This is a genomic window from Gordonia sp. Z-3 (assembly GCF_036233855.1).
GTDB lineage: Bacteria > Actinomycetota > Actinomycetes > Mycobacteriales > Mycobacteriaceae > Gordonia > Gordonia tangerina.
This window is the reverse complement of the sequence record NZ_JAZARS010000007.1, coordinates 1-57,671: the sequence shown is the minus strand read 5'-3', so window position 1 is coordinate 57,671 and position 57,671 is coordinate 1. Positions and strand designations below refer to the sequence as shown.

48 protein-coding genes, 1 tRNA gene and 1 rRNA gene (1 of these 50 running past the window's edge) are annotated in these 57,671 nt (G+C 66.8%); 42 read left to right on the top strand and 8 right to left on the bottom strand.

Features of this window, described 5'->3' with window-relative positions; all coding sequences use genetic code 11:
• The 4 genes from VX037_RS09715 to VX037_RS09700 form a co-directional block, all read right to left on the bottom strand.
• Nucleotides 1-3,246, bottom strand: partial view of a multifunctional oxoglutarate decarboxylase/oxoglutarate dehydrogenase thiamine pyrophosphate-binding subunit/dihydrolipoyllysine-residue succinyltransferase subunit gene (locus VX037_RS09715; RefSeq protein ID WP_442903656.1) — the 5' portion only. Its footprint begins 516 nt before the window's first position; only the first 3,246 of its 3,762 coding nucleotides appear in the window; it begins with the start codon at nucleotides 3,244-3,246; the stop codon falls past the left edge of the window.
• Nucleotides 3,247-3,458: 212 nt separating this feature from the next.
• Complete coding sequence (locus VX037_RS09710) at nucleotides 3,459-7,289, bottom strand: ABC transporter ATP-binding protein (RefSeq protein ID WP_328714161.1); 3,831 nt, start codon at nucleotides 7,287-7,289, stop codon at nucleotides 3,459-3,461.
• A 20-nt stretch (nucleotides 7,290-7,309) separates the two neighbouring features.
• Nucleotides 7,310-8,065, bottom strand: a complete 756-nt coding sequence (locus VX037_RS09705) for a hypothetical protein (protein ID WP_235723817.1) — start codon at nucleotides 8,063-8,065, stop codon at nucleotides 7,310-7,312.
• Nucleotides 8,058-9,134 (bottom strand): glutathione S-transferase family protein, encoded by a 1,077-nt coding sequence (locus VX037_RS09700; RefSeq protein ID WP_328714090.1) that lies wholly within the window; start codon nucleotides 9,132-9,134, stop codon nucleotides 8,058-8,060. Before VX037_RS09700 ends, VX037_RS09705 begins: the two co-directional genes overlap by 8 nt.
• A gap of 103 nt (nucleotides 9,135-9,237) precedes the next feature.
• On the opposite strand from VX037_RS09700, the gene VX037_RS09695 reads away from it, so the two are divergent.
• The 6 genes from VX037_RS09695 (at nucleotide 9,238) to VX037_RS09670 (ending at nucleotide 16,357) form a co-directional block, all read left to right on the top strand.
• Nucleotides 9,238-9,867 (top strand): PadR family transcriptional regulator, encoded by a 630-nt coding sequence (locus tag VX037_RS09695; RefSeq protein ID WP_328714088.1) that lies wholly within the window; start codon nucleotides 9,238-9,240, stop codon nucleotides 9,865-9,867.
• On the top strand, nucleotides 9,864-11,387 hold the full coding sequence (locus tag VX037_RS09690; protein WP_328714087.1) for an MFS transporter: 1,524 nt from the start codon (nucleotides 9,864-9,866) through the stop codon (nucleotides 11,385-11,387). The genes VX037_RS09695 and VX037_RS09690 overlap by 4 nt, the downstream gene beginning before the upstream one ends.
• A gap of 220 nt (nucleotides 11,388-11,607) precedes the next feature.
• Complete coding sequence (locus VX037_RS09685) at nucleotides 11,608-12,753, top strand: metallophosphoesterase family protein (protein WP_308191707.1); 1,146 nt, start codon at nucleotides 11,608-11,610, stop codon at nucleotides 12,751-12,753.
• Entirely contained in the window at nucleotides 12,750-15,362 is a 2,613-nt protein-coding gene (locus tag VX037_RS09680) for an ATP-binding protein (RefSeq protein WP_328714085.1), read from the top strand. The genes VX037_RS09685 and VX037_RS09680 overlap by 4 nt, the downstream gene beginning before the upstream one ends.
• Before the next feature lie 80 nt (nucleotides 15,363-15,442).
• Nucleotides 15,443-15,515, top strand: a tRNA-Arg gene (locus VX037_RS09675).
• A gap of 191 nt (nucleotides 15,516-15,706) precedes the next feature.
• A complete protein-coding gene (locus VX037_RS09670) occupies nucleotides 15,707-16,357 on the top strand; it encodes a hypothetical protein (protein ID WP_328714083.1) in 651 nt (216 codons plus the stop codon).
• Nucleotides 16,358-16,375: 18 nt separating this feature from the next.
• On the opposite strand, the gene VX037_RS09665 is transcribed toward VX037_RS09670, so the two are convergent.
• Both VX037_RS09665 and VX037_RS09660 read right to left on the bottom strand, forming a co-directional pair.
• Nucleotides 16,376-17,260: a DUF305 domain-containing protein gene (locus tag VX037_RS09665; protein WP_442903653.1), complete on the bottom strand. Its 885-nt coding sequence runs from the start codon at nucleotides 17,258-17,260 to the stop codon at nucleotides 16,376-16,378.
• Nucleotides 17,257-18,111, bottom strand: a complete 855-nt coding sequence (locus VX037_RS09660; protein ID WP_328714081.1) for a DUF3105 domain-containing protein — start codon at nucleotides 18,109-18,111, stop codon at nucleotides 17,257-17,259. The genes VX037_RS09665 and VX037_RS09660 overlap by 4 nt, the downstream gene beginning before the upstream one ends.
• Nucleotides 18,112-18,290: 179 nt before the next feature.
• Here VX037_RS09660 and argS point away from each other — a divergent pair, with 179 nt between their 5' ends.
• The 6 genes from argS (at nucleotide 18,291) to rho (ending at nucleotide 27,125) form a co-directional block, all read left to right on the top strand.
• The gene (gene argS, locus VX037_RS09655; protein WP_328714079.1) at nucleotides 18,291-19,943 is read left to right on the top strand and encodes an arginine--tRNA ligase; all 1,653 of its coding nucleotides are present in this window, start codon (nucleotides 18,291-18,293) and stop codon (nucleotides 19,941-19,943) included.
• A complete protein-coding gene (gene lysA, locus VX037_RS09650; RefSeq protein WP_266062083.1) occupies nucleotides 19,940-21,361 on the top strand; it encodes a diaminopimelate decarboxylase in 1,422 nt (473 codons plus the stop codon). The genes argS and lysA overlap by 4 nt, the downstream gene beginning before the upstream one ends.
• Nucleotides 21,358-22,668, top strand: coding sequence for a homoserine dehydrogenase (locus VX037_RS09645; RefSeq protein ID WP_328714077.1), 1,311 nt, complete (start codon nucleotides 21,358-21,360; stop codon nucleotides 22,666-22,668). Before lysA ends, VX037_RS09645 begins: the two co-directional genes overlap by 4 nt.
• A complete protein-coding gene (gene thrC / locus VX037_RS09640) occupies nucleotides 22,661-23,740 on the top strand; it encodes a threonine synthase (protein WP_235723791.1) in 1,080 nt (359 codons plus the stop codon). Before VX037_RS09645 ends, thrC begins: the two co-directional genes overlap by 8 nt.
• On the top strand, nucleotides 23,721-24,722 hold the full coding sequence (thrB, locus tag VX037_RS09635; protein ID WP_372475005.1) for a homoserine kinase: 1,002 nt from the start codon (nucleotides 23,721-23,723) through the stop codon (nucleotides 24,720-24,722). The genes thrC and thrB overlap by 20 nt, the downstream gene beginning before the upstream one ends.
• Nucleotides 24,723-25,145: 423 nt before the next feature.
• Entirely contained in the window at nucleotides 25,146-27,125 is a 1,980-nt protein-coding gene (gene rho, locus VX037_RS09630; protein ID WP_266062087.1) for a transcription termination factor Rho, read from the top strand.
• 83 nt (nucleotides 27,126-27,208) lie between these two features.
• Here the strand turns inward: rho and VX037_RS09625 are convergent, their stop codons facing one another.
• Complete coding sequence (locus tag VX037_RS09625; RefSeq protein WP_268900239.1) at nucleotides 27,209-28,405, bottom strand: diflavin oxidoreductase; 1,197 nt, start codon at nucleotides 28,403-28,405, stop codon at nucleotides 27,209-27,211.
• A 295-nt stretch (nucleotides 28,406-28,700) separates the two neighbouring features.
• On the opposite strand from VX037_RS09625, the gene rpmE reads away from it, so the two are divergent.
• The 29 genes from rpmE to VX037_RS09480 all read left to right on the top strand — a co-directional run bounded on the left by rpmE (nucleotide 28,701) and on the right by VX037_RS09480 (nucleotide 56,027).
• A complete protein-coding gene (gene rpmE / locus VX037_RS09620) occupies nucleotides 28,701-28,928 on the top strand; it encodes a 50S ribosomal protein L31 (RefSeq protein WP_007624933.1) in 228 nt (75 codons plus the stop codon).
• Nucleotides 28,929-29,048: 120 nt separating this feature from the next.
• On the top strand, nucleotides 29,049-30,125 hold the full coding sequence (gene prfA / locus VX037_RS09615; protein ID WP_235723787.1) for a peptide chain release factor 1: 1,077 nt from the start codon (nucleotides 29,049-29,051) through the stop codon (nucleotides 30,123-30,125).
• Nucleotides 30,126-30,129: 4 nt separating this feature from the next.
• Nucleotides 30,130-31,059 (top strand): peptide chain release factor N(5)-glutamine methyltransferase, encoded by a 930-nt coding sequence (gene prmC, locus VX037_RS09610; RefSeq protein ID WP_235723786.1) that lies wholly within the window; start codon nucleotides 30,130-30,132, stop codon nucleotides 31,057-31,059.
• Nucleotides 31,056-31,712, top strand: a complete 657-nt coding sequence (locus VX037_RS09605) for an L-threonylcarbamoyladenylate synthase (protein WP_235723785.1) — start codon at nucleotides 31,056-31,058, stop codon at nucleotides 31,710-31,712. The genes prmC and VX037_RS09605 overlap by 4 nt, the downstream gene beginning before the upstream one ends.
• A 3-nt stretch (nucleotides 31,713-31,715) precedes the next feature.
• Nucleotides 31,716-32,933, top strand: a complete 1,218-nt coding sequence (gene glyA / locus VX037_RS09600) for a serine hydroxymethyltransferase (protein WP_235723784.1) — start codon at nucleotides 31,716-31,718, stop codon at nucleotides 32,931-32,933.
• A 76-nt stretch (nucleotides 32,934-33,009) separates the two neighbouring features.
• Nucleotides 33,010-34,221, top strand: coding sequence for an MraY family glycosyltransferase (locus tag VX037_RS09595; RefSeq protein WP_235723890.1), 1,212 nt, complete (start codon nucleotides 33,010-33,012; stop codon nucleotides 34,219-34,221).
• A 290-nt stretch (nucleotides 34,222-34,511) separates the two neighbouring features.
• A complete protein-coding gene (locus VX037_RS09590; protein WP_235723783.1) occupies nucleotides 34,512-34,925 on the top strand; it encodes an ATP synthase subunit I in 414 nt (137 codons plus the stop codon).
• The gene (atpB, locus tag VX037_RS09585) at nucleotides 34,922-35,704 is read left to right on the top strand and encodes a F0F1 ATP synthase subunit A (protein ID WP_235723782.1); all 783 of its coding nucleotides are present in this window, start codon (nucleotides 34,922-34,924) and stop codon (nucleotides 35,702-35,704) included. Before VX037_RS09590 ends, atpB begins: the two co-directional genes overlap by 4 nt.
• A 79-nt stretch (nucleotides 35,705-35,783) precedes the next feature.
• Entirely contained in the window at nucleotides 35,784-36,041 is a 258-nt protein-coding gene (locus tag VX037_RS09580) for a F0F1 ATP synthase subunit C (protein WP_266062098.1), read from the top strand.
• Nucleotides 36,042-36,091: 50 nt separating this feature from the next.
• Complete coding sequence (locus VX037_RS09575; protein ID WP_235723781.1) at nucleotides 36,092-36,583, top strand: F0F1 ATP synthase subunit B; 492 nt, start codon at nucleotides 36,092-36,094, stop codon at nucleotides 36,581-36,583.
• Nucleotides 36,584-37,933 (top strand): F0F1 ATP synthase subunit B/delta, encoded by a 1,350-nt coding sequence (locus tag VX037_RS09570; protein WP_235723780.1) that lies wholly within the window; start codon nucleotides 36,584-36,586, stop codon nucleotides 37,931-37,933.
• Nucleotides 37,934-38,000: 67 nt separating this feature from the next.
• Nucleotides 38,001-39,632 carry a F0F1 ATP synthase subunit alpha gene (gene atpA / locus VX037_RS09565; protein WP_235723779.1) on the top strand — a complete coding sequence of 544 codons (1,632 nt, stop codon included), beginning with the start codon at nucleotides 38,001-38,003 and terminating at the stop codon, nucleotides 39,630-39,632.
• Nucleotides 39,633-39,674: 42 nt separating this feature from the next.
• Nucleotides 39,675-40,607 (top strand): F0F1 ATP synthase subunit gamma, encoded by a 933-nt coding sequence (locus VX037_RS09560; protein ID WP_235723778.1) that lies wholly within the window; start codon nucleotides 39,675-39,677, stop codon nucleotides 40,605-40,607.
• Nucleotides 40,608-40,641: 34 nt separating this feature from the next.
• Complete coding sequence (atpD, locus tag VX037_RS09555; RefSeq protein WP_235723777.1) at nucleotides 40,642-42,090, top strand: F0F1 ATP synthase subunit beta; 1,449 nt, start codon at nucleotides 40,642-40,644, stop codon at nucleotides 42,088-42,090.
• 9 nt (nucleotides 42,091-42,099) lie between these two features.
• The gene (locus VX037_RS09550; RefSeq protein WP_235723776.1) at nucleotides 42,100-42,480 is read left to right on the top strand and encodes a F0F1 ATP synthase subunit epsilon; all 381 of its coding nucleotides are present in this window, start codon (nucleotides 42,100-42,102) and stop codon (nucleotides 42,478-42,480) included.
• A gap of 181 nt (nucleotides 42,481-42,661) precedes the next feature.
• Nucleotides 42,662-43,105 carry a DUF2550 domain-containing protein gene (locus tag VX037_RS09545; RefSeq protein WP_235723775.1) on the top strand — a complete coding sequence of 148 codons (444 nt, stop codon included), beginning with the start codon at nucleotides 42,662-42,664 and terminating at the stop codon, nucleotides 43,103-43,105.
• A gap of 35 nt (nucleotides 43,106-43,140) precedes the next feature.
• The gene (locus VX037_RS09540) at nucleotides 43,141-43,788 is read left to right on the top strand and encodes a cob(I)yrinic acid a,c-diamide adenosyltransferase (RefSeq protein ID WP_235723774.1); all 648 of its coding nucleotides are present in this window, start codon (nucleotides 43,141-43,143) and stop codon (nucleotides 43,786-43,788) included.
• A gap of 9 nt (nucleotides 43,789-43,797) precedes the next feature.
• Nucleotides 43,798-45,054 (top strand): UDP-N-acetylglucosamine 1-carboxyvinyltransferase, encoded by a 1,257-nt coding sequence (gene murA, locus VX037_RS09535; RefSeq protein WP_235723773.1) that lies wholly within the window; start codon nucleotides 43,798-43,800, stop codon nucleotides 45,052-45,054.
• Between the two features lies 1 nt (nucleotide 45,055).
• Nucleotides 45,056-45,391, top strand: coding sequence for an ArsR/SmtB family transcription factor (locus VX037_RS09530; protein ID WP_235723772.1), 336 nt, complete (start codon nucleotides 45,056-45,058; stop codon nucleotides 45,389-45,391).
• 90 nt (nucleotides 45,392-45,481) lie between these two features.
• Entirely contained in the window at nucleotides 45,482-46,219 is a 738-nt protein-coding gene (locus VX037_RS09525) for an energy-coupling factor ABC transporter permease (RefSeq protein WP_235723771.1), read from the top strand.
• A complete protein-coding gene (locus VX037_RS09520; protein WP_235723770.1) occupies nucleotides 46,216-46,608 on the top strand; it encodes a PDGLE domain-containing protein in 393 nt (130 codons plus the stop codon). Before VX037_RS09525 ends, VX037_RS09520 begins: the two co-directional genes overlap by 4 nt.
• Before the next feature lie 15 nt (nucleotides 46,609-46,623).
• Nucleotides 46,624-47,400, top strand: a complete 777-nt coding sequence (cbiQ, locus tag VX037_RS09515; RefSeq protein WP_235723769.1) for a cobalt ECF transporter T component CbiQ — start codon at nucleotides 46,624-46,626, stop codon at nucleotides 47,398-47,400.
• Nucleotides 47,397-48,221, top strand: a complete 825-nt coding sequence (locus VX037_RS09510; protein WP_328714075.1) for an energy-coupling factor ABC transporter ATP-binding protein — start codon at nucleotides 47,397-47,399, stop codon at nucleotides 48,219-48,221. Before cbiQ ends, VX037_RS09510 begins: the two co-directional genes overlap by 4 nt.
• 124 nt (nucleotides 48,222-48,345) lie before the next feature.
• Nucleotides 48,346-49,638 carry an NDMA-dependent methanol dehydrogenase gene (gene mdo / locus VX037_RS09505; protein ID WP_235723767.1) on the top strand — a complete coding sequence of 431 codons (1,293 nt, stop codon included), beginning with the start codon at nucleotides 48,346-48,348 and terminating at the stop codon, nucleotides 49,636-49,638.
• Between the two features lie 271 nt (nucleotides 49,639-49,909).
• Entirely contained in the window at nucleotides 49,910-51,154 is a 1,245-nt protein-coding gene (locus VX037_RS09500) for an AAA family ATPase (protein ID WP_442903655.1), read from the top strand.
• 10 nt (nucleotides 51,155-51,164) lie between these two features.
• Nucleotides 51,165-52,697 carry a VWA domain-containing protein gene (locus VX037_RS09495; RefSeq protein WP_328714072.1) on the top strand — a complete coding sequence of 511 codons (1,533 nt, stop codon included), beginning with the start codon at nucleotides 51,165-51,167 and terminating at the stop codon, nucleotides 52,695-52,697.
• 77 nt (nucleotides 52,698-52,774) lie between these two features.
• On the top strand, nucleotides 52,775-53,935 hold the full coding sequence (locus VX037_RS09490; protein WP_328714157.1) for an iron-containing alcohol dehydrogenase: 1,161 nt from the start codon (nucleotides 52,775-52,777) through the stop codon (nucleotides 53,933-53,935).
• Nucleotides 53,936-53,973: 38 nt separating this feature from the next.
• Nucleotides 53,974-55,377, top strand: coding sequence for a MadS family sensor histidine kinase (locus tag VX037_RS09485; RefSeq protein WP_328714155.1), 1,404 nt, complete (start codon nucleotides 53,974-53,976; stop codon nucleotides 55,375-55,377).
• Nucleotides 55,374-56,027, top strand: coding sequence for a MadR family response regulator transcription factor (locus tag VX037_RS09480; protein ID WP_235723764.1), 654 nt, complete (start codon nucleotides 55,374-55,376; stop codon nucleotides 56,025-56,027). The genes VX037_RS09485 and VX037_RS09480 overlap by 4 nt, the downstream gene beginning before the upstream one ends.
• Here VX037_RS09480 and mftM read toward each other — a convergent pair whose 3' ends face one another.
• A complete protein-coding gene (gene mftM, locus VX037_RS09475; RefSeq protein WP_328714070.1) occupies nucleotides 56,028-56,867 on the bottom strand; it encodes a mycofactocin oligosaccharide methyltransferase MftM in 840 nt (279 codons plus the stop codon).
• A gap of 729 nt (nucleotides 56,868-57,596) precedes the next feature.
• On the opposite strand from mftM, the gene VX037_RS09470 reads away from it, so the two are divergent.
• Nucleotides 57,597-57,671 (top strand): 16S ribosomal RNA (locus VX037_RS09470); the annotation flags it as partial.

The window sequence follows — 57,671 nt, the reverse complement described above, 5'->3', positions numbered from 1 at the left end:
GTGGCGGCGCAACAGGTGGAAGTAGCTCGACGGGGTCGACGGCAGCGCGACAGTCATCGATCCCTCGGCACAAAGCTGAAGGAATCGTTCGATACGACCCGAGGTGTGGTCGGGGCCCTGGCCCTCGTGTCCGTGCGGCAGCATCAGGACGACGTCGGAGAGCTGTCCCCACTTGGCCTCGCCGGAGGAGATGAACTCGTCGATGATCGACTGCGCGCCGTTGACGAAGTCGCCGAACTGGGCTTCCCACATCACCAGCGCGTCCGGGTTGCCGACCGAATAGCCGTATTCGAAGCCGACCACCGCGAACTCCGACAGCGGCGAGTCGTAGACCATGAACCGGCCCTCGGCGCTGTCGCCGGCGATGGTCTTCAGGTTGTTGAGCGGGGTGTACTCCGCGCCGCTGTCGCGGTCGATGAGCACCGAGTGCCGCTGGGTGAACGTGCCGCGCCGGGAGTCCTGACCCGACAGGCGGACCGTGCGGCCCTCCAACACGAGCGAACCGTAGGCGAGCAGCTCGGCAAAGGCCCAGTCGATCTTCCCGTGACGCGACATCTCGTGGCGACGTTCCAGCACTGGCTTCACACGCGGATGCGCATCGAAGCCGTCGGGGGTGTGGAAGAACGCGTCGCCGATGGCCTCGAGGACCTCCTTGTCGACGGCGGTCACCAGCTTGGTCGGCAGGGTCTGATCGGCCTGGATCGAGGGGCTCGGTTCGGCGTGATACTTCTCGAGTTCCTTGACCTCGTTGAACACCCGCTCGAGCTGACCTTGGTAATCGCGCAGAGCGTCCTCGGCCTCTTTGGTGGAGATGTCACCGCGACCGATCAGGGCTTCGGTGTAGCTCTTGCGGACGCCGCGCTTGGTGTCGATCACGTCGTACATGGCCGGTTGGGTCATCGACGGGTCGTCGCCCTCGTTGTGGCCGCGGCGACGGAAGCAGACGAGATCGATGACGACGTCCTTGCCGAAGGCCTGGCGGTAGTCGACCGCGAGTTTGGCGACCCACACGCACGCCTCCGGGTCGTCGCCGTTGACGTGGAAGATCGGCGCGCCGATCATCTTGGCGACGTCGGTGCAGTACTCGGTCGACCGGGAATGCTCCGGGGCCGTGGTGAAACCGACCTGGTTGTTGACGACGATGTGGATGGTGCCGCCGGTACGGTAGCCCGGGAGCATCGCCATGTTCAGTGTCTCCGCGACCACCCCCTGACCGGCGAAGGCGGCGTCGCCGTGCAGCATCAATGGCAGCACCGAGAACTGGTCGTCGTCGTCGAGCAGGTCCTGCTTGGCGCGGACGAGACCCTCGAGAACGGGGTCGACGGCCTCGAGGTGGCTCGGATTGGCGGTCAGCGAGACGTTGATCTCGTTGTCGCCGAACATCTGGTAGTACTTGCCCTCGGCGCCGAGGTGATACTTCACATCGCCCGATCCGTGCGCCTGCGACGGATTCAGGTTGCCCTCGAACTCGGTGAAGATCTTCGAGTACGGCTTGCCGACGATGTTGGCGAGCACGTTGAGGCGGCCGCGGTGGGGCATGCCGATGACGACCTCGTTGAGACTGTGTTCGGCACCCTGGTCGATCACGGCATCCATCATCGGGATCACCGACTCGGCACCCTCGAGCGAGAAGCGCTTTTGACCGACGTACTTGGTCTGCAGGAACGTCTCGAACGCCTCGGCCGCGTTCAGCTTCGACAGGATGTACTTCTGCTCGGCGACCGGCGGCTTGACGTGTTTGATCTCCACCCGGTCCTGCACCCAGCGCTGCTGTTCGGGCTCGAGGATGTGGGTGTACTCGACACCCACATGGCGGCAGTACGCATCGCGCAGGATCGACAGCACGTCGCGCAGCTTCATCTTCTCCTGGCCGTGGAAACCGCCGACCTTGAAGCTGCGATCGAGGTCCCAGAGAGTGAGGCCGTAGGTGAGCACATCGAGGTCCGGATGACTCGCGCGTGCATCGCTGTCCATCATCAGCGGATCGATGTCAGCCATCAGATGCCCGCGGTTGCGGTATGCCGCAATGAGTTCCAGAACGCGGGTGCTCTTGTCCACCAGTCCGGCGGGGATGTCGCGGCGCCAGCGGACCGGCTCGTAGGGGATGTGGAACGCGGTGAAGATCTCGTCGTAGAAGGCGTCGTCCAGCAGCAACTGGTGGATGGTCCGCAGGAAGTCGCCCGACTCGGCACCCTGGATGATGCGGTGGTCGTAGGTGGAGGTCAGCGTCATCAGCTTGCCGACGCCGAGATCGGCGATCTGCTCGTCGCTGGCGCCCTGGAACTCCGCTGGATACTCCATCGCGCCGGCGCCGACGATGGCGCCCTGCCCCTTCATCAGGCGCGGTACCGAGTGCACGGTGCCGATGGTGCCCGGGTTGGTCAGCGAGATGGTCACACCCGAGAAGTCCTCGGCGGTGAGTTTGCCGTCACGCGCACGTCGGACGATGTCCTGGTAAGCGGTGTAGAACTCCGCGAACCCCATCGTCTCGCAGTTCTTGATCGCGGCGACGACCAGCGTCCGATTGCCGTCTTTGCCGACCAGGTCGATGGCCAGACCCAGGTTGGTGTGCGCGGGGGTGACCGCGTTGGGCTTGTTGTCGACCTCGGCGAAGTGGCGATTCATGTTCGGGAACGCCTTGATCGCCTGGACGATGGCGTAGCCGAGGATGTGGGTGAAGCTGATCTTGCCGCCGCGGGTACGGGCGAGATGATTGTTGATGACGATCCGGTTGTCGATCATCAGCTTGGCGGGGACGGCGCGAACGCTGGTGGCGGTCGGGATCTCCAACGACGCCGACATGTTCTTGGCGATCGCGGCGGCCGGGCCGCGCAGGACCTTGTTCTCGTCCTCGCTGGGTGCTGTGGCCGCGGCCTTCGCCGGCTCCTTGGCCTTCTGCGAGCGGGCCGATCCGTCGCGGCTGGCGGTGCTCTGGCCGGAAGCGGCCTTGGTGGCCGTCGATTCCTTGGTGGGTCCGGCCTTGCGGGCGGCAGCCTTTGTCGGCTGCTGGTCGAGGGTCACCTGCTTGCTCTGCTTGGCCGGCGCAGACTTCGAGGTGGACTCTGCCGAGGCCGACGGCGTTGCCGGGGCCTTCGCGGCGGACGAGGTCGCCGGAGCTGCGGTGGCGGGGGCGTCAGTGGTGGCCGCCGTATCGGACGAGCCGTTCGAGTTGGGGTCGTAGTCGGCCAGGAAGTCATGCCAACTCGGATCGACCGACTTCGGGTCCTTCTTGTATTGCTGGTACATCTCCTCGACCAGCCAGGTGTTTTGTCCGAAATCCGAAATCGAACTGCTCACAGCGCCTACTCGCCTCAATTCCCTCTGGTGTCGGGTCGCTTGTCACCACGTAAGTCCCTTGTGAAGACTATCGGTGAACCACCTGCAGATGGTACGCGTGCCGAGTCGGTGGCGTGCGTCTGACCTCACCGAACACAGCATCTTGAGGTGTATGTCACCTGTCACCTGAGGCGGGTGTCACCGGCGGTGGCGATACCGTCGGCGTCTGGGGCGACACCGGCATCCCAGAACGCGCGGTACCTTCCGTTCAACGCCAGTAGCTCGCGGTGTGTTCCCCACTCGACGATTCGGCCCTGATCGACCACGGCGATGACATCGGCCCGTGCCGCAGTGGCGAGGCGATGGGCGACGATGACCGACGTCCGGCGGTGGGTGAGGGCCTCGCCGGCGGCGAGTACGAGCGCCTCGGTCGCCTGGTCGAGGGTGGCGGTCGCCTCGTCGAGCAGGAGCAGGTCGGGGTGAACGAGTTCGGCGCGCGCGAGCGCGATCAGTTGGCGCTGCCCCGACGACAGACCCTGCCCCCGCTCGCCGATCGGGTGGTTCATCGCGCCGGGCAACTCGGCGATCATGCCCGCGGCGCCGACCGCCGACGCCGCCGCGGCGATCTCTGCCCGCTGGGCATCGGGTCGGCCGTACGCGATGTTGTCGGCGACGGTGCCGGTGAACAGATGTGGTTCCTGTGGCACGACTCCGATGCGGGCGCGGTAGGCCTCGAGTTCGTGGTCGCGGATGTCGGTCCCGTCCATCCGGACCGAACCCGAGGTGGGGTCGTAGTAGCGGGCCAGCAACTTGACGATGGTCGACTTGCCCGCGCCGGTCTTGCCGACCAGCGCCAGCGAGGTGCCGGACGGGACCGTGAGGTCGATCTCGGTCAGCGCGTCGCGATCGGCGCCGGCGTAACGGAAGGACACGTCGGCGAAGTCGACGCGGCCGTCGAAACCCGCTGCCGGTACGGGAGTGTGACTGTCGCGACGGTGCAGCGAACTCGGGGTGCGGATCAGGTCGCCGATACGGCGTAGGCCGACCGCGGCCTGCTGGTATCCGTCGAATACCTGGGAGAGCTGTTGTACCGGCCCGAAGAGCATCGACAGGTAGAGGACGAACGCGACGAGGGTGCCTGCCGACAGCGAGCCCTGGGAGATCTGGTGTGCGCCGACCGCGATTGCGACCGCGGCGGCGAGGTCGGACATGAAAGTGATGAACGGGAAGTAGATCGAGATCGCGGTCTGGGAGACCATCCGGGCGCTCAGCCACTCATCGGTGCGGCGGGTGAAGCGTGCCGTCGCGGTGGGCGTGTGCCGATAGGTCTGCGTGGTCTTGATACCGGCGATGTTCTCCTGAAAGTCGGCGTTGACCAGGCTGACCAACTCCCGTGACCGGGTATAAGCCACCGAGGAGATACGGCGGAACACCACGGTGGCGACGATCAGCACCGGAAAGACCGGCAGGATGAGCGCACCGAGTAACGGATCGGTGATGAGCAGGGCCACCGTGACCCCCACCAGGGTGAGCGCAGCGACGACCGCAGTGGACAGGCCCGTCTGCAGGAACGTGGACAGTGCGTCGACATCGGTGGTCATCCGGGTCATGATCCGACCGGAGAGTTCGCGCTCGTAGTAGTCCAGACCCAGCCGCTGCAAGTGCGCGTAGCTGCGGACGCGCAGACCGAACAGGACGCGTTCGCCGGCCCGGGTCGAGGTGATCGTCATCGTGGCGGCGGCCAGCCAGCCGACGCCCACCAGTGCCACTCCCACCGCGCTCGCCCACCACAGCGTCGTTTCGTCGGTGTGCGTCGCGGCGTCGATGACGGTGCGCGCCAGGGAGGGAAAGGCCAACCCGACGAGGGTGTCGATCGCGATGGTGACGATTGCGGCGCCGAGCAGCCAGCGCACCGGCCGCAGGAGTTGAGCCAAGGAGAAGTCCCGGTTGTCCGAGCGGGCAGTGTTCACGTCGATGGTGGGCTGCTCGTCGGCGGGTGGTAGCGCGTCGACTGCGGCGGTGAGTTCGGGCGTCGCCGGCATCGAGCCGAGGGCGCCGCCCATGCCACCGCCGCCCCTGGCGCCGCCGCCACCCGGGCCTCGGGTGGGTGTCACCGGTCGTCGGATGGTGTGATCGGGTGCGGGACTGGGTGGCCACAGGTCGTCGAGCGCCGGGCCCCCAGGCACTTCCGGGAGGGTCTCGCCGACCACCTGTTCAGGGTCGGCCGAGGACATCAGGCTGGCGAACAACCCGCACCGCGCGTCCAACTCGTCGACGGTCCCCACGTCGACGATCCGCCCGCCGTCGAGAACGGCGACCCGGTCGGCCAGGGCCAGCGTGGACCGGCGGTGTGCCAGCAGCAGCATCGTGCGGCGCTCGGCGCGCAGCCCACGCAGGATCCGGACCTCGGTGGAGGCGTCCACCGCCGAGGTCGCGTCGTCGAGGACCAGTACGCGGGACCCGGCGTAGAGCGCGCGGGCCAGGGCCACGCGCTGGCGCTGGCCGCCGGACAGGGTCAGTCCCCGCTCGCCGACGACGGTGTCGAAGCCATCGGTGAGGCCGTCGATGAACTCGAGCGCGTCCGCGCGCTCGGCGGCCGACACCAGTCGGGCGCTCGGTGGCGCACCGGAGGCGAGGCTGATGTCGGCGCCGTCGGGCCCGAGCATGATGTTGGCCGCGATGGTGTCGGAGTACAGGAACGGTTCGTCGAAGACCACCGACACCGCGTCGTGCAAGGCGTCGGATGCCAGTGCGTCGATTGGGTGGACCGTGTCTCCGACGAGCAGCTCGACCGCACCGCGCTCGGGCCGGTAGTAGTGTCCGACCAGATCCGCGAGGGTGGACTTTCCCGACCCGGGGCGGCCGACCACGGCGACACATTCGCCGGGCCCCACAGTCAGGTCGACCCCGTCGAGGACCTGTCGGTCACCGAATGCGAACCCGACGTCGCGTACCCGCAGCCCGATCGGCCCGTCGGGCAGGGTCGCGGTGTTGTGTTCGGCCGGGTCGCGCGGATGGTCGATCACGTCGTAGACGCGATCGACGGCGGCGCGCGCGAGTTGCGCGCTCACCACGAGGTTGGTGAGTAGTCGCGCCAATGCGGTCATCGAGGCGATGTAGGTGGCGAAGGCGAGGAAGGTGCCGGCCGTGATGTGGCCGTGCATGGTGAGGTATCCGCCGAGCGCGATCACGGCGACCATGCCTAGTTGTGGGATGGCGGCCATTGTGGGGGTGAAGCGGGCGTTGATCCGTCCGGCCCGCATCCGCAGCGAGAACAGGCGGGTGCCCAGGCCGACCAGTTCGTCGACTGCACGGCGTTCCTGACCGAACCCCTTGACCACACGGACACCGGTGACGGTTTCCTCGACATGCTGTGCCACGTCGGCGGCCGCCTGCTGGGCAGACCAGGTGGCGGCGAACAGCTTTCGGCGAGTGCGCATCACGACCAGGGCGACCAGCGGGAAGATCGACAATGCGACGCAGGTGAGCAGGGGTGACAGATAAGACATGATCCCGATGGCGAACACGACCTGGACCGCGGCCCCGATTGAGAGTGGCGCCATGGCCAGCAGGCCCTGCACGATCTGCAGATCCGAGATCGACCGGGAGACGATCTGGCCGGTACGGATCTGGTTCTGCGCGTTGCCATCGAGATGCAGCAGCGTGTCGAGCAACTTGCGACGCAGCCCGTTCTGCACGGTCACCGACAGCCGTCCCGCGGTCAGGCGCCGCCCGAACTGACATCCGTAGCGCACCACCGCCAAGACGACGAGCGCGATGACGATGAGCCGGATCGACAACCCGTCGGAGACGGCGCCGGTCGCGTGGTCGATGGCCGCCTTGGCAAGTAGCGGCGCGATCAGGTCGACCGCGACCGCCACCGCTGTCACCGCCAGTGTGATGGTGACCAGCGCGCGATGGCGTCCACATTCGGCGACGAGTCGCCGGATCCAGCCGCGTCGGGTGGGGGCGTCGTCGGTTGCCGGCGGCGTCCCCTTGTCACCGTGCCGCACTCGGGATTGGAGCGCGGAGATCACCGACGTCCCGGCGGAAGCCCGGTACCGGCGACGACCTCGCCGTCGATCGTCCACGTGGTCGGCGGTGGGCCGAACGCCTCGCGTGCGTTGGCAATGACGCGTTTGCCCAGGGCGCGGTTGCCGACCCCGCCGATCATTGCGCCGATGCCGGCCGGCAGGAGTTTGCCGAACAGCAGTGGCGCGCGCTTGAACGCATACTTCTTGGCCACCTTGTTGACGAGTGTTTTGTTCAGCTTCGCCAGGCCGCCGCCGGGAATGCTCGCGCCGCCCAGCCGCCGCAAGGCCCCGCCCCGGGTGCCGACGAGGCGCCCCAGCGCGACGACGCCCTCCTCGCCGAGCGCGACGGCGAGGACGAGGGTTTTGCGGCGCTCGGAATCGTGCACCGGGATGCCGTGTACCTCGGCGATCGACAACGCGAGCAGGGCCGATGCCTCGAGGAAGAACGCGGTCTCGCCGGTCATCGCGCCCAGTGCGGTCATCGTGCCCACGCCGGGGACGGCGGCGGTCGCGCCGACGGCGCCGCCGGAGCCGGTGACGGCGGTGAGGTAGAGCTTCTCGAGTCGCGCGATGATCTGCGCCGGCGTCTCCTCCGGATTCGCGGTTCGCAGGCTACGCACATATCGGGCAACTGCCGGCGCCTGCAGGCGTTGCGCGCGATCGAGGAGACCGCCCGTCACGTCCACGGCCTTGCCGGGAGGGCGCTGCTGGTCGCCCGAATCCCCGCTTCCATGGGTCCGGTCGCGATCAGCCATCGGTCGGCACTCCGTCCGCGGCGGGCACGACCTCGCCGGGCTGTGGCGGTCCGGGGGGTGTGCCGTCGCCGAAGGGGCGACCCCCGAGTTCCTCGCGATGATGGGGAGTCAGCCAGTTGTGGAGGTCAGGACCCACCGGGATGATGCCGGTGGGGTTGATGTCTCGATGCACCACGTAGTAGTGGCGTTTGATCTGGGTGAAATCGATGGTGTCGCCGAATCCGGGCGTCTGGAACAGGTCGCGGGCGTATGCCCACAACACCGGCATCTCCGCGAGCTTGCTGCGATTGCACTTGAAGTGGCCGTGGTAGACGGGATCGAAGCGAGCCAGGGTCGTGAACAGTCTGATATCGGCCTCGGTGATCGTGTCGCCGACCAGGTAGCGCTGGTTGGCCAGGCGCTCGGAGAGTTCGTCGAGCTTGGCGAACAGCCGGTCGTAGGCCTTCTCGTAGGACTCCTGGTCCCCGGCGAAGCCGCAACGGTAGACACCATTGTTGACCTCGGTGTACACACCCCGGTTGACTTCGTCGATCTCATCGCGCAGATGTTCGGGATAGAGCTCCGGTGCGCCTTCGCGGTGGTGGTCGGTCCATTCGAGTTCGAAGTCGATGGTGATCTGCGGGTAGTCGTTGGTGACCACCGCACCGGTCGGGATGTCGACCACCGCGGGCACTGTGATCCCCTTGGGGTAACCGGGGAACCGTTTCTCGTACGCGTCCTTGAGACGGGGGATCTGCAGCACCGGGTCGAGGCCCTCGGGGTCGAGGTCGAAGGTCCACGAGTCGGAGTCATGGGTGGGTCCGCACATGCCCATCGACAGCGCGTTCTCGAGGCCGAGGAGGCGGCGCACGATGATCGTCCGGTTGGCCCATGGGCAGGCCCGGGCGACGACCAGGCGGTAGCGGCCTGCCTCGACGGGGTAACCGTCGCGGCCGTCGCGGGTGATCCGTGTGTCGATGTAGTTCGTGTCCCGGACGAACTCCTGTCCGGTGGTCACATAGACACCCTGCTCGGTCGCCGCTCCCTCGGTGGGGGCGGCCGCGGCGGTGCGGGGGCTGTTGGTGGTCATGTGATCCACAGTAATGACCCCGTCCGACGGTTGGCAGAAGATGGTCGAAGCGGTATATTCCATCTGGAATATTTGACTTCGAATAGCGAGCGAGGATCAGCGCATGTCGGCGAACGGGATGTTGCCGCCCCTGGCGGTACTCGTGCTCGGGCTGGTGGCCGAGCGGCCGATGCATCCCTATGAGATGTTTCAGACCACGATCGAGCGGCGCGAAGACCGCCTCGTGAAATTCCGGCCCGGCACGCTTTATCACACGGTCGACCGATTGTCCGACAAAGAGCTGATCGAGGTTCACGACGTCGAGCGGGAGGGCAATCGCCCCGAGCGGACGATCTATCGCATCACCGCCACCGGCCGCGCCGCCTTGGCGCGCAGCCTCGAGCAGCTGCTCGAAGGACATCCGACGGAGTATCCACAGTTGTATCTGGCGCTCTCGGAGGCCCATGGTCTGCCGCGGTCGCGTGTCATCGAGCTGCTCACCACGCGGCTGACGCAGATGTGCGCCGAACTCGAGAACCTGCGCGTGGGCGCCGCCGAGGCCGCCGACAGCGGCAAGGCGGAGATGTTCTATCTCGACATCGGCTGTCGCATCACGACATTGAGTGCGCAGATCGACTGGCTCCGTGACCTGCTCGAACGTTTGACAAACCACTCCATCGCCTGGCTCGACGACCCGGACTTCCGGGCCGTCGCCGCCTCCACCGCACCGCACGAGAAGGACGCCGACGCATGACCTCTCCATCAACCCCCGCCGTGCCGCTGACCACCCGGCCCTGGGCGGCGATGCTGGCGCTGTGTGTCGGCTTCTTCATGATCCTCGTGGACATGACGATCGTCGCCGTGGCGCAGCCGCAGATCCAGACTGCACTCGACACCGACGTGAACGGCATCGTGTGGGTCACCAGCGCCTACCTGCTCACCTACGCGGTCCCGCTGCTGATCACCGGCCGTCTCGGCGACAAGTACGGGCCGAAACGCGTCTACCAGATCGGCTTGCTGGTATTCACGATCGCGAGCGTCTGGTGCGGATTCTCCGACACCATCGGTGAACTCGTTGCCGCCCGAGCCCTCCAGGGTGTCGGCGCCGCCTTGATCACCCCGCAGACGATGGCGCTGATCACCCGCATCTTCCCGCCGGAGAAGCGTGGTGCGGCCATGGGCGTCTGGGGCACCGTCGCCGGCGTCGCGACGCTGGTGGGGCCGCTGCTCGGCGGCATTCTGACCGACGGATTGGGCTGGGAGTGGATCTTTTTCGTCAACCTGCCGGTCGGCGTCGTCGGCCTGGTGTTGGCCGCTGTGCTCGTGCCCGACGTGGAAACGCACGACCATCAATTCGACTGGCTCGGTGTGGCCTTGTCGGCAGTGGGTATGTTCGCGCTCGTCTTCGGAATTCAGGACGGCGAGAAGTACGGCTGGAACGCCTTGATCTGGTCACTGATCATCGGCGGCGTGGTCCTCATGGCGCTGTTCGTGTGGTGGCAATCGCGGATCAAGGGCGAACCGTTGGTGCCGCTGTCGCTTTTCGCCGACCGCAACTTCTCCCTGGCCAACATCGGGATCGCGTCGATGGGCTTCGCGATCTCCGGTCTGATGATCCCCACGATGTTCTTCTTGCAGCTCGTCGGTGGCATGTCACCCACCCGGGCTGCGGTGATGATGGTGCCGATGGCGTTGCTGACCGGTGCACTCGCGCCGATCGTCGGTCGGGTCCTCGACCGGGTGCACCCACGTACGATCATCGCCTCTGCGTTGCTGCTGAACGCCGTTGCGGTCGGCTGGCTCGGCGTGATCGCCCGTCCGGAAACCCCGGTGTGGCTGCTGATCATCCCGATGTGTCTGATGGGCGTCGCGTCGGCCGGGATCTGGGCGCCGTTGGCAGCCACGGCGACCCGCAACCTGCCGTGGCATCAGGCCGGCGCCGGCGCCGGCGTGTACAACACCACGCGGATGATCGGTTCGGTGCTCGGCAGCGCCGCGGTGGGCGCGCTGATGCAGACGCGTCTGGCCACTCTGCTCCCGGGAGTCGACACCGAACACCACAGCGCCGGCGGCCAGCTACCCGACGCGGTCCGGGACGGCTTCGCCACCGCCATGGGTCAGTCGCTCTACCTGCCCGCGGCAGTGTTGTTGATCGGCGTGGCAGCGGCCCTGTTCTTCGTCAAACCTCGTCATCAGGCCGGTGTGCCCGCGCCTGGTGGGCAGGGTGCGCAGGCCGGCGACAGCGCGGCGGCCGGGCCCGTCGCAACGGCCTGATCCGCGCGGCACCGCACCAGCTCACGGCTTCGCCTCCCACAGTGTGTCGGTCCACGCTCGTAGGATGCGGCTCGAGAGTGGGAGGTGAGACATGACCGTGCCGTTGTTCGACCTGCCGGGGTTCGATCCCGACCAGACACAGCCGAACCGGTCCCGGCCAGCGGCGGCGGGCGCAGGCCGGCTCGAGTCGCCGGGATCGGTGGCCGGGTCCGCGCACGAGGTGACCTTCCTGCACACGGCCGATTGGCAGTTGGGGATGACGCGGCGCCACCTCGATGCCGACGCCGCGCATGCCTACACCGCCGCGCGCCACGAGGCCGTCGAACGCATCGGCACACTCGCCGCCGAGGTGGACGCCGAGTTCGTGGTGGTGTCCGGGGATGTCTTCGAAGACCATCGGGTGTCGTCGAAGATCATCCGCCGCACCCTCGACGCGCTCGGCGCCTACGGAATCCCCGTATACCTGTTGCCGGGCAACCATGATCCCTTCGACGCGGCGGGGATCTATCGTTCCCGGACCTTTGCGCAGGCGTGCCCGGACAACGTCACGGTGCTTTCGGGTGCAGGTGTGCATCAGGTGCGCGCGGGTGTCGAGCTGATCGCTGCACCCTGGTCGCACAAGCAGCCGGGAACCGATCTGGTAGCCGCCCAGGTAGCACGTCTCGCGCCTGCCGACGCCATCCGGGTGATGGTGGGTCACGGCGGTGTCGACGCGTTGACCCCGGGCGGCGACGAGGCGCTCATCGGGCTCGCCGCGGTGGAGGCCGCGGTCGACGGTGGCCTGCTCGACTATGTCGCTCTGGGCGATCGGCACTCGGTCACCTCGGTGGGGACCACCGGACGGGTGTGGTACCCGGGTGCACACGAGGTCACCAACTTCGATCACATCGAGCAGGAGCCCGGCCATGTCCTCGCGGTCACCCTGCGCCGTTCCGGTTCGTCGCGCGATGTCGACGTGGTTCCGCATCGGGTGGGGCAGTGGTCATTTCGGACGGTGTCGGCCGACATCGCCGGACTCGCCGACATCGAGGCGTTGCGCCGGCGACTCGACGATATCGACGACAAACCGAGGGTGGTGCTCGGTTTGCGGCTCGTCGGGTCGGTGTCGGTCACGGAGGGGGCAGCGCTCGACGAGTTGCTCGAGGAGGCCGCCGACCGATTCGCCTCGGTCACCCGCCCGGACGGCGCGGAAGATCTCGTGGTGGTCGCCGACGATGGTGACCTAGCCGACCTCGGGGTCGGGGGCTACGTCCGGGAGGCCGCCGAGGAGCTGTTCGATCGCAGCGGATCCACCGACCTCGACGAGGCGCGCAACGCGCGCGATGCGCTGGCCCTGTTGCATCGCCTCACCGGGAGGATTCGATGAGGCTCCATCGGATGCGTCTGCACGAGTACCGGGGTGTCGCCGACCGGGACATCCGGTTCGCCGAACGCGGGGTGACCGTCGTCGAGGGCGCCAACGAGGCGGGCAAATCCTCGATGATCGAGGCTCTTGAGTTGCTGCTCGACGTCCGTGCCGAGAGCAAAGCGGCGAAGGTCCGTGCGATCATGCCGGCCGGCCGTGAGGTGGGTACCGAGGTCGAGGTCGAGATATCTTGCGGTCCTTGGCACTTCACCTACTCGAAGCGGTTCAATCGGCAGCCGGCGACGAATCTGAGCATCCATCGGCCGCGTCCAGAACAGCTCACCGGGCGCGACGCCCACGAACGCGTACTGGAGATCCTGGGCGGACACGCCGATCTCACGCTGTTTCGCGCTCTTCGGTTGTTGCAGGCCGATGACGCGGCCGGTCGTCCGATGGGCGACAGTGCCGCTCTCGCCCGTGCTCTGGATCGGGCTTCGGAGTCCGACGGTGACACAGCGGATTCCGCGTCGGCGGAGGTTGCCGAACAGGCCCTCATCGACGCCGCCGAGGCCGAGTACCGTCGCTACCGGACCTTGGGTCAGGGCCGGCCCACTGGCGAACTCGCCGCCGCGATGCGGACTGCCGACGAGCTCGACAAGCGTTGCCGGACACTTGCCGACGCCCGAGACGCGGTCGACGCCGATGCGCAGCGCCTTCGCAGCCTCCTCGATCGCCGGTCCGAACTCGCGCGCACCCGGGAGTTGCGTGAGGTCGAGCGCGACGAACTCGCGATCAGCTGGACCGAAATCGAGCGTCTACAGACCGAGCAGGCGGCGGCCGACGCCGAGGTGCGGCATCTGCTCACGGCCAGTCAGCTGGCGCAGCGTGATGTCGTCGATCGGGAGCGGGTCGCGGCGCAGATCGCCGCAGCGACGGCCGATGCCGAACGGCTGGGAGCCGGGATCACCGACCACGATGCACGGGCGCAACGCGCTGAGACCTCGGCGCGACACCTCGAGGACGAGTTGCATGCCGTCCGCGAACGCTGGCAGATGGTCCAGACCGCGTTGTCGGCGGCGCAGTCCGCGCAGCGCGTTCGAGAACAACGTCGCGAACTGCGCGATCTCGATGAACGGCTCGTTGAACTCGATCGCATCGCCACCGAGTCGTCGACTCTCGACGAGTCGCTGCGGGCCAACACCGTCGATGCGTCCGCGGTCCACACCGCGGTCGACCTGGCGCGGCGTCGTGCGGTGGCTCAGGCGCGGCTGGAAGCGGTCGCGGCGCGCTTCACCGTCGAACCGACCGGTGCGAGCACTGTCACCGTGGATGGTGAGGCCGTGGCCGACACCGCCGATCGGGTGGCCGTGACCGACGCGGTCATAGAGGTCGCCGGAGTGGTCACGGTCACGGTCCGCCCCGGTGCCGACACCGCCGCTCCGGCACAAGAACTCGCAACGGTAGACCATGAGATAGCGGCGTTCTGTGCCACCCACGGGCTCGCCGGCCTCGACGACCATGCGGATCGGGCGCGAGAGCGCGCGAACCTGGTGGAGCGGCGGGCGAGTTCGCAACGACGGGCACGCGAACTCATCGGTGACCGAAGCCACCGTGCCATGGTCGAACGACGTGACGAGCTGCGCACCATCATCGAGACGGAGTCGGCAGGCGCCGACGTTGACCCCGATGACATCGCGTCGCTCGCGGGGACCGAGCGTGAGCTCTCCGAACTGGTGATGTCGGCGGAACGTGCGGTCACACAGCAGCATTCGGCCGCACGGGAGGCCCGCACCGAGGGGCGTATGGCTCGGGAGGAGCGCGAGCGACTGGCTGGCCGCATGGTCGAGCTGGAAAGACGCCGCGCCGAGATGCTCGCGCAACTCAGCGACGATGATGCGCGACGAACGGTGCAGGCCGCGGCCACGCGGCTCGGTGAGGCACGTGACCGGCTCGGTCGACTCGAGACCGAGCTCGCGCGTCTCGACGTCGCCGAGATCGAGTTACGGCGGGAGCGGGTGACCGCCGACCTCGCCGCGATTGCGCGCGAACATGCCGACCTCGAACGCTCCGCCACCGAACTCCGCGCGCGGATCGAGCTCTACCGTGACGAGTCGCGCCTCGACCTGCTCCAGGACGCGACGGCAGAACTCGAGAGTGCCATCGCAGCCCGGGACCGCGTACAGCGGCGTGCCGACGCGGCCGAGCTGCTGTACCGGACGCTCCTGGACAAACGTCAGCAGACACGCACCCGCTACGCCGACCCCTTCGCCCGGCGCCTGGCGGAGCTGGGTGCCCACGTATTCGGAGCGGGAGTGAGTTTCGATGTCGACGACAACCTGGAAGTGGTGTCGCGCACCGTCGATGGCCTCACCATCGCGCACGAGGCATTGTCCGGCGGGGCGCGCGAACAGTTGGCACTGCTCACCCGGCTGGCCTGCGCCACGCTCGTCGACGAGGCCGACGGAGTGCCGGTGCTCCTCGACGACGCACTCGGCTACAGCGATCCGCACCGGATCGCGGCCATGGGAGAGGTGCTCACCGCGGCCGGGCGCGACGCGCAGGTCATCGTGCTGACATGCAGCCCCGACCGATACCGGGGTGTCGACGAGGCCGAGATCGTCGCCGTGTGACGATCGAGGCCCCTCGCGACGCGCCGCCCCGGTTTTGGGATCACCCCGCCGGGTGCGCTACGCTAGCCCTCGCCCGATGAGCCCCCGTAGCTCAGGGGATAGAGCGTCTGCCTCCGGAGCAGAAGGCCATAGGTTCGAATCCTATCGGGGGCACTGTCACATTCCTGCCGACCTCCGGTCGGTGTGCGCCCACTGTGGTTTGAAAGATTTTTGCGCGGGCGCACTGTCACATCCATGCCGACCTCCGGTCGGTGTGCGATGCACCTGCACGATGCGAATCAATCTTCGATGAACGTTGCCCGGTTTGCCGCGCCGAATCGGGGTCCGCACCGCAAGATTCACCTATGACTACACAAGCCGCCGCTACCGGACCGGATCGGTACTTCGCGGCCACCGTCGACAAGCAGTGCTGGGGATTCATGATCGGATCCGCATTGTTCGCGCTCGGGTCGGCACCCGGGTTCGTTGCATGGGCGGGTTCGTCAGCCGCAAATGTGAGTTTCTTCGTGGGTGCCTGGTTCTTCACCGGTGCTGCGCTGATCCAACTGGTGCTCAGTGGCGACGCCACCACCGAGGTATCCGGACGAAAACACATTCGCACCGAATGGCTTTCGTCGGCAACGCAGTTCGGTGGAACCCTGTTGTTCAACGTGAGCACCGCAGCGGCTCTGCACGCGGACACCGTCGTGCAGGAGAGGCGGCAGGTCTGGACGCCGGACGCTGCGGGATCGGTCGCCTTCTTGGTGAGCGGGGTGCTCGCGGTGCTGGTGTTCGCCCACGCGGTGCGGATCTGGGCGCCGGGACGACGAGAGTGGTGGGCGGTGCAGATCAACCTGCTCGGCTGCATCGCCTTCGGGGTCTCCGCGGTCGGCGCATACGTGGATTCCACCGGGGTGGTGATCAGCCAGTCGGTGGCCAACACCGGGACGTTCGTCGGGGCGGTGTGCTTCTGGCTGTCCGCCGCCCTGACGCTTCCGCGCTGGGACCGGGATTGACCGTCGGTCACGTCCGATTCAGTTCATCGGCAGGGGCTGTGCGCCACGTTCGCCGATCAGCGCGGTGAGGATCGCGATCTCCTTGGTCTGAGTGCGCTGCATGCCGGCGGCGAGGGCACGAACGTAGTCCTCGGAGACCTGGTCGGGGTCGGTCGCGTACTCCATCATCTCGATCCCGCCCTCGTGATGGCGCAGCATGAGCTGCAGGAAGTAGACGTCGGTGTCGGCGCCCTGTGTCGACCGCAAGCGGTCCATCTCGGCCGGGGTGGCCATCCCGGGCATCGGGGGTTCGGCGGATGGAACTGCGGGCATCGCATCGTCGGGCGCCATGCCTGCGCCGTCGTGCGCCGCGGAATGCTCGTCGGAGGTGCCGTGCTCGTGCCCGTCGGAGGTGCCGTGGCCGCTGTCTGTGCCGTGGTCGTGCGGGGTGCCCGACGACGCCGCCGAGTCGCTCATCTCGTGACCCATCCACGCCATCGGGCCGCTCGGGTTGATCAGAGGTTGACCCCACCTCGTCAGCCACGACTGCATCTGCCCGATCTCGTTGCTCTGCGTGGTCAGGATGTCGAAGGCCATGCTGCGGACCTGCGGGTCGGTACCGTTCTCGAGTTCGATCGCCGCCATCTCGACTCCCTGCTCATGGTGGCGGATCATGTCCTGGGCGAACCCGACCGCAGCGGAATCGGTCGCGGGCGCCGCGTCGGACTCCGCGTCGTCGCTGTGCAGCATGGACGCGATAAGCAGGCCCAGCCCCATCCCCACGAGGAGCACAGCCACCGTGGCCAGGGTGCTCAGCAACATCCTGCGTGATGCGGCAGCTGATTCCGGATCGGGTGCCCGGTCCTCGCGGTCGGTTCCGTGGGCGTCGTGCGCCCCGTCGTTCATACCGTCACCGTCGGTCATGGCGTACCCGTTGCGTCGGTCGGCGCCTGTGCGCCGGTGCCCATGTCCTGACCGGCGCCCGACGTCGCGCCGGTCCCGTCCATCTGCACGGCGCCAGGGCCGGGTTGGCCCTCGTCGGCAGCTGGCGGGTCGCTCGGGTCGAAGGCCCCCGGGATGGCGGCACAGGCAGCCTGCGTCTCGGGGAACGCCGCGGCGGCCGGATTCTCTGAGTAGACGCCGGGCGTGGTGTTGCGTCGCAAGGCGGTGATGAACTGGTCGACGCGCGGATCGTCGGCGGTATCGAGCTTCAGCTGATGTCCCCAGCTCTGCAGTGAGATCGCCTGGTCCAGGCCCGGATACGGCGACATGAACAGGAACTGTTCACCACTGACCTTCTTCGTCAGCACGTCGAGGTCCGCGTCGCTGATCGTGTCCGGGTTGTAGGCGATCCACACCGCGCCGTGCTCGAGCGCATGTACGGCGTTCTCCGAGCGCAATGCGTCCGGGTACACGATGCCGGTGCAGGTGGCCCAGACCTCGTCGTGCGGGCCGCCGAATGGCGGCGACTGGTCGTAGGCCACGCGCTGGTCGGCCCGCACGTGCTGAGCGGCCTGGTAATAGATCTTGGTGACGCCATCGATCGCGTCGGACGGGTCCGGGTTCTGCGCCGATGGCACGAACTCCGCAACCGTCTGCGGTTTGAGTTCTTGGGCTTCCTGCTGGTCGCGGAACTTCGGCAGCAGGTACCAGATCAGACCACCGATCAGCGCGAGCACCAGCACGATGGCCCCGACGATCATCCAGTCGATGCCGCGCCGGGCACCCGATCCTCGGCCGGCCTTGGGGACGTTGGCTCCCGGGGTGCGCGCCATAGCTCTCTTTCACCGATCTCATTCGCCGCCGAACGTCGATCTCCCCGCGGCGGCGGGGAGATCGGCACAGCGACGGCCAGTCTACGCAACGTCGGAAATGCCGGTTTTCGCCCACGCGCACGCCGGGCAGGCGGAGGCGATTATCCCTGCGGGGACATGGGCCAATAGGATGATGTTCCGTGACTCCCGCCGACCTCGCTGCGCTGCTGCGCACGGTGACCGTGACCGTCGTCCGCGACCGCGGGCTCGATGATGCGGCCGTGCCCGAATCCGTCGTGGTCGAGCGGCCGCGCCACGCTGACCACGGCGATTATGCGACCAACATCGCGCTGCGGCTCGGCAAGAAGCTCGGTGTGGCACCGCGCGACCTCGCCGGCTGGCTGGCCGACGCGTTCGCCGCTACCGACGGCATCGCGAAAGCCGAGGTCGCCGGGCCGGGCTTTGTGAACATCTGGCTGGCGGCAGCCGCGCAGAATTCCGTGGTCGCCTCGGTGTTGGACAGTGCCGCGGGCTACGGCCGCGGCGACGATCTCGCCGGACGACGCATCAACCTCGAGTTCGTGTCGGCCAATCCGACCGGGCCCATCCATCTGGGCGGCACCCGGTGGGCGGCTGTCGGCGACGCCCTCGGCAGAGTACTCGCGGCACGCGGTGCCGCGGTCACCCGCGAGTACTACTTCAACGATCACGGCACGCAGATCGATCGCTTCGCCCGTTCACTGGAGGCGTCGGCACGTGGGGAGGCCACCCCGGAGGACGGCTATGCCGGCGACTACATCGCCGAGATCGCGGCCCATGTTCTCGCGCAGGTGCCTGATGTGCTCGACCAGCCCGATGCGCAGCGGCTCGAGACGTTCCGGTCCGTCGGGGTCGAGTCGATGTTCGACCACATCAAGACCAGCCTGCACGACTTCGGCACCGACTTCGACGTCTACACCCACGAGAACAAGATGTTCACGTCCGGGCTGGTCGACGAGTGTATCGGCGAGTTGAAGGCCAACGGCAACCTCTACGAGGCCGACGGCGCCTGGTGGCTGCGGTCCAGCGACTTCGGCGACGACAAAGACCGCGTGGTCATCAAGAGCGACGGCGACGCCGCCTATATCGCCGGTGACATCGCGTACTACAAGGACAAGCGCAACCGCGGCTTCGACCTCTGCATCTACATGCTCGGCGCCGATCATCACGGCTACATCAGCCGATTGAAGGCCGCAGCGGCGGCGCTCGGTGACGACCCGGCGAGCGTCGAGGTGCTCATCGGCCAGATGGTCAATCTGGTCCGCGACGGCACACCGGTGCGCATGAGCAAGCGGGCGGGCACCGTCATCACCCTCGACGACCTCGTCGACGCGGTGGGAACCGACGCCGCACGATATGCGCTGATCCGCTCGTCGGTCGACGTCAACATCGACATCGACCTCGACTTGCTGCGCAAGCAGTCCAACGACAATCCGGTGTACTACGTGCAATACGCACACGCCCGGTTGTCGGCGTTGTCGCGCAACGCCGCCGATCTGGGGTTGACGATGTCGACCTCGCATCTGGATCTGCTCGACGGCCCCGCCGAAGGCGACCTGATCCGCACCATCGGCGACTTCGACGAGGTGGTGGCGACCGCCGCGGAACTGCGTGAACCACATCGGATCTGTCGGTACCTGGAGAGTCTCGCCGGCGCCTATCACCGGTTCTACGCCCGGTGCCGTGTGCTCCCGCAGGGCGACGAACCCGCCGCCGACATCCACGCCGCGCGGCTGGCGTTGTGCGATGCGACCCGTCAGGTGATCGCCAACGGGCTCGACCTGGTCGGCGTCAGCGCACCGGAGCGGATGTGAACGCGCACCCCGCCGGACCCCGGCATGCCGAGATGTTGGCCGCACCGCATCTCGCCGAGCGGCCCAACGACCCCGCCGAACTCGCGACGATCCCGGCGCACGTGTGGCCGCGCAACGCTGTGCGTCGCGACACCGGTGAGGTCGAAATCGCCGGAGTCGGCGTGGCGGAACTCGCCGACACCTACGGCACTCCGCTGTTCATCGTTGACGAGGCGGACTTCCGATCCCGCTGCGCCGACATGCTCGCGGCGTTCGGCCCCTACGGCCGCGTGCACTACGCGTCGAAAGCCTTCCTGAGTACCCAGATCGCCCGGTGGGTGGACGAGGAGGGGCTGTCGCTGGACGTGTGCACCGGCGGTGAGTTGGCCATCGCCCGGCACGCCGGTTTCCCGCCGGAGCGAATCGCCCTGCACGGCAACAACAAGAGCGTCGAGGAACTGGCGCTGGCACTCGACATGGGAGTCGGGCACATCGTTCTCGATTCGATGGTCGAGATCGAGCGGCTCGACGAGCTCGCCGGTGCGCGCGGGGTGGTCGCCGATGTACTCGTCCGGGTCACCGTGGGTGTGGAGGCGCACACCCACGAGTTCATCTCGACCGCGCACGACGACCAGAAATTCGGGTTTGCGCTTGCCGGGGGAGTGGCGATGGCGGCCGTGCGCCGGGTCTTCGCCACCGACAACCTGCGCCTGGTGGGTCTGCACAGCCACATCGGCTCGCAGATCTTCGACATGGACGGCTTCGAGGTCGCTGCCCACCGCGTCTTGGGCCTGCTCAAAGACGTCGTCGCCGAATTCGGTGTCGACAAGACGTCCCAGCTGTCGATCGTCGATCTCGGTGGCGGACTGGGTATCTCGTATCTCCCGGAGGACGACCCGCTGCCGATCGGTGACGTCGCGGAGACTCTCGCGGACATCGTGCGGCGCGAGTCGGCCGCTGTCGGCCTCCCGATGCCCACCCTCGCCGTGGAGCCGGGTCGCGCGATCGCCGGTCCCGGGACGGTCACCCTGTACCGCGTGGGCACGGTCAAGGATGTGACGGTCGGCAAGAACCTCACCCGCCGATACGTCTCCGTCGACGGTGGCATGAGTGACAACATCAGGACCGGGCTGTATCAGGCCGAATACGACATTCGCCTGGTGTCGCGGGTCTCCGAGGCGCCCGCAGTGGTCAGTCGAGTGGTCGGTAAACACTGCGAGAGCGGCGATATCGTGATCAAGGACTGTTGGCTGCCGGGCGATGTCGGTCCGGGCGACCTCGTCGCCGTCGCCGCAACCGGGGCGTACTGCTATTCGATGTCGAGCCGCTACAACATGGTGTTGCGTCCCGCAGTGACCTCGGTGCGCGCCGGATCGGCCCGAATGATGTTGCGCCGTGAGACCATCGACGACTTCCTCGCCTTGGAGGTGACCGAATGAACCCGACCCCAGATCGCACCATCGGCGTGGCCGTGCTCGGCATGGGAAATGTAGGTGCCGAAGTGGTGCGCATCATCGCCGACAATGCCGATGATCTGCGATCCCGCGTGGGTGCGCCGGTGGAGTTGCGCGGCGTGGCGGTGCGCGACCTGAGCAAACCCCGCAAGGTCGCCCAGGAGCTGCTGACCGACGATCCGGACGCGCTGGTGGCCCGCGACGACGTGGACATCGTGGTGGAACTCATGGGCGGGATCGACCCGGCCCGCGGTCTCATCCGTACGGCACTGGAGCACGGCAAGTCGGTGGTCACCGCGAACAAGGCGCTGTTGGCCGAGTACACCGGCGAACTCGCCACCGCGGCAGCCGATGCGAAGGTGGATCTGTACTTCGAGGCAGCCGTCGCCGGCGCGATCCCGGTGGTGCGCCCGCTGATGCAGTCGCTGGCCGGTGACACCGTCGAACGGGTGGCCGGAATCGTGAACGGCACCACCAACTTCATCCTCAGTGCGATGGACGAGACGGGCGCCGACTACGCCGACACCCTGGCCGAGGCCGGCCGACTCGGATACGCGGAGGCCGACCCGACGGCCGACGTGGAGGGCTACGATGCCGCCGCCAAGGCGGCCATCCTCGCGTCCATCGCCTTCCATACCCGGGTCACCGCGGCCGACGTGCACCGCGAGGGCATCACCTCGGTCTCCGCGGCCGACCTGGTCGCGGCGAAGAAGTTCGATTGCACGGTCAAGCTGCTGTCGATCTGTGAGCGCGTCCACGACGCGGACGGGCGGCAGCGGATCTCGGCGCGCGTGTACCCGGCCCTGATTCCGCTGACCCACCCGTTGGCCACCGTCAACGGTGCGTTCAACGCGGTTGTGGTGGAAGCCGAGAACGCCGGACGATTGATGTTCTACGGTCAGGGCGCCGGTGGCGCACCCACCGCGTCGGCGGTGTTGGGCGACATGGTGATGGCGGCTCGCAACAAGGTGCACGGTGGCCGCGGTCCGCTGGAGTCGACGTACGCGTCGCTCCCGATCGCGCCGGTCGACGATGTACCGACGCGCTACTACATCTCGATGAAGGTGGCCGACCGGGCCGGCGTGCTGGCGCAGGTCGCCGGTGAGTTCACCAAGCGTTCCGTCTCGATCGCCGCGGTCCGGCAGGAGGGTGCCGGCGACGACGCGCGGCTGATCCTGGTGACCCACCGCGCGCCCGACCGAGCGCAGTCGGAATGCGTTGCCGCACTCGAAGACATGGATGCAGTGCTCAAAGTGTCGAGCGTTCTGCGATTGGAAGGAACCGATGACTGACGTGACCCCGGTGCACCGGCAGTGGCCCGGATTGATCGAGGCCTACCGTGATCGACTCCCGGTCGGTGACGACTGGCGCGTCGTCACCCTGCTGGAGGGTGGGACGCCGCTCATCGCCGCGCCGCACCTGTCGGAGATCACCGACTGCGAGGTGTACCTCAAGGTCGAGGGGCTCAACCCGACCGGGTCGTTCAAAGACCGCGGGATGACCATGGCCGTCAGTACCGCGGTCAACAACGGCAAGACCGCCGTGTTGTGCGCATCGACCGGCAACACCTCGGCGTCGGCTGCCGCATACGCCACGCGGGCCGGGATCACCTGCGCGGTGCTGATCCCCGAGGGCAAGATCGCGATGGGCAAGCTTGCGCAGGCCGTCATGCACGGTGCCAAGATCATCCAGGTCCAGGGCAACTTCGACGACTGCCTGGAGCTCGCACGTAAGGCGACCGCCGAGTTCGGCGAGATCGAACTGGTCAATTCGGTCAACCCGTCCCGGATCGAGGGGCAGAAGACCGCCGCGTTCGAGATCGTCGACGTGCTCGGTCGCGCTCCCGACGTCCACGCGCTTCCGGTGGGCAATGCAGGCAACATCACCGCGTACTGGAAGGGCTACACCGAGTACCACCGCGACGGTGTGAGTGGGTCGGTACCGCGCATGCTGGGTGTGCAGGCCGCCGGGGCCGCGCCGTTGGTCGATGGTGCACCGGTCAAGGAGCCGGAGACCATCGCCACCGCCATCCGGATCGGTTCGCCGGCGAGCTGGAACCAGGCGGTCGCCGCCAAGGAGGAATCCTCCGGACAGTTCCGGGCCGCCACCGACGAGAAGCTGCTCGAGGCCTATCGTCTCATCGCCGGGCGCGAGGGTGTGTTCGTGGAGCCGGCATCGGCGGCCGGTGTCGCAGGTCTGCTCGCCGCACGCGCCGACGGCTGGGTCGCGGCCGGCTCGACGGTGGTCTGCACGGTGACCGGTAACGGTCTCAAGGATCCGGACACCGCGCTGTCCGGGATGCCGGAAGTGGAGGCGATCCCCGTGGACCCGGTGGCCGTGGCCGATGCGCTCGGTGTCCGCTGAGTCCCCGGGTGTGGACACCGCGATGACCGATGAGACGGCCGTCAGTGACGCCAGAGTGCTGATCCCCGAAGGAATTTCGGTGCGCGTGCGGGTTCCCGCGTCGAGCGCGAACCTGGGGCCGGGATTCGACTGCCTGGGCGTGGCGCTGGGGATCTACGACGAACTGATCGTGGAGACGACCGCATCCGGGGTCGAAGTCGAGGTGATCGGCGAAGCCGCCCTGGAGGTCCCGCGTGACGCCTCACATCTGGTGGCGCGCGCCATCTTCCGCGGCCTCGATGCGGCAGGTGCGGTGGCCGGTGGGTTGAAGCTGCGGTGTGTCAACGCGATTCCGCATTCACGCGGATTGGGGTCCTCGGCGGCCGCGGCCGTCTCCGGTCTCGCCGCGGCCTCGGGCCTGTTGGAAGGTGCGGGGGTGCGCGACGCCTTCGACGCCGACGAGATGGTGCAGCTGTCCTCGGAATTCGAAGGACACCCGGACAATGCGGCCGCAAGTGTGCTCGGTTCGGCCGTGGTGACCTGGATCGAACATGGGGCCCACCAGAACCGCTACCGCGCACGACGACTGGTGGTGCACCCGGACATCACTGCGACGGTGTTCGTGCCCGATACCGAGTCGTCGACCTCGGTGACGCGTGGCCTGCTGCCGGAATCGGTGCCGCGACGCGATGCGGTGTTCAACGTCAGCCGTGCGGCGTTGGCCGTGGTGGCGCTCACCTCCGATCCCACGGCATTGTTCGCCGCCACCGAGGATCGACTGCATCAGGACTACCGGGCCGACGCGATGGCCCCCACCGCCGGCCTCGTTGCGCAACTGCGCGCACGTGGCCTGGCTGCGACCGTCTCCGGCGCTGGGCCCACCGTGCTCGTGTTGTCGGCCGGACCGGTTCCCGCAGACGCGCGCGACATCGCGCTTGCTTCCGGATACGTACCGTCGACGGTGGCCATCGCCGGGGGAGTCGAGATCACGCGGCCATCCTGAGGCCCTACATCCGATGCGTGTCCGATCCGACGCGCGTCCGATGCGGTTGTGCCGACACGGACGACTCGGGTCGTCGCGCATGAGCGAGCTCTGGGGCATCGGGAAGAATTGGAACCGTCGGTATGTTGCCCGTATCATCCGGACGAGTTACGATGAACGGGTCTAGCCGCGCAGGCTTGTCTTGCCGTGCTCCTCTCCGATCTACGATCCAGGCTGCTGGCCCGGTGCCGGTCGCATGATCTTCTGTCAGGAGTCGCCGAGCACGTCCATCGGACACACCGGAGCGGACCACATTTCTTCTGACCGTCTTCTGAGGAGAATCCCAGGGACATCTCCGACGGGGACGAAGCCCGCCGAATGCGGCGGGGTGACAAAGGAACCCCGGCGAGCCCACGCTCTGCTCGGGGGAACGAAAGGACATCCGTGACGGAAACGGACCTGATCACCGCACCAGCATCCTCAAACAGCGAGGATTCCTCGCCTGCGGTGAGTTCGACCACACGTGGCTCCTCGACCCGCGCCCGTAGTGGGCTGTCCGGGATGGTGCTCACAGAGCTACGTGCACTCGCCGGTGAACTCGGCATCAAGGGCACCTCCGGTATGCGCAAGGGCGACCTGATCGCCGCCATCAAGGAACGTCAGGCCTCCTCCGACGCAGCCCAGAAGGGTGAGTCGGGTCAGTTGAGCCTCGCCGAGGAAGAGTCGGCGCCGGCCAAGGGGCGGGGACGTCGTCCCAAGGCGGAGGCGCCGACCAGCACCGAGTCCGACTCCGACCAGGTCGCGGTGAAGGACGGCGAGACCCCGGCGCGGGGTCGTCGACGCGCTCGCGCTGCAGCCGAGGAATCGGGTAGCGAGGCCACCGCCGACACGGCGGCGGGCAATGGGGAGGTCGCCGCGAAGTCGACCGACGCCGAGTCGAAGCGACCCAAGGACGCCGAGGCCGCACCCACCGCCGGCGCTGACGAATCCGGTGATGACCAGCGCAATCGCGGGCGCAACCGCAATCAGAACAGCCCCAACCGGAACCAGAACCGGGACTCGCAGGGCGGCCGCGACAACAACAACCAGCGCGACAACCGGGACGGCCAGGGCAACCAGGGTGGTCAGAACAACCGGGATCAGCGCAACAACCGCGACGACGACGGTGACGGAGACGGCAGCGGCCGCGGCCGGCGGGGACGCCGGTTCCGGGAACGTCGCCGCGGGCGTGACCGTGACTCGTCGGGCGGTGCGGAACCCCAGGTCTCCGAGGACGATGTGCTGCAGCCCGTCGCCGGCATCCTCGACGTGCTCGACAACTACGCATTCGTGCGTACTTCGGGCTATCTCGCGGGTGCGAACGACGTGTACGTATCGATGAACATGGTCCGGAAGAACGGCCTGCGCCGGGGTGACGCCATTACCGGTGCGGTCAAGGTGCCCCGCGAGGGCGAGCAGCCCAACCAGCGCCAGAAGTTCAACCCGCTCGTCCGGTTGGACTCGGTGAACGGCACCGACATCGACACCGCGAAGAAGCGCCCCGAGTTCGGCAAACTGACGCCGCTGTACCCTAATCAGCGGCTGCGTCTGGAGACCACCCCCGAGCGGCTCGACACCCGGGTCATCGACCTGATAATGCCCATCGGCAAGGGACAACGTGCGCTGATCGTGTCGCCGCCGAAGGCAGGCAAGACGACGATTCTGCAGGACGTCGCGAACGCGATCACCATCAACAACCCGGAATGCCATCTGATGGTGGTGCTCGTCGACGAGCGTCCCGAAGAGGTCACCGACATGCAGCGCTCGGTGAAGGGCGAGGTCATCGCGTCGACGTTCGACCGTCCGCCGTCAGATCACACGTCGGTCGCCGAACTCGCGATCGAGCGTGCCAAGCGGCTGGTGGAGAACGGCAAAGACGTGGTGGTGCTGCTCGACTCGATCACCCGACTCGGGCGCGCCTACAACAACGCATCCCCGGCATCGGGTCGCATCCTCTCCGGCGGTGTCGACTCGACCGCGCTCTATCCGCCGAAGCGGTTCCTCGGCGCGGCACGCAACATCGAGCACGGCGGATCGCTGACGATCATCGCGACGGCGATGGTCGAGACCGGCTCCACGGGCGACACGGTCATCTTCGAGGAGTTCAAGGGAACCGGCAATGCCGAGCTGAAGCTCGATCGTAAGATCGCCGAACGCCGAGTCTTCCCCGCGGTCGACGTGAACCCGTCCGGTACTCGCAAGGACGAACTCCTGCTGTCGCCGGAGGAGTTCCAGATCGTGCACAAGCTGCGCCGTGTGCTGTCGGGTCTGGACTCCCAGCAGGCCATCGACCTGTTGATCAGCCAGCTGAAGAAGACCAAGTCGAACGTGGAGTTCCTGATGCAGGTCCAGAAGACCGCGCCGGGAGCGATGAACGACGACTAGTCCCACCCGTCGGCGCGAGGGATCACCACAGCTGCCGGTTGACGCGATCGAAGCGTCAACCGGCAGCTGTGTCGTCTAGCCCGTCAGTAGACGTCGCGCACGTAGCGCTTGGTGCGCCGCAGTTCGTCCACGACGCCGTGGGCTGCGGTCGTCGACAGCCCGCCGTGCTCGGCGATGATGTCGAGCAACGCGGTATCGACATCGGGGGCCATCCGGGTCGCGTCTCCACAGACGTATATGTGCGCCCCTTCCGACAGCCACGCGTAGAGCGCCGCGCCCTGTTCCCGCATCCGGTCCTGAACGTAGATCTTGTGCTCCTGATCACGGGAGAAAGCCAGGTCGACGCGGCTCAGCAGGCCGTCGGCGACGAAGCCCTCGATCTCGTCGGCGTAGATGTGATCGTGTTCGCGGTGTCTGTCGCCGAAGAACAGCCAGTTGCCACCGCTGGCCCGGCGGGCCGCACGTTCGTGCAGGAATGCGCGGAACGGCGCGATACCGGTGCCCGGGCCGATCATGATGGCCTTGATGTCATCGGGTGGCAGACGGAAGGCGCGGTTGGCCGAAACGAACACGTCGACCTCGGTGCCCGCCGGTCGGCGGTCGGCGACGAAGGTCGAGCATGTGCCGCCGCGGCGTCGGTCGGCTCCGTCATGACGCACAGTGGCCATCGTCAGGTGGACGGTCGAGCCATGCACCAGCGGACTCGACGAGATCGAGTACTGCCGGTGCACGAGTGGACGCAATTGGGCGATCAGTTCCTCGGGGGCGATGACCACCGAGCGGTCGACCTCGAGCAGATCGAGGACGTCTTTGCCGGCCAGCCAGGCATCGCGGGCATCCCGGGCGACGTCGTCGGCGACAAGGCTGTTCAGCTCGGGGTTGCCGGTCCGGCACGCGATCAGTCGCAGCAGATCTTCCGGCGCGGTGCAGACCTCGTATCCATGGGTCAGTGCTTCGCAGAGCGCTCGGGTGGTGCGGCGATCGGCGACGGGGGTGTCGGGTGCGACGCCCAACCGATCGATGATCCGGGCGACCACGTCCGGGTCGTTCACCGGCCAGACGTTGATGCCATCACCGGGCTGATACTCGATCCCGCTGTCACCGAGCGAGAGCACGATGTGGCGGACCTCCTTGTCCGAACCCGGACCGGACAGCACGGTGTTCGCCACCACCGTCGCCCGATAGGGGTTCTTCCTCGACCACTTCGACCTCACACGCGTCGGTACGTGGCGGGAGCTCGATTCGCGCAGCACCGGGGGAGAAGAACTGTCGAGCGGCATGGGATCCTCGCGGGTTGGCCCGTTCGTCGCGGGCGGTGTGCGATGCCCGGAAGGCATCGTGAGTTAGGTATGCCTAAGCACGGTAGTTCATATGGCGTGCGGGAATGAACGCGGTGGGGGTCGCGTTGGTGCCGAAGGATCGCGCGATGACCGCGTGGATCGTGCAGTGGTGTTGGGTCCGGAACGGATTTCTTCGCTGCGGGATCCGCGTGGCATACTGAGCGGTCGAGTCCGGTTCCGGTTCACACCGTCGATCCCCGACGGTGACCCGGCGACCACAGAAAGGGACAACCAGATGAAGCAGGGAATCCATCCCGAGTACGCGACGACCACAGTCGTCTGCGGTTGCGGCAACACCTTCGAGACCCGCAGCACCGCGGACAACGGACGTATCAACGTCGAGGTCTGCTCGCAGTGCCACCCGTTCTACACCGGTAAGCAGAAGATCCTCGACACCGGCGGCCGTGTTGCCCGCTTCGAGAAGCGCTACGGCAAGCGGACCAAGAACGCCGACGCCAAGTAGCTGTACCGACGACGCCCACCGCGCGCGTGCGATGCACGCCGGGTGGGCGTCGTTGTCATTTCGGCGATCGATGTCGCCGTTTCTCGATTCAGATTCGATCTCAGGGAGAAGTGAGGTCCCGTGACCACGCAGAGTCCGTCGGCGATCGACGACATCCTCGCCGAACATGCGGGCCTGGAGGCGCAACTCGCCGACCCGTCATTGCATGACGATCCCACCGCTGCCCGCCGGGTCGGGAAACGGTTCGCCGAGCTCGCGCCGATCATGGCGACCTATCGTCGGCTCGAGGCAGCCCGCGACGACCTCACCGCCGCGCGGGAACTCGCCGCCGACGACGCCTCCTTCGCCGAGGAGCTGCCGGCGCTGGAGGCGAGCGTCGCCGAGCTGGACGCCACGCTCACCGACCTGCTCGCCCCCCGCGACCCGCATGACGGTGACGACGTGGTGCTCGAGATCAAGTCGGGCGCAGGTGGTGAGGAGTCGGCGCTGTTCGCCTCCGACCTGGCACGGATGTATCTCAAGTACTGCGAGCGACGGGGCTACAAGGTACAGGTCCTCGGGGTCACCGAGAGTGATCTGGGTGGTTACAAAGAGGCGACCATCTCCATCAAGGCCAAAGAGCAGCTGCGCGACGGAGTCTGGTCTCGTCTGAAGTTCGAGGGTGGCGTGCACCGCGTCCAGCGGGTCCCGGTCACCGAGTCCCAGGGACGAATCCACACCTCGGCCGCAGGTGTGCTCATCTACCCTGAGCCCGAAGAGGTCGAACAGGTCCAGATCGACGAGAACGATCTGCGCGTCGACGTCTACCGGTCTTCGGGTAAAGGCGGCCAGGGCGTCAACACCACCGACTCCGCGGTCCGGCTCACCCATCTGCCGACCGGCATCGTGGTGACCTGTCAGAACGAGCGATCCCAGCTGCAGAACAAGGCGCGTGCGATGCAGGTGCTCGCTGCTCGGCTGCAGCTCGCCGCCGAAGAGGAGGCCGAGGCCGCCGCAGCCGAGGGACGCGCCGCGCAGATCCGGACGGTGGACCGTTCCGAGCGCATCCGCACCTACAACTTTCCGGAGAACCGCATCTCCGATCACCGGATCGGTTACAAGGCCAACAATCTCGATGCGGTGCTCGGAGGCGACATGGATGCGTTGCTCGATGCGCTGATCGCCGCCGACCGTCAGGCGCGACTCGAGGCCGAGTGAGTCGATGAGTCAACCGGATGGCGGGTCGGTCGGCGCTCGCCCGGTGGCGGCCGAACTCCGATGGGCGGCACAGCGTCTGGCCGAAGCCGGGGTGGACAGCCCCCGCGCCGACGCCGAGTGGTTGCTGTGCGATGCACTGGGGTGTGACCGCGGGCGCCTGCTGCTCGTCGATGCCGTGTCCGACAACGCCCGGGCCCGATTCCACCACGCCGTTGCGCAGCGCGCGGAGCGAATCCCGTTGCAGCACATCACTGGTACTGCAGCCTTCGGGCCTGTCGATCTCTCCGTGGGGCCGGGCGTCTTCACTCCGCGGCCAGAAACCGAGTTCCTGGCCGATTGGGCGGCCCGCGCGCTGGCGGACACCGCCGGGACGCAACTGGTGGACCTGTGCAGCGGTAGCGGTGCGCTGGCGATCGCGGTGGCGACGCTGGTGCCGAGTGTGCGGGTGACCGCCGTCGAGTATTCGCCACGCGCGCTGCACTGGTTGCGGCGCAACGTCGATGCGGCCGCCGCCGACATCGCCGCGCGGATCTCGGTGTGCTGCGCCGATGTCACAGATGCCGAACAGATGCTCGAGCTCATCGCCCCGGCCGGCGTCGACGTCGTGGTGGCCAATCCGCCCTATGTGCCGGACGGTCACACGATCGCGCCGGAGGTGGCCCACGATCCACCCGAGGCGGTCTTCGCCGGACCCGACGGCATGACGGTGATCGAACCGATGGTGCCGATCGTTGCCGATCTGCTGCGACCCGGCGGATATGTCGGGATCGAGCATGACGACACCACATCGGTGTCGGTGCTGACCGCGCTGGAGTCGACCGGGCAGTTCGTCGATGTGCGCGCACATGCCGACCTCGCCGGTCGTCTGCGCTTCGCGACGGGACGGCGGGCCGACGGTCGCACCCCGCAGGCCCGTGGGAAGATGGCCGGGTGAGCACGGTATTCGATTGCGGTGAACCGGACACCAGGGCGGCGGGCATCCGCGCGGCCGTCGGCGCGGCGAAAGCCGGTCGGCTGGTGGTGCTGCCGACCGACACCCTTTACGGGATCGGTTGCGATGCATTCGACTCCGACGCGGTCGCGTCGCTGCTGGCTGCCAAGGGGCGTGGGCGCGACATGCCGGTCCCGGTTCTGGTCGGATCGTGGCACACGATCGACGGCCTGGTGCTGTCGGTGTCGACCGCCGCGCGTGACCTCGTGGAGGCATTCTGGCCGGGTGGCCTGAGTCTGGTGGTGGCGCAGGCGCCGTCGCTGGCCTGGGACCTCGGTGACACCGACGGCACGGTGATGCTCCGGATGCCGCTGCATCCGGTGGCGATCGACCTGCTCCGCGAGGTCGGCCCGATGGCCGTTTCGAGTGCCAACGTCTCCGGGCGTTCACCGGCCACCACGGCCGACGAGGCGCGCGAGCAACTCGGCGAGGCCGTCTCGATCTACCTCGACGGCGGGCCGGCGGCCGCGGCGCAGGCATCGACCATCGTCGACCTTTCCGGCGCCACCCCGCGGATTCTGCGGGAGGGTGCAGTGCCCACGCAGGCCATCGCCGAGGTGCTCGACCTCGACGCCGATGTGCTGACCGCGCACTGATCCATGGCGGGTTCGCTCTCCGATCCGCAGGTCGCGGATCTGCTGGAACGTGAGACCCGGCGTCGCGATTCGACGCTGCAGCTGCTCGCCGGGGAGACGCCGGCGAGTCCCGCGGTGCGCGCGGCGCTCACCTCCGACCTCGGCGCCAAGTATGCCGAGGGGTACCCGGGCGCGCGGTATCACGGCGGGTGTTCGGTCGCCGATGAGGTGGAGAACCTCGCCATCGAACGCGCAGCAGCACTGTTCGGAGCCGACTACGTCAACGTCCAGCCGCTGTCGGGGAGTATTGCCGGACTGTCGGTGTACGCCGCCTTCGCGCAGCCGGGCGATCCGATTCTGGCACTCGGGTTGCGCCACGGTGGTCATCAGACGCACGGGTCCCGGGCCAACTTCTCTGGTCGCTGGTTCGCGCCGATCCACTACGGTGTGCGGCGCTCCGACGAACGGATCGACTACACCGAATTGCGTGACCTCGCGCTGCTGCACCGACCGCGGATCATCGTCGCCGGCGCTTCCTCGCACTCGCGGTCGTTCGATTTTGCCCTGCTGCGCACCATCGCCGACGAGGCCGAGGCGATCCTGTGGGTGGACGCCGCGCATCTGGCGGGTCTGGTCGCCGGCGGGGTCGTGGATTCTCCGCTACCACACGCCGACGTCGTGACCCTGTCGACGCACAAGGTGCTGCAGGGCCCCCGGGGCGGCATGATCCTCGCCCGGGACGAGCACCGTGCGGTCCTGCAGAAGGCGGTGCATCCGTTCGTGCAGGGAGGTCCCTCGATGAACTCGATCGCCGCGAAGGCGGTGTGTCTGCGCGAGTCGGGCGGCGAGGGCTTCGCGCAGTACGCCGCGGCGACGGTGACCTCCGCGCAGCGACTCGGCGAGGCACTGACCGCCGCGGGACTGCGCGTCGTCAGCGGCGGCACTGACCTGCATCTCGCCGTTGTCGACGTGTCGGAACGGGGACTCACTGGCATCGAGGCCCAACGCAGACTGGCCTCGGCCGGGATCGTGGTGGACCGGGCGGTCCTGCCATTCGACAGCCGGCCCGTGACCGAGGGGTCCGCGATCAGGTTCGGGACGCCGTGCGCCGTACTCGCGGGCCTCGGACCCGATGCGATGGGCGACGTGGCCGACTGGATGACACGCGCACTCGCGGTGGACGTCGGGGCCACCCAACACGCCGACATCCGCCACGAAATCCAGCTCCGGCTCGGCGGGTAGCGTGAAGACGGTGTTCGATACCGTCGCCGGCCTCCCCGGACTGTCGCCGGGCGCCCCGGGGGTCGGCGTCCAGGTGATGGCTTCGTCGGTGGTCGACACCGGTGGTGCCGGTGTGCCGTTGCGTGAGCTGGCGCTCGTCGCGTTGACGGCCGCCGCGGTCACCTACCTGTTGACCTCGTTGGTGCGGGTGTTCGCGATCCGCGTCGGCGCCGTCGCGGTGCCGCGGGTCCGCGATGTCCACGTCATTCCCACGCCGCGGCTAGGTGGACTCGGGATGTTCGCCGGAGTCGTGGCGGCCATCGCGTTGGCCGCCAATCTTCCCGCACTCACGCGTGGCTTCGCCTACACCAGTGATATGAGCGCGGTGATCGTCTCCGGCACGGTGATCGTGGTGGTCGGTGTCATCGACGACCGGTGGGGCCTCGACGCCCTCACGAAATTCGCGGGCCAACTCACCGCGGCCGGCGTACTCGTGATCATGGGCGTCAGTTGGTATCTGCTCTACGTCCCGTTCGCCGACATCGGCACAGTGGTCCTCGACCCGCTGCAGGCCGGCCTGCTCACCGTCGCCATCACGGTCGCGACCATCAACGCGGTCAACTTCATCGACGGTCTGGACGGCTTGGCAGCCGGCCTCGGACTCATCGCCGCGTCGGCCATCGCCATGTTCTCCCTCGGACTGCTCAACGATCAGGGCGGCGATGTCAGCTATTATCCGCCCGCACTGATCTCGACGGTCCTGGCCGGTGCGTGCCTGGGCTTCCTGCCGCACAACTTCTCGCCGGCACGAATCTTCATGGGCGATTCAGGGGCGATGCTCATCGGGTTGATGCTCGCGGCGGCATCGACCAGCGCGTCGGGCCGCATCGCGATGAACGCCTACGGACCGGCCGACGTGTTCACTCTGCTCTCGCCGTTGATCCTGGTCGCAGCCGTCGTGTTCGTACCGATGCTCGACATGCTGATGGCGGTGGTACGCCGCACGCGTGCCGGGGTGGGCTTCTACACACCCGACAAGATGCATCTGCACCATCGACTGCTCGAACTAGGACATTCGCAGCGCCGGGTTGCGCTGATCATCTACCTCTGGGTCGGTGTGCTGGCGTTTTCCGCCGCGGCCAGTACGCTGTTCCCGATATCGGTTGTCGCGCCGATGTTCGGCGCAGGACTGATCGTCGCGTTGCTGGCGACCATGGCGCCACGGCTGCATCGCCGGTACGCCGAGATCCGGACGCGTGGTCATGCCGAGCGTGCCGGGGCCGACGGTCCGGTCACGCCGCGAACCTGACCGCGGGTGCGATAGGAAGTACCCCAAGGTAAGGCTTTGGTAAAAAGCATGTACTATCGCCTGTAGTAGGTGGTTGCCGACGCGGCGCGCCATTTCCGGACGACGTGCCGGCGTGTTCGCCGCCCGCATCGGCCGACCCCTGCTCCGGACCGTGCATACCCCCCGGTGGGCACGGGCGCCGGTGTTGGTAGTGTCACAGAAAACCGTGAGCTTACGTCCGGTGACGAGGGTCGCCGATCGCACGCGCGTTGACCCGTGCCCACGGGCGGGGAGGAGTTGAGGAGAGGCGAATGAGCACAGCAGCCCCTGACTCGACGTCGTATTACCCCGCCGCGCCGACCGGTTTGCGTCGCCCGGCGATCATCGCCGCGGTCGTCGTCGCCGTCGTCATCGGCATCAGCATCGCCGTCGGGCACACATGGTTCGCGGTCTTCTTCGTCGCCGGAACGGTCGCGATCTTCGTGAACGCGATCCTGGTCCGGCGAGCGGTCGAGGTCGTGGCCGCGCAAGAACACCCTCGCAAGCAAGCTCTTGCCGTCAACTCAGCCGTTCGCCTCGGGGCCATCACCGTCCTCGCTCTGGTGGCGGCTTTCCTGGTCCGGCCCGATGGGCTGGGCGCGATGTTCGGACTCGCCATCGGCCAGGTCGTTCTGGTGCTCAACACGGTGATTCCGGTGATGAAAGGACTGCGTAAGCAGCTATGACCTCATTGTTCTTCCTGGCCGAGACTGCGGAACAAGAAGCAGAGAACGAAGCCGCGATCGAGGTTGGTCACCACATCCAGGTCGATTGGCTGGGGATGACCGTCAACCTCGACACGGTGATAGGCAGCAGCGTCGCCGCGGTCATCGTGGTCGCGATGGCGTTCTTCGTGCGAAACCGGATGACCTCCAAGAAGCCGAACTCGGTTCAGCTGTACTTCGAGGTCATCACCGTCCAGATGCGCAACCAGATCGAAGGTGCGATCGGGATGAAGATCGCGGGCTTCGTGCTGCCGCTGGCGGTCACCCTGTTCACCTACATTCTGGTGGCCAACTGGCTGGCGATCGTTCCCTCGCAATACGGCACCAGCACCGGGTCCACCAGCGAATGGCTCAAGCCGCCGGCCAGCGATGCCAACTTCGCGTACGCGCTCGCCATCTTCGTCTTCGTCTGGTACCACGCCGCAGGTGTCAAGCGCCGCGGCATCATCGGCCACCCGGTCAAGCTGATCAAGGGTCACGCCGTCGGTATCGCGCCGGTGAACATCATCGAGGAGATCGCCAAGCCGGTCTCGCTGTCCCTCCGACTTTTCGGCAACCTGTTCGCGGGCACCATCATGCTCGGCCTGATCGCGCTGATGCCGGTCTACGTCATGTGGGCGCCGAACGCACTGTGGAAGTCCTTCGACCTGTTCGTCGGACTGATCCAGGCCTTCATCTTCGCGCTGCTGACCGTTCTGTACTTCAGCCAGGCGATGGAACTGGACGAAGACCACCACTAGTACGACCCGGACGGCGAACGCCGACCGGAGCAAAGACCTGGCACTGAAGTGTCAGTTTCACCCGAAAGGAAAGTTCTCAATGGATCCCAATCTGATCGGTATGGGCGCGTTGATCGGCGGCGGCATCATCATGGGTGGCGGCGCGATCGGTGCCGGTATCGGTGACGGCATCGCCGGCTCGCAGCTGATCGCCGGTATCGCCCGTCAGCCGGAGGCCCAGGGACGTCTGTTCACCCCGTTCTTCATCACCGTGGGTCTGGTCGAGGCCGCATACTTCATCAACCTGGCCTTCATGGCTCTGTTCGTCTTCGCAACGCCGATCTCCGGCCAGTCCTGATCTCGGTCTGACGACCAGATCCTCCAAGGATCAAAGGGAATATCCGCACCATGAATCTCGCCGCAGAGAACTTCCTCATCCCCAATGGCACATTCTTCGTGTGTCTGCTGATCTTCGTCATCGTCTTCCTCATCATCCGGACGATGGTCGTGCCGCCAATCCTCAAGGTGCTCGACGAACGTGATGCCAGGGTCGCCAAGACCGTTGAGGACAACCGGGCGGCTGCGGCGAGCTACTCAGACGCCGAGACCGAATACCGGGCAGCGCTCAAGGACGCCCGGGGCGATGCCACCGGTATTCGGGACAAGGCCCGTGCCGACGGCAATGAGCAGTTGTCGGAGGCCAAGAAACGTGCCACCGCGGAAGCGGATTCGGTGCTGGCCGACAGCGTCGCGCAATTGAAGGCGGACGGCGACGACGCGGCCGCGACGGCACGCGCCGAGGTCGACCGTCTCTCGGCGGTACTCGCCAGCCGCGTGCTGGGCACCGAGGTGGCGCCGTCCGCTGCCGCGGCACCCGAGTCGACAGGAACGGTGAAGTAAGTGGACATCGTCATTGGAAACCTGATCGGTTTCGCGCTCATCGGCTTCCTGTTCTGGAAGTACGTGCGGCCGCCGCTGTCGCGAATGGTGGAGGCGCAGAAGGAGGCGATCAACCAGCAGGTCGTCGACAGCGCAGCTGCCGAGGAGCGCGTGGCCGACGCCCAGGCCGCACACGAACGTGCCCTCGCCGAGGCGAAGGCCGAGGCCAAGGAGATGCACGAGAACGCGCTCACCGATGCCAAGGGCATCGCCGAGGACTTCTCCGCGCAGGTCGACTCCGAGGTCAAGCGGATCAGTGAACACGGTAAGGCCCAGGTGGCTCTCAACCGGTCGAATCTGATCCGCGAGCTGCGCAGCGACCTCGGCCTGACCGCCGTGGACGGGGCCGGCAAGTTGGTCCGAGATCATCTCGCCGACCCGGGTGCCCAGTCCGACAGCATCGATCGGGTCATCGACGAGCTCGAGGCGATGGCGGCCGGCGGACCGTCCACGCAGGTCCCGCACACCGCGGATCTGATCGGGTTGCATTCGATGCGGGCGTCGAGCCGTGACGCTGCGCTCGCCGTGGCCGCCGAGTTCGACTCGGCTTCGCAGTCACTCGACTCCGCGGCGCTCACGACGGCGGCCACCGAGCTGACCGAGGTGATCCGGGTCATCGACGGCAACCCGGTGCTGCGCAAGCGGCTCACCGAGGACGAGGACAACGTCGACGGGCAGGTCGCCCTTGTGCAGAACCTGTTCGGCGGCAAGGTGTCGCAGATCGTCGTGGACATCCTGGTTGCCGCCGTCAAACAGCGGTGGTCGACCGCGGCAGACCTCACCGCGGCCTTACGCCGACAGAACGCACTGGTCGTCCTGACCGCGGCGGAGCGTGACGGATCGATCGAGCAGGTCGAGACCGAACTGTTCGCCGTCGGACGGCTGCTCGACCAGAACCCACAGTTGGCGTCGTTGTTGTCCGATCACACCCACGACGGTGCGCGTCGCGTCGAACTGCTGCGTTCGCTGGTGGGCGAGAAGGTCGGGTCGCACACCTGGTATCTGCTGTCGCATCTGATCGTGCTGCTGCACGGTCAGCCCTCCGAGGTTGCCGTCGATCACCTGGCCGAACTGGCCGCGGCCCGTCGCGGCGAATCGGTGGCGCACGTGGTGTCCGCGACCCGGCTGTCGGACGCACAGACCGCGCGTCTGTCGACCGTGCTCGGCAAGATCTACCGGCGGACCATCTCGGTGCAGACTGAGATAGATCCGGAGATCATCGGCGGCCTGCGGATCGGTGTCGGCGATGAGGTGATCGACGCCGATGTCGCGACCCGGTTGGCGAAGGCGGCCGAGAGCCTGCCGCGCTGACCTGCACCGAACCCAACCCAGCAACTGACAAACCACCAGCCGGACTGAGCAAGAAAGACGAAAACCCATGGCGGAGTTGACGATCTCACCAGACGAAATCAAGGGAGCGATCGAGCAGTATGTCTCGTCGTTCGAAGCCGATGCCTCCCGTGACGAGGTGGGCATCGTCACCGACACCTCGGACGGCATCGCTCACGTGAGCGGCCTGCCCGGCGCGATGGCCAACGAGCTGTTGCAGTTCGAGGGTGGCGTGCTCGGCGTGGCCCTGAACCTCGACGAGGACGAGATCGGTGCGGTCATCCTCGGTGACTACGAGTCACTCGAAGAAGGCCAGCAGGTCAGCCGTACCGGCGAGGTGCTCTCGGTGCCCGTCGGCGACAAGTTCCTCGGGCGCGTCGTCGACCCGCTCGGCGCCCCGATCGACGGCCTCGGTGACATCGAGGCCGACGAGCAGCGCGTGCTCGAACTCCAGGCGGCCTCTGTGCTCGAGCGCCAGCCCGTCGAGGAGTCCCTGGCCACTGGCATCAAGGCCATCGACGCCATGACCGCCATCGGCCGCGGGCAGCGTCAGCTGGTCATCGGCGACCGCAAGACCGGTAAGACCGCGGTCTGCATCGACGCGATCCTCAACCAGAAGGCCAACTGGGACTCCGGCGACCCCGACAAGCAGGTGCGCTGCATCTACGTCGCGATCGGCCAGAAGGGTTCGACCATCGCCGGCGTCAAGACCGCGCTGGAAGAGGCCGGCGCCATGGAGTACACCACCATCGTTGCCGCCCCGGCGTCGGACTCCGCGGGCTTCAAGTGGCTCGCTCCGTACACGGGTTCGGCCATCGGGCAGCACTGGATGTTCCAGGGCAAGCATGTCCTGATCGTGTTCGACGACCTGACCAAGCAGGCCGAGGCCTACCGTGCCATCTCGCTGCTGCTGCGCCGCCCGCCGGGCCGCGAGGCCTACCCGGGTGACGTCTTCTACCTGCACTCCCGTCTGCTGGAGCGTTGCGCGAAGCTCTCCGACGAGATGGGTGGCGGATCGATGACCGGTCTGCCGATCATCGAGACCAAGGCCAACGACGTCTCGGCGTTCATCCCGACCAACGTCATCTCGATCACCGACGGCCAGGTCTTCTTGGAGTCGGACCTGTTCAACAAGGGTGTTCGCCCGGCAATCAACGTCGGTACGTCGGTGTCGCGCGTGGGTGGTGCCGCACAGACCAAGGGACTGAAGAAGGTCTCCGGTTCGCTGCGTCTGGAACTGGCACAGTTCCGCGAGCTCGAAGCCTTCTCGGCCTTCGCCTCCGACCTCGACGACGCATCGAAGGCGCAGCTCGAGCGCGGTGCGCGCTGGGTCGAGATGCTCAAGCAGGACCAGTACAGCCCCTTCTCGGTGGAGGACGAGATCGTCTCGATCTACCTCTGCGGTGAAGGCCACTACGACTCGGTGCCCGTCGACGACGTGCGTAACTTTGAGACGCAGCTGCTCAGCCACCTGCACCATGAGGCCAAGGGCGTCTACGACTCGATCGCAGGCGGCAAGGCTCTCTCCGACGATCAGGCCGAGGCGCTGGTCGACGAGACCAACAAGTTCAAGAACAGCTACCTCACCCACGACGGCAAGCGGGTCGTGAACGAGGCCGAGGCCAAGGCGATGGACTCGGAGAACGTCGAACACGAGCAGATCACGGTCCGCAAGTCGTGATCGCGTCGTCCGACATTCGTCCGCAGGAAGGGGTGAGAGCTCATGGCCAGCATTCGTGAGCTGCGCTCGCGCATCCGGTCGGTGAACTCGACGAAGAAGATCACCAAGGCCCAGGAGCTGATCGCGACCTCGCGCATCACCAAGGCGCAGGCGCGCGTGGCGGCGGCCAAGCCGTATGCACACGAGATGACCGAGGTGCTCTCGGAACTCGCGAGCAATGCGGGGTCGCTCGACCACCCATTGCTCGTCGAGCGCGAGCAGCCCAAACGCGCCGGCATCCTGGTCGTCACGAGCGACCGGGGCATGTGCGGCGGATACAACGCGAACGTGCTGCGTGCGGCCCGTGAACTGATGGCGCTGGTCCGCGACGAGGGCAAGGAGCCGGTGCTGTTCGTGATGGGGCAGAAGGGCGTCGGCTTCTTCAGCTTCCGCGGCACCGACATCGCCGACTCGTGGACCGGATTCTCCCAGTCGCCCGACTACAACGACGCGGCCACCGCCACCGGCTTCCTGGTGGACCTGTTCCTGGCCGGCTCCGGCGAGCAGGTGGAGCGGCCCGACGGCGAGGGCTCCCTCGAGGGGGTCGACGAGCTGCACCTGGTGTACACCCGGTTCGTCTCGATGTTGACGCAGGCACCCGAGGTGCGCCGGGTGGCGCCGCTGGTGGTGTCGGAGGCGGAGGTGGATCAGGACGCCGAGATCCACAAGCCGTCGCGTAACTACTCGTTCGAGCCGGCTCCGGAGGCGCTGCTCGACGCGTTGTTGCCCAAGTATGTGGCGACGCGAGTGTATGCGGCGCTGCTGGATTCAGCGGCGTCCGAGTCGGCGGCGCGACGCACCGCCATGAAGGCGGCCACCGACAACGCCGAGGAACTGGCCACGTCGCTGTCCCGTGAGGCCAACCAGCTCCGCCAGGCGCAGATCACCCAGGAGATCAGCGAGATCGTCGGCGGCTCCAGCGCTCTGGCCAACTGACCTATCGACCCAAAGAGGAAGTGACCCAACGACAATGACTGCAGCAGTAACCTCCCCCACGGGGGCCGAGACGGGATCGGCCGACGGCCGGGTCGTCCGCATCATCGGCCCCGTCGTCGACGTCGAGTTCCCGCGCGGCTCGATCCCAGATCTGTTCAACGCCCTGCACGCCGAGATCAAGCTCGAAGCGGTGGCCAAGACGCTGACCCTCGAGGTTGCCCAGCACCTCGGTGACAACCTGGTCCGCACCATCTCCATGCAGCCGACCGACGGTCTGGTTCGTGGGGCCGCGGTCAGCGACACCGGCAAGTCGATCGTCGTGCCGGTCGGCGATGTCGTGAAGGGTCACGTCTTCAACGCGCTCGGCGATTGCCTCGACACCCCCGGCCTCGGCCGCGACGGCGAGCAGTGGAGCATCCACCGCAAGCCCCCGGCATTCGACGAGCTCGAGGGCAAGACCGAGATCCTCGAGACCGGCATCAAGGTCATCGACCTGCTGACCCCGTACGTCAAGGGTGGCAAGATCGGCCTGTTCGGCGGCGCGGGCGTGGGTAAGACGGTGCTCATCCAGGAGATGATCACCCGTATCGCACGTGAGTTCTCCGGCACCTCGGTGTTCGCCGGTGTCGGCGAGCGCACCCGTGAAGGCACCGACCTCCACCTCGAGATGGAGGAGATGGGCGTTCTGCAGGACACCGCACTGGTGTTCGGGCAGATGGATGAGCCGCCGGGCACTCGTATGCGCGTGGCGCTGTCGGCGCTGACCATGGCGGAATACTTCCGCGATGTGAAGCACCAGGACGTGCTGCTGTTCATCGACAACATCTTCCGGTTCACCCAGGCCGGTTCGGAGGTCTCCACCCTGCTCGGCCGTATGCCGTCTGCGGTGGGCTACCAGCCGACTCTGGCCGACGAGATGGGTGAATTGCAGGAGCGGATCACCTCGACCAAGGGTCGTTCGATCACCTCGCTGCAGGCCATCTACGTTCCTGCCGACGACTACACCGACCCGGCGCCGGCGACCACCTTCGCCCACCTCGATGCAACCACCGAGCTCTCGCGTCCGATCTCGCAGCTGGGTATCTACCCGGCCGTGGACCCGCTGACCTCGACCTCCCGCATCCTGGAGGCCTCGATCGTCGGTGACGAGCACTTCCGCGTCGCCAACGAGGTCAAGCGAATCCTGCAGAAGTACAAGGAACTGCAGGACATCATCGCCATCCTCGGTATGGACGAGCTCTCCGAAGAGGACAAGGTCACGGTGCAGCGTGCTCGCCGTATCCAGAAGTTCCTCGGCCAGAACTTCCTCGTCGCCGAGAAGTTCACCGGCCAGAAGGGCTCGGTCGTTCCGCTCGCCGACACCATCGAGGCATTCGATCGGGTCTGCAAGGGTGAGTTCGACCACCTGCCCGAGCAGGCGTTCAACAGCTGCGGTGGCCTCGACGACGTGGAGGCAGCCGCCGCCAAGATCAGCGGAAAGTAGCGAACCACCATGGCAGAGAAGTCCTTTCACGTCGAGGTCGTCGCCGCTGACGACAGGCTCTACTCGGGTGAGGCGACCTTCGTGATCGCGCAGACCACTTCTGGTGAGCTCGGTGTGATGGCGAACCACGAGCCGCTGTTGGGCCAGTTGGTGGCCGGCGGTTTCGTGGTGGTCGTCGAGGAGGGCGGCAACCGTCGCACGCTCGCCGTCCAGGGTGGATTCCTGTCGGTCACGGGCGAGGCGGTGACCATCCTCGCCGAGTCGGCGCAGTGGGCCGACGGCATCGATGCCGCTGCCGAGCGCGCGGCCATGGAAGCTGCCGACCCCGGCTCCGACGAGTACAACCGCGCGCATTCCCGGTTGGTCGCGGCCGAACACACCGCCAAGTAGACAGCTCGGCTCAACGGCCGGTCACCGCCAGTTGGCGGTGACCGGCCGTTGTCGTCTTTCCGGATCCGTCTGGCATGCTGGAGGAGGAAAAGACCGCTCGAGTCGCTCGACTCGTTGCCGGTGCGTGACAGCCCGCGCTCTGGCCTCAGCCCCACGTCGGTCGTTTTCGGAGGTTCGCCTGGTGTCGTTGGTAGCGATCTTGCTCGGTGTCCTACTGGTCGCCGCCTTGATCGTGTGTGGCCTGTTGGCGTACCGATTGAGTCAGCTGCGTCGAATGGGCACGCCCGTACTGTTGCGCCCGATCCCGGCCGCCGACGACGAGGGGTGGCGTCACGGCACCGTTCATTACAGTGACGACGCCTTGCGGTATTTCCGGCTCACCGCGCTGCGGCCCGGCCCCACCCGCACGCTGGTGCGGCAATCGATCGAGATCACCGGACGGCGCCGGCCATTCGGTAGTGAGTCCGACATCTTGGAGGGCATGGTGATCGTGGAGTTGGCCGCCGGCGCGGACGCCCACGGTGGAGCCTACGAACTGGCGATGGCGCCCGGGGCGGTTACTGCATTCCAGTCCTGGCTGGAGTCGCGGCAGAACGAGCGGTCCCAGCGACGCCGTACCGCGTGAGCGACCTACGCGACGCGGGGCACTAGATTCAGACCATGGCTGTTCATCTCACCCGCATCTACACACGCACCGGCGACGACGGCACGACTGGTCTCAGCGATTTCTCCCGGGTGGCCAAGACCGACCTGCGAGTCGGCGCGTATGCCGACTGCGATGAGGCCAATGCGGTCATCGGGATGGCGCTGGCTCTGGCCGACCAGGTCCCCGACGAGATCGCCACCGTGCTGGCGACAGTTCAGAACGATCTCTTCGACGCGGGAGCCGACCTGTCGACACCGGTGATCGAGAATCCGCAGTATCCGCCGCTGCGGATCGAACAGAGCTACATCGACGCGCTGGAGAGCTGGTGCGATGAATTCGGTGAGGGGCTGCCCTCGCTGGATTCCTTCATTCTTCCCGGGGGCACGCGACTGAGCGCCCTGCTGCACCATGCGCGAACCGTCGCCCGCCGGGCCGAACGCTCCGCGTGGGCGGCCGTCGACGCCGAACCGGACACCACCAGCGTGCTGCCGGCCCGCTACCTGAATCGACTGTCGGACCTGCTGTTCATCCTGGCGCGCGTCGCGAATCGGCCGCCCGTCGGTGGCGGGGACGTGAAGTGGGTGCCGGGTGGGGATCGTGCGCGGCCCGGGGCGGGTCAGCGGGGCGGCGGTCCGAGCGGAACGAGCGCCGACGAAGGCTAAGGTGGCACCGTGAGTGATCGTTTTCTGGTGTCCGGTGGCGCCCGCCTGTCCGGCGAGGTCTCCGTCGGCGGGGCCAAGAACAGTGTGCTGAAACTGATGGCCGCCTCGTTGCTGGCCGAGGGCACCACCACACTGACGAATTCACCCGAGATTGCCGACGTGCCGCTGATGGCCGACGTGTTGCGGGGGCTCGGTGCGGTGGTGTCGATCGACGGCGACACCGTGGTGATCGATGCGCCTGCCGAACCGAAGTTCCACGCCGATTTCGATGCGGTCAAGCAGTTCCGCGCCTCGGTCTGTGTGCTCGGTCCGCTGATGGCACGATGCCACCGTGCGGTGGTCGCCCTGCCCGGCGGCGACGCCATCGGCTCTCGGCCGTTGGACATGCATCAGGCGGGTCTGCGCGCACTCGGGGCGCACAGCTCCATCGAACACGGCTGTGTGGTGGCCGAAGCGGACACCCTGGTCGGTGCGCCGGTGGCACTGGAGTTCCCATCGGTGGGTGCCACGGAGAACATCCTGATGGCAGCGGTGCTCGCCGAGGGGGTGACCGTCATCGACAACGCTGCGCGCGAGCCGGAGATCGTCGACCTGTGCGTGATGCTGCAGCAGATGGGCGCGCGGATCGACGGAGCCGGCACGTCGACGCTGACCGTGACCGGCGTGGACCGACTCCACCCGACCACCCACCGGGTCGTCGGAGATCGCATCGTCGGTGCGACATGGGGAATCGCCGCGGCGATGACACGCGGCGACGTCACCGTGCGCGGTGTTTCGCCCGACCACCTGCAGCTGGTCCTCACCAAGCTGCGCGACGCCGGGGCCATGGTGGACACGTTCGACGACGGATTCCGGGTGCGCCAGGATCGTCGCCCGACCGCGGTGAACGTGTCGACACTGCCGTTTCCCGGATTCCCGACCGACCTGCAGCCGATGGCGATAGGTATGGCCGCGATTGCCGACGGGATGTCGGTGATCACCGAGAATGTGTTCGAGGCGCGCTTCCGCTTCGTCGAGGAGATGGTGCGACTCGGTGCCGATGCACGCACCGATGGACATCATGCGGTGCTCCGCGGCATCGAGCGATTGTCCAGCGCCCCGGTGTGGTGTTCGGACATCCGGGCCGGTGCGGGTCTGGTACTGGCCGGGCTGGTCGCCGACGGGGTGACCGAGGTGCACGACGTCGAGCACATCGACCGCGGATATCCGCACTTTGTGGAGAACCTGCGCAACCTCGGCGGAGAGATCGAGCGAGTGGGCGAGTGAGGTGACCGCCGACCACGGTCACCGACCGGGCGCCGCGAACGCCCCGTCCCCGCATGCCGCCGATGTGGACATCGCCGCGTGGTCCACCAGGTTCGACCTGCTGTCCGATCCACACCGGCTGGAGATCCTGATCGTGCTGCATCGGCGGCCGGGCATCATCGTGGGCGATCTGGCCGCGGCGGTGGGCCGGACCGAAACGGCTGTCTCGCAGGCTTTGCGGGTGCTTCGACACCAGGGGTGGGTCAGCTCCACCCGGCAGGGCCGTTCGGTGAGCTACCGGCTCGACGACGAAACCGTCCATCAATTGCTGCATTGGATGGGTGCCGGTCACTCGTAGTGCAGGACCCCACCTGACCGATCGGCCAGTCTGTCCACTTAAACATCTGAATAAGTGGACAGATGACGGTGGTGTGCTTACGGTTCGACCATGTTCCCGACGACCTCTTCGTCCACCACGGTGGCGATGCACATGAGTGATGGCATCATCGACGCGCCGACGTCAGCCGTATTTGCGGTGATCGCGGTGGTCGGCCTCGCGCTGTGTGCTTGGCGCGCTCGCGCCGACCTCGATGAGAAGACGGTACCGATGGCAGGTCTGGTCGCCGCGTTCATCTTCGCGGTCCAGATGATCAACTTCCCGATCCTGCCCGGGGTGAGCGGTCATCTGCTTGGTGGGGCGTTGGCCGCGATCCTGGTGGGGCCGTTCACCGGAGCCTTGTGTATCGCCATCGTGCTGATCGTGCAGGCGTTGCTGTTCGCCGATGGCGGGGTCACGGCGCTGGGCGCCAACATCACGAACATGGCGCTGATCTCCACCGTCGTCGGCTACGCGGTGGCAGTCGGGATGATGCGATTGATCGCGCGCCGAACCTGGACGGTCGGTCGTCTGGGAGTGGTGGCCTTTGTCGCCGCCCTGTGTGGAACGCTCGCGGCCGCAACCGGATTCATCGTCGAATACGAGATCGGGGGCGCTGCGACGCAGTCGCTGACCGCTGTGGCCGGCTACATGTGGGGTACGCACGCCCTCATCGGTGTGGGGGAGGGGCTGATCACCGCCGTCACCGTGATGGCAGTCGCCCGCACCCGCCCCGACCTCGTGTACCTCCTGCGGTCCCGACCGCAGACGGTGGCCGCGGACACCACCAGGACGGGAGCGCACGCATGACCACGTCCAACCGCGCACACCGCTTGGGTCGCCGGGCATTCCTGGTGGTCTTTGGCTTGGCGGCGCTCGTCATCGCCGGTGTCGTGTCGTATGCGGCCAGTGCCTCGCCGGACGGGCTCGACTCCACGACATTGCGCGGATGCGAGACGATCGTGGTGAACGGAACCGAGAATCTGACCGGCGACTGTATCGCGCAGCACGCCACCGAACACGCGCTGGCATCATCGCCCCTCGCCGACTACTCGGTCGGTGGAATCGGGTACTCCAACGGCGTCGCAGGCGTCATCGGCGTGCTGGTGACCCTCACCGTTGCGGTTGCCGTGTTCTGGCTGATCGCTCGACGCCGGGCCGACGGTCGCACCGCGACCCGTGGCGTCAGCCGACGCTGAACCGAAGTCAGCACGATGGGCGCCGGCCACGCACACCCGCTGTACCGATCCGCAACATCGGTGGTACATCGGGCACCTGCCGAGGCCAAGTTGGCGGCGTTGGTGGTGTTCGTCTTTGCCGTGGTGGCCACGCCCCGCGAAGTGTTCTGGCCCTACGTGCTCTACGCAGCGATACTGCTGACGATCTGGCGGTTCGCAACGATCCCGCTGAGATGGATTCTGCCGCGCATGCTCATCGAGGCGCCGTTCGTCGTGCTCGCAGTGCTGCTGCCGTTCTCCGAGGGCGGTGAGCGCGTGCACGTCGCGGGTATGTCGCTGTCGGTGGCCGGGCTCTACGCGGCGTGGGGGATTGTCATCAAGGGCACGCTCGGGGTGGCGGCTTCGCTGACGTTCGCGGCGACCACCCCGGCCAGTGCGCTGCCGGTGGCGCTGACGCGCCTCGGCATGCCTGCCACCGTGACGCCGGTGATCGTCATGATGTTGCGGTACGCGGATCTGTTGTCGGCGGAGATCCGCAGGATGCACATCGCTCGGTTGGCGCGCGGTGACTCACCGCGCACTCTGCATCGGGCCGGCGCGATCGCACAGGGTATCGGTGCGCTGTTCCTGCGGTCCTACGAACGTGGCGAACGTGTGCATCTCGCGATGATGTCGCGCGGTTTCAGCGGCGCCATTCCGGAGATGCCCGGCGTCGCCGGGTCGGCGCGTGCCAGCGCGCGTCAGTGGCTCGCGGTGACCACGCCCGCGACCATCGCTGTGATTATCGCCGTGATCTCATGGGGAGCAACATGATACGTCGGAAGTCCACTGCTGGTTCGGAGCCGCTCCCGTCGACCGGTGTGGCGGTCGAGGTCAGCGGCGTCCGATACACCTATCCCGATGGGCATCGGGCTCTGGACGGAGTCGACCTGCGAATCCGCGCAGGCGAGCGGGTCGCTCTGCTCGGGCCGAACGGCGCAGGGAAGACGACCCTGATGCTGCACCTCAACGGGGTGTTGACGCCGACCGAAGGTGTCGTGTCCATCCACGGGCGGATCGTCGACAAGAAATCGGTGCGCGAGGTCCGGCGGCAGGTGGGCGTGGTGTTCCAGGATCCGGACGATCAGCTCTTCATGCCGACCCTCGCCGAGGACGTGGCCTTCGGACCCGCCAATTTCGGCGTCGAGGGGCAGGCGCTGGCCGAACGTGTCGAGGAGGCGCTGGCCGCGGTCGGGATGAGCGAGCAGGCGGGGCGCAGTCCCCATCACCTCTCCGGGGGACAGCGTCGTCGCGGGGCGCTGGCATCGGTGCTGGCATGCCGGCCCGATGTACTGGTCCTCGATGAGCCGTCGGCAAACCTCGATCCCGTCGCGCGCCGCGAACTCGCCGAGACGCTGATCGGACTGGACACGACGATGATCGTGGTGACTCACGACCTGCCCTACGCCGCGCAGCTCTGTGACCGGGCGGTGATCGTCGACGATGGGCGTGTCGTCGCCGATGGCGCCATCCTCGATGTACTGGCCGACGCGGAGACGTTGGCGCGGCACCGTCTCGAGTTGCCCTGGGGATTCGACGTGGTCACCATGCGCGCCCTGTCCAAACGGACAGGGCGCCGGGTGCCGACCGGATAGCACTCCGGCGCCAAGGGCGAGTTTGGACTCCGAGATCTGTTGTCCGCCAGTGTGACGCGCGTAACGTCGCCGGTGTTCACCACCGATGCCGATATCGCGCAGCGCGCGCAGGAGGACAGTCACCATGCAGGTCGACGAGCTACTCAAACCATTCCCCATCAAAGAGTTCCACCCCTTCCCGCGGGCGATGATGGGTCCCGGCGCCCACGAGATGATCGGCCCCGAGGCGCTGAAGCTGGGCTTCAAGCGCACCCTGGTGATGACCACCGGACTGCGGGGCAGCGACACCGTCCACAAGATCGTTGAGTCATGCAAGTACCACGGACTGGAAGTGGTGCTGTTCGATCAGGTGGAGTCCAATCCGAAGGACTACAACGTGATGGATGCGGTGTCGCTCTACAACTCCGAGCAGTGTGACTCCTTCATCTCGATCGGTGGTGGATCGGCCCATGACGCGTGTAAGGGAGCGCGCATCTCGGTGGCGCACGACGGACGAAACATCAACGAGTTCGAAGGCTTCAACAAGAGCGAGAACCCGAAGAACCCGCCGCATATCGCGGTGTCCACGACGGCGGGCACGGGATCGGAGACCTCCTGGGCCTACGTCATCACCGACACCACCACCGACCCGGACAAGCCGCACAAGTATGTGGCGTTCGACGACGCGTCGGTGACCACCCTCGCGATCGACGATCCGGTGCTTTACTACGACTGCCCGGTCGCGTTCACCGCACAGTGCGGGTTCGACGTGCTCGCGCACGCCTCCGAACCGTATGTCTCGCGGTTGAACTTCCCGCCGTCGATGGGTAATGCACTGCATGCGGTGCGATTGACCGCACGACACCTGCGTGAGGCCACGTGGAACCCCACCGAACTCGCCGGCCGCGAGGGCATGATGTACGCGCAGTACATCGCGGCGCAGGCCTTCAATTCGGGCGGCCTGGGCATCATCCACTCGATCAGCCACGCGGTGTCGGCCTTCTACGACACCCACCACGGACTCAACAATGCGATCGCGCTGCCGCGTGTGTGGGCATTCAACATGCCGGTGCTCTACGAGCGTTTTGCCGATCTCGCCGAGGCGATGGGCGTCGACACGCACGGTATGACCAAGGTTCAGGCTGCTGATCAGGCGCTCAATGCGGCGATCCGGTTGCTGCGCGATGTGGGTATCCCGGAGAAGTTCACCGACGTGACGCAGGACTCGCACATCAAGAACCGGCTCGGTCAGGGCCCGACCAAGTTCTACGAGAACCGCAAGGAGATCTCGGGTGCGCCGGAGTCCATCGACGCGATCACCAACCACGTGCTCGGCGACGCCTGCACTCCGGGTAACCCGAAGGAGTGCACGTTCGAAACCGTGCGACCTGTCGTCGATCACGCCTTCAACGGCGACCTCGATGACCTGATCTCGTAGGGGCGCCACTCCTACGACGCAGACGGGTGGCGAATCCACTGCCCCCGACCAGGTTTCGCCACCCGTCTGCATTCACCACCCCAATTTCGATCACCGTGACCCGCCCACAGAACCGGAGACACCGATGTCCGTGCAGTTCGCCGACGAGCCCGACGAGTTCGGACCGACGAGCCCCGATCCCGCCCGGTCCATGAGTGGCTCGCGTGGCACCGGTGGGGAACGGCCACCCCGATCTGGGGGTGGCACGGATGACGGGGGATCCTCCCGATCTCTGAGGAGCCCGCGAACAACGAGCGGGCGTCACGAAGGGTCGCCCCCCTTCACCGACGTCGCCGACGTGATCGAGAAATTCGCCGCAGCAGGCTATCTCGCCGATCAGCGCCTCGCGACGACGGTCTTCTTGCAGAGCCGGCTGGACAAGCCGATCCTGCTCGAGGGGCCTGCGGGAGTCGGCAAGACCGAACTCGCCAAGACACTGGCAGAGGTCACCGGACGCCACCTGTTGCGCCTGCAGTGCTACGAGGGTCAGGACGAGACGACCGCGCTCTACGAATGGGATTACGGCAAGCAACTGCTCTACACACAAGTGCTGCGCGAGAAGATCAGCCAGGTCGTCGAGGATGCCGCGACACTCACCGAAGCGGTCGACCGGATCGGTGCCGAGGAAAGCGTGTTCTTCTCCGAACGCTTCCTCGCACCGCGGCCGTTGCTGGAAGCCGTGCGCTCCGAGCGGCCAGTGGTACTGCTCGTCGACGAGGTCGATCGTGCCGACGAGGCGCTCGAGGCGGTCTTGCTGGAATTGCTCGCCGAGTATCAGGTCTCCGTCCCGGAGATCGGTACCTTCGTGGCCACCCACCAGCCGATGATCGTGTTGACATCCAACAACACCCGCGATCTGTCGGCCGCGCTCAAACGCCGCTGCCTGCACCTGTCGCTGGACTACCCCGATGCCGGCCGTGAACTGGAGATCATCAAGTCCAAGGACACCGGATTGTCGGAGGCGTTGGCCGCACAGCTCGTGCAGATCGTGCGCGGGCTGCGCGAGCTGGATCTGCGCAAGGCGCCGAGCATCTCCGAGGCCATCGACTGGGCGCGGACCCTCGCGGTACTCGGTGCCGACGACCTCACCGCCGAGATCCTCTCCGACACCGCCAATGTCGTGGTCAAATACGACCGGGACCTGACTCGTGCGATCGATGCCATGCCCAGGTTGGTCGATCCGAATGCCGAAGTGCCCGAACACCTGCACGGTCATGATCACGGCCATTCGCACGGTCACGATCACGGCCACCCGCACGACCACGGGCATTCCCACGATCATGACCATTCGCCCGGGCACGAGACGAACTCGGGGCCGGCTCGGCGAGCCGCCAAAGATCTGCCCGGGCGTCATGGGCAGGACTACTACGGATCGCCGGGTGCCCGCAGCGACGCCGGTACCAAAGGCGGTGTGAGTCCGGGCCAGGGGAGCCGGTCGTTCCAGCGACGAGGCGGCACCGGCAAGCGGCCGTTCTGAGGCGAGCAGGATGGAAGGGGCGCTGCACCGGTTCGTCCGGTTGCTACGACTACACGGGATACGGATCGGTGTATCCGAGGCGATGGATGCCATGCGAGCCACCGCGACGGCGGAAGTCCTCGCCGATCGTGAGCTGCTGCGATCGGCACTAGAGGTATGTCTGATCAAGGACCGCCGTGACGAGGACACCTTCAACGAGGTATTCGACCGGTTCTTCGGCTTGCGGCCGGTGGTCGACCGCGACGACGGACATGGTCACTCGCACAGCCACGACGATCTCAGTGACACCGGCGAACTCGAGGAGTACACACTGTCCGAGGACGTCAGCGAGACTCCGCAGCAGGGACACAGTCACGGACCGCCGTCCAACATCCGGCAGTACTTCGACCCGGAGGATCTCGCCGAGCAGTACAACCTGCACCAGGAGGCCAACAAACTCGACATGGCCTCGCTGACGGACGAGATCGTGCTCTCGGCCGACGAGGTCCCGAACTCGGAGGCCGCTGCGCGGGTGCAGCTCACCGTGTCCCGCCTGCACAACCCGGGCCGTCCGGGTGATCTCGTCGCCGGTACGCCGACCGAGCTCGACACCGAACTCTCGGTTGCGCAGGAGATGGCGCTGCTCGAATGGCTCGACACCGACGAGTCTGCAAGTGGACAGCCAGATGCCGAGGAGTTGGCGGCGCTACGGCGCGCGCTGGCCGGCCTGCTCGACGGTCTGCCGGAGAAGTTGCGAGATCACCTCGAGCAATTGATGGCCACCGACCACGAACTGGAGAGCCGCGAGATCAAGGCCTCGGTGCGTGAGGTGATCCACGAGCAGGACCGGGCGAGCCTCGAGGAATCGATCCGCCGCCTGATCCGCAGTCTGCACGGAGCTCCGCGTGCCCGCCGCAAACTCGCTGCGCGGGGCACCGTCGACGGCGCTCGCACCATGCGCGCGAACCTGCGCTACGACGGGGTGCCGTTTCGTCCCGTCACGGTCGCCAAGGTCACCGATCGTCCCAGCCTGCTGGTCCTGGCCGACGTGTCATTGTCGGTGCGTGCGGCGGCCCGGTTCACCTTGCAGCTCGTACACGGGCTGCAGAGCATGGTCGCCCACGTGCGGTCCTTTGCCTTCGTCGCCGACCTCGTCGAGATCACCGACCTGTTCGCCGAGCACCCTGCCGAGGAGGCGTTGTCGCTCGTGGTCTCGGGGCTGCCCGCCGGCGGGGTGCTCGACACCGACGCCGACTCCGACTACGGACACGCGTTGGAGACCTTTCTCGAGGAGTTCGGCGGCGCGGTCAACCGCCGTACCACCGTCATCGTCCTCGGGGACGGCCGAACCAACGGCCGGGACCCCAACCTCGCGGCATTCGAGGAGATCACGCGGCGGGCTCGGGAGACGATCTGGATCACGCCCGAGCCGAGCTATTCCTGGGGTCTGGGATCGTGCGACCTACCCGCCTACGCGACGATGTGCGACCGGGTCCATGTTGTCCACGATCTGTCCGAGTTGGAGCAGGTGTCGGTCGATGCGATCGGGCCAGTACACCGGTGATCGTCCGCGTAGGATCGCGAACAGGCAACCGGCGCTGGGACGGGTGAGGTGACGTGGCAACCGAGGCGGGCGCGACGATGATCCGCACCGGTGTGCGGGTCGCGAAATTCCACACCCCGGAGATCATCATCGGGCACGGGTCGTTGGCCGAGGTGCCGCGTGCGGCCGAGGGCCTGGGTGTGCGGCGACTGATGGTCGTTTCCGACCTGCCGTTGATGGCGACCCCGTGGTATTCGGAGCTGTGTGATCGCCTGCGCTCGTCGGGGCTGCAGGTGTACTCGTTCACCGGGGTGTCGCCGAATCCGCGCGCCCCCGAGGTGTCCGCCGCGCTCGAGCACTACGAATCGGCCCGCTGTGAGGGCATCGTCGCGCTCGGCGGTGGATCGGTCATCGATGCCGCCAAAGGCGTCGCGGTACTCGCCGCGAACGGCGGACACATTCTGGAATACGAGGGCATTGATCGGGCCCGCCGTCCGTTGCCGCCGTTGGTCGCCGCGCCCACCACGGCCGGCAGCGGTTCGGATGTCTCGCAGTTCTGCATCATCAATGACGTCGACCGCCGCACCAAGGTCACCATCATCGGCCGCGGTCTGGTTCCCGACGTCTCGGTCATCGACCCGAGGGTGCTGGCGACACTTCCCCCGGAGGTCGTCGCGCAATCGGGGATGGACGCCATCACCCACTGCATCGAAGCCTATGCGTCGATCGCCCACAACCGACTCACCGACATCGCGGCCCGCTCGGCCATCGGTACGGCCTGGTCCAGCCTGGAGCGGCTGGTGGACGACCCGGGTGACGCACAGGCGGGACTGGACATGGCCTACGCCGCCCTCGAAGCCGGCATGGCGTTCACCAATGCGATCCTCGGTGCGACCCACGCGATGAGCCACCCGGTGGGTGGCCTGTGCGATGCGCCGCATGGTGCGATCAACGCGGTGCTGCTGCCGCATGTCATCAGGTTCAATGCCGAGACCGACCCGCAGCCCTATGTCGAACTGGCAGAAGCGGTGGGTGTTGCCGCCGCGTCGTCGGCCCATGCGACTGCCGAACGATTCGCGGCGCGTGTTGCAGACCTCTCCACTCGCGTCGGCCTGCCCGGATCGTTGACACCGCTCGGGGTTCGCCGCGCGGATCTGGCGGTGCTCACCGCCCACGCACTGGCCGACGCCTGCATGACCACCAATCCTCGTCAACCGACTGCAGACGACGTACGCCGGCTGTATCAGGAGGCGTTGTGACGGCCGGGCACCGCGCCCCGGCGGGACCCGGCGATCCGGTGATCGACGCGCCTCCCGACCACGACGTCGTCGGTGGTACCGACGACCGGCTGGAGTCCCTTGTCGGATTGCATTCGGTCAAGGGGTCCCACTATGCGCAGTTCCGTGGAGTGGAACAGAGGTTGTCGCGTGTCGTCGACGCTCTGGACCGGATATCGCGGGCACTTGTGCAGACCGCCGAGGGGCCCGAGAACCTGGTGCTGTCGGTGGTGCGAGCCGCCCAAGAGCATCTGGGCGCGGAGTGGGTGGTGTTCGCGCTGTGCGATGGGGAGCTCGATCGCACGGGACCACGGCATCTGATGATGACCCAGGACGGCACCATTCTCGCCTTCGAGGGCGTTCAGATGGCGCGGGCGCCGAGGCATCTGCCCGCCGACGTGCTCAACCGACTCAACGACATCCTGCGCAATCAGATGGATCGTCTGACACGTCCGGTGGTCGACGATCATCACCTGCATGTGCCGGTACATCTCGACGGCCGAGTGGTCGGCGGGTTGTCGGCATGGACGCCGTCCCACACGCCAGTGGACTCCTCGGATCTCGTCGTCATGCGGATTCTGGCCCGTCAGGCAGCTGTCGCGCTGCTGAACGCCGCGCTGCTCGAAGAGAGCCGCCATCAGCTGACCCGGGCCGAACACGCGTACGCGCAGGCTTCCGAACAGGCTCGTGATCTCGCGGCGCGCAACCTGGAACTCGAGCGCACACAGCGCGAACTGTCCGCCGCCATGCGACAACGTCTCGTGGTGGAGGAGCGCGAGCGGATCGCGCGAGAGCTGCACGACTCGGTCACCCAGTCGGTGCTGTCAGCGGGCATGCAGATCGAGGTGTGCCGGATCGATGCCGAACCGCGCACCGCGGAGCGACTCGAGGTCGCCGGACGACTTACGCGCGATGCGGTCGAGCAGCTTCGCTCGGTGATCTATGCCCTCAACCAGTCGCCGACGGTCAGCGAGTTGAGCCTCGGCGAGGTTCTCGACGGGCTGTGTTCGATGCACATGCCGGCCGACCTGGAAACCGAGGTACGTGTGGTGGGGAGACCACGAGACCTGCCCGACGAGGTTCAACACGCCATTCTTCGGATCGCCGGGGAGGCGCTGTTCAACACCGCGGTGCACGCCGAGGCGTCCGCGGCCCGCCTGACCCTCTCGTACGGCGACCGCCTGATCTCGCTGAGCGTCGACGACGACGGCGACGGGGACCCGGCGCACATGCGCAAGGTGTTGCGCGCCGCAACGCTCGGCGACCTGGCCGGGCGGCATCGCGGTCTGGCCAATATGGCCACCAGGGCAACCGAGCTCGGCGGTGGCCTGCGAATCCGGCGATCACGCCTCGGCGGTGTGCGCATCGGCGTCGAGATCCCGGTGACCGGGGCCACGGGTTCGGGGACGAGGGAGGCAACATGACAGCACCCGAGACCACGGCGGTCCGCACGATGCTGGTGGACGACCATGCCCTGCTGCGAGAGGGCATCCGATCGCTGCTCGACCGGGAGTCGTCGATCGCCGTGGTCGGCGAGGCGGACTCGTATGAGAATGCACTTGCCGAGGTGACCCGCTGTCGTCCCGACGTGGTCGTGGTCGACCTCAAGCTGACCGCCGGCACGGAGTACGAGGGCCTACGGCTGATCGGCGAGATCGCGCAGCGTCATCCCGGTGTGGCCGCACTGGTGTTGACCACATTCCTCGACGACGACCTCGTGGTCCGCGCGGTCAAGGCCGGAGCCCGCGGATACGTCGTGAAGGACGTCGACACCACCGAACTCGTGCGTGCGATCCAGGCGGTGTCGGGGGGTGGCAGCGCCTTCGATCCGCGCAGCGCCGCGATCGTGCTGCGGACGGTGTCCGGTGAGGGAGGCGTGTCGGAGGGTCTGACCGAGCGTGAGCGGGAGGTGCTGCGCCTGCTCGCCGACGGATTGTCGAACAAACGCATCGGGCAGACGCTCTACATCTCGGAGTCGACGGTCAAGTTCCACATCCGCAACATCATCCGCAAATTGGGAGTCTCCAAACGCACCGACGCCGTGTACATCGCCAGCAAACGAGGACTGATCTGATCACCGGACGTTCTGCTGCGGGGTGAGGACCATCCAGCCGCCGTGATCGTCGAAGAACTCGGCGGTCGCAGGCTCCACGAGCTCGGCCCAACGACGCAGGTGGGCTGAAGTCAATCGCAACAGATGACCGAAGTGCTCACTGGGGCGGTCTTCGTAGGGCACGGCGACAACGACGCGTCGCCGCGCCACCCGCAACGCCTCGGACAACGCACGACGAGCCGAGCGATCGTCGAGGTGTTCGAGCAGGTGGATCAACGTCACCGTGTCGACCGAGTCGGCACCGAACGGGAGCGCGGTCGCGTCGCCGACCACCGCCGACACTTCGTCGCCACGTCGGCGCGCGGCCGACCTCAGCAGCGCGGTGGCACCGGGGGAGATGTCACAGGCGTGTACCCGTCGGCCGTCGCCGGCGTACTGCAGTGCGAGGAAACCGAAACACGAACCGACCTCCAGAACGCTGTCGCCGATCACCAGAGACCGGGCCCGTAGGTGAATCGGGGCGAAAGGCGAGCGTCCGTCGGACAGTTCGACAAGAGAGTTGTCGTAGAACGCCGCCCACGCGCGGTCATCATCGGGCGCAGAGGTTCGGATCACACCCAGCGCGGCCTGCTCGAAAGCATGCCTACTGGCGAGGACCCCGTGGTTCACGAGATGAAGCAGTCCGTCCACCATCGTTGCGTCGCTGATCGACGACGCGTCCAGCCGGTGGATGATCTCGACCCGGTCGATGCCCGGACGCCAGGCAAACGGACCGCAACTGACGAAGCCGGCGGGGACACTCAGGGTGCGACGCACCGCAACGCGAGTCGGCGGCGGGTCGACACAAACGAGCGATGTCATGCCTTCACGCTATGAACGGTGTCGACCTGCGGGAACTGCCCATCGAGGTCCGGTGACTGTCCAAAAGGACGGGATCAATGGCGCAGATCACACACAGGTTCGCACGCCTCAGGCGGGGAAGTGGGCAGTTATCGTGGCCGGACGCAGGACTATGACCTGCGATGATGCTGCGGAGCCACGCTGCTGACCAGGCGATTTGGATATGGCCGCGAGAGTGCGTAACTTTCTTCGAGTCAGCGCGCCACGGCGCCGCCCCGGACGCCCCGAGAGGGGAAACGGGGAAGGGAAACCGGGTTCTGCACTGACCGCCCCCGAGAAATCGACCGGGTCGCTTGATGCGCCAGGTTTGACATCTCGGACTGCCAGACACTCCCGATCGGACCACGACCGAGAGTTGCGGGCCGCGAAGAGCGTCTGGTAGGTTGGAAGAGTTGCGCCGGAGACGGGCAGCGAATCCAAATTGAACGAAAGCTCGCAGGTGAGCGCCCTTTCACGGGGTGGTGCTGGTGGGTGTGTGTTCTTTGAGAACTCGATAGTGTGTTGATGGATTGTCTGATGCCATTTGTTTGGCATCGTGTGTCCAAGTGTTTTTGGATATGGATGATTTTTGTTTTTGTGGCATCTGCCCTGTGGGGTGGGTGTTGCTAGTTTTTGTTTGGTCAGGTTTTTGTCTCTCTGGCTGAGATTGTGTTGAAGATGCCGGCTGTTGCTGGTTGTTTTCGATAGGTTTTCATGGAGAGTTTGATCCTGGCTCAGGACGAACGCTGGCGGCGTGCTTAACACATGCAAGTCGAACGGAAAGGC

Bases quoted from the DNA above. Each gene is read 5' to 3' on its own strand.
- VX037_RS09705 (WP_235723817.1), bottom strand. From the start codon at position 8,065: ATGGCTGATCGCGACCGGACCCATGGAAGCGGGGATTCGGGCGACCAG.
- VX037_RS09700 (WP_328714090.1), bottom strand. From the start codon at position 9,134: ATGACCACCAACAGCCCCCGCACCGCCGCGGCCGCCCCCACCGAGGGA.
- VX037_RS09695 (WP_328714088.1), top strand. From the start codon at position 9,238: ATGTCGGCGAACGGGATGTTGCCGCCCCTGGCGGTACTCGTGCTCGGG.
- VX037_RS09690 (WP_328714087.1), top strand. From the start codon at position 9,864: ATGACCTCTCCATCAACCCCCGCCGTGCCGCTGACCACCCGGCCCTGG.
- VX037_RS09680 (WP_328714085.1), top strand. From the start codon at position 12,750: ATGAGGCTCCATCGGATGCGTCTGCACGAGTACCGGGGTGTCGCCGAC.
- VX037_RS09670 (WP_328714083.1), top strand. From the start codon at position 15,707: ATGACTACACAAGCCGCCGCTACCGGACCGGATCGGTACTTCGCGGCC.
- VX037_RS09665 (WP_442903653.1), bottom strand. From the start codon at position 17,260: ATGACCGACGGTGACGGTATGAACGACGGGGCGCACGACGCCCACGGA.
- VX037_RS09660 (WP_328714081.1), bottom strand. From the start codon at position 18,111: ATGGCGCGCACCCCGGGAGCCAACGTCCCCAAGGCCGGCCGAGGATCG.
- VX037_RS09645 (WP_328714077.1), top strand. From the start codon at position 21,358: ATGAACCCGACCCCAGATCGCACCATCGGCGTGGCCGTGCTCGGCATG.
- thrC (WP_235723791.1), top strand. From the start codon at position 22,661: ATGACTGACGTGACCCCGGTGCACCGGCAGTGGCCCGGATTGATCGAG.
- thrB (WP_372475005.1), top strand. From the start codon at position 23,721: ATGCGCTCGGTGTCCGCTGAGTCCCCGGGTGTGGACACCGCGATGACC.
- VX037_RS09625 (WP_268900239.1), bottom strand. From the start codon at position 28,405: ATGCCGCTCGACAGTTCTTCTCCCCCGGTGCTGCGCGAATCGAGCTCC.
- rpmE (WP_007624933.1), top strand. From the start codon at position 28,701: ATGAAGCAGGGAATCCATCCCGAGTACGCGACGACCACAGTCGTCTGC.
- prmC (WP_235723786.1), top strand. From the start codon at position 30,130: ATGAGTCAACCGGATGGCGGGTCGGTCGGCGCTCGCCCGGTGGCGGCC.
- glyA (WP_235723784.1), top strand. From the start codon at position 31,716: ATGGCGGGTTCGCTCTCCGATCCGCAGGTCGCGGATCTGCTGGAACGT.
- VX037_RS09595 (WP_235723890.1), top strand. From the start codon at position 33,010: ATGGCTTCGTCGGTGGTCGACACCGGTGGTGCCGGTGTGCCGTTGCGT.
- VX037_RS09590 (WP_235723783.1), top strand. From the start codon at position 34,512: ATGAGCACAGCAGCCCCTGACTCGACGTCGTATTACCCCGCCGCGCCG.
- atpB (WP_235723782.1), top strand. From the start codon at position 34,922: ATGACCTCATTGTTCTTCCTGGCCGAGACTGCGGAACAAGAAGCAGAG.
- VX037_RS09580 (WP_266062098.1), top strand. From the start codon at position 35,784: ATGGATCCCAATCTGATCGGTATGGGCGCGTTGATCGGCGGCGGCATC.
- VX037_RS09575 (WP_235723781.1), top strand. From the start codon at position 36,092: ATGAATCTCGCCGCAGAGAACTTCCTCATCCCCAATGGCACATTCTTC.
- atpA (WP_235723779.1), top strand. From the start codon at position 38,001: ATGGCGGAGTTGACGATCTCACCAGACGAAATCAAGGGAGCGATCGAG.
- VX037_RS09560 (WP_235723778.1), top strand. From the start codon at position 39,675: ATGGCCAGCATTCGTGAGCTGCGCTCGCGCATCCGGTCGGTGAACTCG.
- atpD (WP_235723777.1), top strand. From the start codon at position 40,642: ATGACTGCAGCAGTAACCTCCCCCACGGGGGCCGAGACGGGATCGGCC.
- VX037_RS09550 (WP_235723776.1), top strand. From the start codon at position 42,100: ATGGCAGAGAAGTCCTTTCACGTCGAGGTCGTCGCCGCTGACGACAGG.
- VX037_RS09540 (WP_235723774.1), top strand. From the start codon at position 43,141: ATGGCTGTTCATCTCACCCGCATCTACACACGCACCGGCGACGACGGC.
- VX037_RS09525 (WP_235723771.1), top strand. From the start codon at position 45,482: ATGTTCCCGACGACCTCTTCGTCCACCACGGTGGCGATGCACATGAGT.
- VX037_RS09520 (WP_235723770.1), top strand. From the start codon at position 46,216: ATGACCACGTCCAACCGCGCACACCGCTTGGGTCGCCGGGCATTCCTG.
- cbiQ (WP_235723769.1), top strand. From the start codon at position 46,624: ATGGGCGCCGGCCACGCACACCCGCTGTACCGATCCGCAACATCGGTG.
- VX037_RS09510 (WP_328714075.1), top strand. From the start codon at position 47,397: ATGATACGTCGGAAGTCCACTGCTGGTTCGGAGCCGCTCCCGTCGACC.
- mdo (WP_235723767.1), top strand. From the start codon at position 48,346: ATGCAGGTCGACGAGCTACTCAAACCATTCCCCATCAAAGAGTTCCAC.
- VX037_RS09495 (WP_328714072.1), top strand. From the start codon at position 51,165: ATGGAAGGGGCGCTGCACCGGTTCGTCCGGTTGCTACGACTACACGGG.
- VX037_RS09490 (WP_328714157.1), top strand. From the start codon at position 52,775: ATGATCCGCACCGGTGTGCGGGTCGCGAAATTCCACACCCCGGAGATC.
- VX037_RS09480 (WP_235723764.1), top strand. From the start codon at position 55,374: ATGACAGCACCCGAGACCACGGCGGTCCGCACGATGCTGGTGGACGAC.
- mftM (WP_328714070.1), bottom strand. From the start codon at position 56,867: ATGACATCGCTCGTTTGTGTCGACCCGCCGCCGACTCGCGTTGCGGTG.